This is a genomic window from Bifidobacterium primatium (assembly GCF_002802875.1).
GTDB lineage: Bacteria > Actinomycetota > Actinomycetes > Actinomycetales > Bifidobacteriaceae > Galliscardovia > Galliscardovia primatium.
In genome coordinates, this window is sequence record NZ_PEBI01000003.1 from 57672 (window position 1) to 115342 (window position 57671).

Sequence of the window (57671 nt, forward strand, 5' to 3'; positions counted from 1 at the left end):
GTGGCGCCCGCCAAGATCTTCGTGGACGAGGGCGTGTATTACGCCGCATTCTGGAATGGCATCGACAAGTCCTCCAGTGACTCGAAGCACAGGCACAGTGATTGGCAGGTGCTGCGCCTCGCCCGTATCGGACGGGCTGAAATCGTGGCCCCGCAGGATTCGATAACGATTCCGGACGTACCCGTTTCGGAACTTCGTCAGTGGAGCCTTGATAACGGTACGCCGTCCTCCTTCGTCACCGACAAGCCGGGATTGCCGTTCATCGATTCGCTTCAGGACGCCAAGGTGGAGCCGTGCGGCACCGGCGAGCTGGTGCATCTGACCGTCTCTTCGGATTCCTGGTTCGTCGCCTTTTGCATCGCCCATGCGCGTCATATCGTCGCGGTTTCGCCCGGTACCCTGCGTACCATGATCGTGGCCCGTGCGAAGCGGGAGCTCAGCGTCGGGGACGAATCGCACAAGACGTCCGCCGCATCCACCGAAAGGTGAGATTCGGGCATATCGTTTACCTGAGGAGGTTCCATGCCGGCCTGGATATGGATCGTGTTGGTGTTGTTCTTCATCGTCATGGTGGTTGCCGGACTGGTGTATGCGGGCAAACGAGCCATCGCCGCAATGCACGTCATAGGGGAGACCTCGGCTAAGACTTTCGGGGTATTGGACCAGTTGGAACAGGAGACAGCTCCCCGTCGCCCTGAGCCCCCGCTATACACACAACCGTTGCGAGTGGCCGCAGACCGGTATGCCGAAGCCCATGCCGAGGTCGTCCGGCATCAGGACGTCGTAAGAGACCGACACGTCGCCGTATGGCGCCGTTGGAAAGAGTTCAATGCCTAAACGCACCGACCCGACGCCGACAAGGCGTCCCATCATCGCCGTACTGACGAATCCCGCATCGGATAAGGGGCGCGGCCGATTCGCCGGACGCACCGCATTCGACCTTCTGCGGCGGCGTGGTGGCGAACTGGGATACGACGTCATTGACATTACCGGTGGAACACGATTCGAGTCATTGCGTAATGCAAGCCGTCCCATTCCCGGTTTGGAGGCTTTGGTTGTGGTCGGTGGGGATGGCATGGTGTCTCTCGGCATCAATGCAGTGGCCGACAGAGACATACCGTTGGGCATCATCCCGTGTGGGTCGGGCAACGACTTCGCGCGAGGGCTCGGCATGCCCATCGGCCATATCGACGCCGCCGTGGAAGTCATCATGGCGGCCCTATGCCAGCATTCGGCGATCAACATCGATCTCGGCCATGTTCGTTCGGCCGAAGACGGGGGCCGCCGCGTCAACACGTTCTTCGCCGGCATGCTGAACTGCTCGATCGATGCCGCGATCAACAGCCGGGCCAACCATTCCAGGTTGCCATTCGGCGGCCTGAGATATATGGAGGCCGGAATATGGGAGGCGTCGCATGTCACCGACTATGGATTCCACGTGGCGGTGACGTTCGAGGAGGGATTCCGTAGCGAATACGAGCTGTCCACCCCGCTGATCACCATCGCCAACGGCCGGTACATCGGCAGCGGCATCGAGGCCTCACCGGACTCCGATCTTGCCGACGGCATATTGGAGATGCTCTGGATCAAATGGATGCCGTCCGTGCCACAGGCCCTGCGTATTCTCGCCAAGGCCTATCAAGGAGTCCATACCGGGGACCCGCTTATCGGATATCGGCGCATCCGTGAGATAACGCTCGACTATGGCTTGCAGGGAGGAAAACCTCCCACGCTTATGGCCGACGGCGAGATTGTCGGTACGCTTCCGGTACGAGTGGAGGCCCATCGCAAGGCATTGAAGCTGCTGGTTCCCGACGCGGTGCGTCGCCAGTGGCGGTCATCATCGGACGATAAATTGGGGGAGTAGATATGGCTCGTCGACACCATCATCGTGGCAAACGAAACAACGTACAACAGGATGTTGAGCAATCGATGCAGGAGGATTCGTCAAGCCCTGCAGCCCGCTACCGTGCGTTCCAGGAACGTCGGCAGCGAAGGGCGAGCGTGGCGCAACGATTTGCGGATACGCTCGAATTTCCGCTTGATGACTTTCAGCGTCAGGCCATCGATGCGTTGGAGGACGGGGAGAACGTTATCGTCGCCGCACCTACGGGAGCGGGCAAGACCGTGATCGCGGACTTCGCGGTGTTCCTTGCCCAGGACCGTAATGTCAAGGCGTTCTATACAACACCCATCAAGGCGTTGAGTAATCAGAAGTACCATGATCTCGTCGCCATATACGGTTCGGACAGGGTCGGTCTGCTGACGGGGGACACCTCCATCAATTCCGAGGCGGACATCGTCGTCATGACCACCGAAGTATTGCGCAACATGTTGTATGAACACTCGACGACGCTCACGGCATTGCGCTACGTCGTCCTCGACGAGGTGCATTATCTGGCCGACCGTTTTCGCGGGCCGGTGTGGGAGGAGGTCATCATTCATCTTCCCGAGCAGGTGCGCGTCGTCGGCCTTTCGGCGACGGTGTCGAACGTGGAGGATTTTTCCGCGTGGATTGAGTCGGCGCGAGGGGATACCGCGTTGGTGGTCTCCGAACGTCGTCCGGTCCCGCTGAGGCAGCATGTCATGGTGCAGCCCGACGAGCGTCACGAGCCGGAGATCTATGACCTGTATCGTTCCGAAACCAGTACCCAGCTGAATCCCAGTCTGGTGAACCGCATCGCAGAACTCGACCGTAAGGCCGAACGCAGGGGCGGGCGTCCCGAGGACCGCAGACGCCGTCATCGCGGCCGAGGGAGCTCGGGATCCTCCGTGCAGCGTTATACGCCGAAACGATGGGCAGTGGTCGACGAACTGAACTATCTCGACCTGCTGCCGGGCATTTACTTCATCTTCTCCCGTACGGGATGCGACATGGCGGTGCAGCAATGCATCAACGCAGGGCTTGAGCTCACCACGGTCGACGAGGCGCGCCGCATCCGCCGTATCGTCGATGAGATGGTCGACGGCCGGCTGACCCGCGATGAGATGAAGACGCTGCGGTTCTCGCGCTTCCGGTTCGCGTTGGAGGAGGGATTCGCGCCCCATCATGCCGGAATGATCGCCCTGTTCCGCGAAATCGTGGAGAAGCTGTTCGAGGAAAGCCTGGTCAAGATGGTCTTCGCCACGGAGACCCTGGCATTGGGCGTCAACATGCCCGCGCGCTGTGTGGTGGTGGAGAAGCTCGAGAAGTTCAACGGCATCGGGCACGTTCCGCTCACTCCGGGAGAGTTCACGCAGCTCACTGGGCGAGCGGGGCGACGAGGCATCGATTCCATCGGGCACGCCGTTGTCGTCGATCATCGTGGCTTTCAGCCCCAGACGGCGGCTGCCCTGTCGTCGAAGCGTGTGTATCCGCTGCATTCAAGTTTCCGCCCGACGTTCAACATGGCGGTGAATCTGCTTAATTCCAGTGACTATCACACTGCCCGCGCAACGCTCGACCATTCGTTCGCCCAATGGGAGGCCAACGAATCCGCAGAGGCCCTGGAAGAGCGGATTACAACACTGAACAACGCGTTGAACGGTTATGAACGGGCCTTCGAATGCAGTCAGGGCGACTTCAGGGAATTCCTCACCATCCGTATGCGCCTGACCGATTTGGAACGCAACGAAAGGCGCGAGCTCAAGCATCGTGATTTTCATTCGGACGCCGCACGCAAACAGGCATTTCATGATCTCGACGAGCGTATAGCGCAACTACGCAGACTCGACAAGGAGCATCCCTGCCGCCAATGCGGCGACCTGGCTCAGCACATGCGTTGGGGTCACCGATGGATGAGGGAGACGCGCGAACTCGAACGTGTCAAGGGCCGTTACGATTCCCGTACCGGATCGGTCGCCCGCAGGTTCGATACGATATGCGCCATCCTGCAGAACATGGGATACCTCGATGCCCAGTACGCCGACGGTCGTGGGGATGAACGACGACCCGAGGACTATACGCTCACCCAGAGGGGGCAGTTGCTTCGTCGGCTCTACAGCGAACAGGACCTGGTACTTGCCCAATGCCTTGCCGAAGGTGTGTTCGACGGCATCAAGCCGGCCGATTTCGCGGCGTTGATGAGCGCCTTCGTCTATGAGCCGCGTCGTGGAGAATCGGGGGAGCCCCGACAGTACCCGCACGGTCCTTCGGGCCCCGTTGCCAAGGCGGCGGACCAGATACGACGGATATGCTATTCCATTAGCGTCCTGTGTGAGGACATGGGCCTCGAACCATTGAACCAGCTCAATTTCGGCATGGTCGACATCACTTACGTATGGGCCAGGGGAGGGGAACTCTCCGAAGTGCTGGATGGTACCGATATGACGGGTGGAGACTTCGTTCGCACCTGCAAGCGGCTGACGGACATCCTTGGCCAGATCGGCTCTACGGGACCGTATATGCCGATCGACGGCGAGGATACCGCCGCCACGGCGAGAACGGCGGCCGACCTCATCAACCGCGGTCTCGTATCGTATTCCGGAATCGACGAACAGGTCCGGGACGCTCGGGAATCCGAGGACGACGAGTGAGGGAAACGTACGAAGCCGTTGGAATAAAACGAAGGTCTTTGCTGTTTTGTAGCGTGGATACGGTTATTCGATAATGAGGAGGGCAACTAATGGCTGAACGCTCGCTCCGTGGTATGAGCATCGGCGCAAAATCACTGGAATCGGACGACAACGTCGATTTCGCCGCTCGTAACGATGTGGCCTACGTGTGCCCCAAGGGCCACCGCACCATTCTTCCGCTTGCCGAAGGCGCGGAGATTCCGGAGGAATGGGAATGCCGTTGCGGACAGACCGCCCATAGGGAGGGTGCCAAGGACGACGAGGCCAACGAGATCGCCAAGCCGACCCGAACCCACTGGGACATGCTGCTTGAGCGACGCACCGAGGAAGAGCTCAGCGAACTGCTCGACAAGCGATTGAAGATGCATCGCGAAGGCTGGATTCCGGACTACGAATAAACGTTGATGATGCCCGGCTTACGCCAGATACGTAGGCCGGGCATCATCGTTCGTTCGGAATATGAAACACGACACAGGGGAGAGGAACATGATCGATCATCCGAAGAACGTCGTCCTGCTGGATCTCGACGGCACGTTGACCCAGTCTCATCCCGGCATCTTCGCCGCCGTGGCCAAGGCCTTCGAGGCGGTGGGCCGTCCCGTGCCGGACGATGAGGAACTGCACCGTTTCATCGGTCCCGCCATCGTGGAGTCGCTTGAACGAAACGGAATCCATGGCGAGGATCTTGACAAGGCCGTTGAGGTATATCGTTACTACTATTCGACCGCCGAGGTCTTCGACGATCCCAACGAACCCGGCAAAAAGGTTCCCGGACGTCTGTACAACTCCGTGTATCCGGGAATTCCCGAACAGATGGAGCGTCTGCGCGAGAAGGGATATTATCTGGCCGTCGCCACCTGCAAGCCCGAGCCTCAGGCGATTGCCGTCTGCGACCATTTCCACATCACCGGCATGGTTGACGGCGTATACGGAGCCAGCATGGATTCCTCGCGTCTGGACAAGGACCAGGTCATCCGATATTGCTTCGAGTGCATCGGATACGACGAATCCGTCGGCGACAAGGCCGTAATGGTCGGCGATCGCTGGACCGACATGGACGGTGCCGCGGCGACGGGCATCGGCAGCATCGGATGCCGATGGGGCTATGCCGAACCGAACGAACTGGAAGACCATGGTGCGTCGATGATCATCGACACCGTGGACCAGCTGGCCGGCGCCGTCGACACGTTCTTCGCCGAATAATTCGAACGGGAATCCTTTCATGGGATTCGACCTTTGGCCAGACGCGATGTGCGAATTGGAAGAATACCGTCCATGAAACACGTTGCGTCTGTTTTTTTTTATTGTCCGATACGTTCTGTGCGATGAACAACGTATGTGAATGATGCTGGTATGCAAATGATTATGATTGTCCGATAACGTATGTTATGTCAGATTTGCAGTAGATATAAATACCGAACCGGATTATTCGTATTCGGCCTCTGGCTCCCAATCGGCATTTCCCGGCCATTTAGCCAATATCCTGTGATGACTGTGATGACTACTGCTCAGCGATTCGAGCCCTGCCTTCGCTTCGGCTTGCATGTTTGGTCTTCCGCATCTTCTGTATGCGCCGACGGGTGATATCATCAAGCTTCTGACTGCGTCGGGCATCATGTTGCCGGGCACTCAGGTCCACGAATTCCTCGATGTCCAAGGCGTCTTTGGTGTGATGCCACAGTGCGCCGACGGATACGCCGAATACGGCGGCTCCCCCACGCACCAATGCGATGACCTCCTCGTCGGTCGTGCATTCGTGCACGGTCTGTCCGTCGCACATGATGGTGATGTTCTCCAGTTCAGCGGCCGTGTGATCCTGCAGGCAGTCGATGGCTGCGGTCACGTTTTGCAGATTGACACCTGCGTCAAGAAGCTTCTTCGATACCGCCAGTATGACGACGTCCTTGAACGAGTACAGCCGTCTGGAGCCCGAGCCATGCGAAGGATTGATGGAGGGTACAACTATTTGTCTGCGGGCCCAGTAATCCAGTTGGCGATATGTGATGCCGGCTACACGTGAGGCCACTGTTCCGCGGTAGCCACGGCGTTCGTGGCGGGCGTCGCCGCCTTCGAATAACTGTCCCTGAACGGCGTCTGCAGCGCCCAGGCTGGTACGTTCCCGCAAGGGCACATGCAGACTCAACCGAACTTCGTTGTTTGCTCCGTCCATCACCGTTACCCTCCCGTACGGCTGAAACTGTCTGCTGTTCACAGTCTAGCCGCAGGGAGACGGTTTATGCGGCTACGACGGCGGATTTCGTGAAGAAGACCAGACGGAACTTGCCGATCATGATTTCGTCTCCGTTGTTGAGCACGGCTTCGTCGACGCGCTGGCGGTTGACGTACGTGCCGTTGAGCGAGCCCGCATCCTGCACGGTGAAACGCCCGTTGACGCGACGGAACACGGCGTGTGCCCTGGAGACCGTGGAATCGTCAAGAAGGATGTCCGAATGGGGGTCACGGCCCACGTTCACGACGTCCTCATCCAGAAGATAACGGGAGCCGGAAACCGCTCCGCGGGTGGAGATCAGCAGCGCGGAATTGTCGCTCAGGCGTGCGATGGTGTCCAGGTCCTGCTGGGTGAGGGGCCTGTCCCCCGCTGTGGTAATCGGGATATGAATGGCCGGGATGCCAATGATGGTGGTTTCGCCGGCGGTTGGAATCGGATCAGTCATAGTATGCATTCTACATAGGCGGTGATATAAGCGCTGCGACGGATTTCATTTCGGTCCCGGTTCCTGATGTCGCGACGCCTCTCATCCGCGTGGATTGGGGTTTGTTGGGACCTGCTCGCCCTCTCCGTGCATGTGACGGAGAGGGCGAACGGTGTTCGGACATCCTTCTCTAGCTCAGGGCGTCACGAAGCTTGGAGAAGAATCCCTTCGGCTTTGATGCCGGGCGGGGCTGGGAATTGCGTGGGATGCGCTTTGGGTCGGCGTCGCCGTCGTGCGATTCGGCGAACTGCTCGATGAGCTTGCGCTCGGCATCGTCGAGCTTCGTCGGGATGACGACGATGACGTGGGCGATGAGGTCTCCGCGCTCCCCCTTGGAACGCAGACGGGTGACGCCGAGACCATCGAGCGTGATGACGTCCTCCTGCTGGGATCCTGCGGGGATGTCGATGGTTCGCTCCCCGTCGAAGGTGTCGATGCTGAGGGAATGACCCAGCACGGCCCAGCTCATGGGCACCTCGATCCAGCAGTGAAGGTCGTCGCCCTCGCGCACGAAGTTCTTGTCGGGCGCCACATGGACGTCGATGTACAGGTCGCCGGCGGTGCCGCCGCCCTCGCCCACCTCGCCCTGGGACGCCAGTCGCAGACGGGTATCGTCGGTGATGCCGGCGGGAACCGACACGCCCACGCTCCGCTTGGAGCGAATCCTGCCATGGCCCATGCACGACGGGCAGGGATTGTCGATCACCGTGCCATGGCCCTCGCATCGGTCACAGGGCGCCGAGGTCATCATCTGTCCCAGCATGGTGCGTACGACCTTCTGGGCGAAGCCTCGTCCCTGGCAGTCCGGGCATGTGGTGGGCGTCGAGCCGCCGGCGGTGCCGCTGCCCTTGCAGTCGGGACACAGCGCCATGGTGCGGATGTCGACATGGGCGGTGCCGCCGAACACAGCGGTCTTGAGGTCGATGGTCACGTTTGCGAGGGAGTCCCGGCCGGGCTGCGTGCGCGGAATCGGCCCCTGCGCTCCCCCGCCGAAGCTCTGTCCGAAGAACTGACCGAAGATGTCTCCCATGTCGAAGCCGGCAGCGCCTGCACCGAATCCTCCGGCGTTCGGGTCGTTCGGGTCGACGCCCTGATCGTACATGCGGCGCTTGTCGGGGTCGGAAAGCACCTCGTAGGCGGAATTGACCTCTTTGAACTTGTCTTCGAATTCGGGGCCGGCGATATCCGGATGATACTTGCGGCTCATCTTGCGATAGGCCTTCTTGATCTCATCCTCGCTGGCGTTCTGGTTCACGCCCAATATCTTGTAGTAGTCAGCCAATGTGGGTCTTTCCTGTGGTTGTCGTTGTGATATCCGTCGATAATTGTGCCATAAGACTAGTCTGTGGAGTCGTCATCGGGGGAATTCTCCTCGTTGGCCATGAACTCCGTAAGGTATTTGGCCACCGCGCGTACGGCGGAGATGGTGGTCGCATAGTCCATGTGCGTCGGTCCGATGGAGCCGATGAAGGCCACCGGCTCCGCGTTGCCGGAGGGCTGCCCCGAGGCTCCGCCGTCGTCCGCGGTGGACTGTCCGTAGCCGCTGGTGACCACCGAGGCGTTCATGAGTCCGGGAGTATGGGTCTCGGATCCAATGGCGATGCCGACGCCATGGGATTGCGTGACCTCGCTGAGCGCCGTCATAAGCCGCATGATGACCGCTTGCTCCTCCAATGCGTCGAACAGCGGCGCGATGACGTTCATGTCGACCACCTGACGGTGGGTGAGCTGCGATGTGCCGGCCATATACAGGTTGCTGGATTGCTCCTGCGTGGCGAGTTCGTCGCAGACCCGTGCCAGAGCCTCGAGAAGCGAGCGGTTGATCGGAGACGATTCGTCGCCTGCGAACATGCGGATGTCGCTTCCGGCACGACGCAGCGAACGGCCGGTGCATGCCGTGTTGATCTTCGCGCTTATACGGGCGAGGGTGTCGTCGCCGGGCCGTTCCGCCGCGATGATCGTGCGCTGCTCGACCCTGCCGGTGTCGGTGATGACGACGACGAGTATCGTGGCCGAGGAGATGGGCACCATCTCAAGATGGCGGAGCGCCGAACGGGCCAGCGACGGGGACGCGACCACGGCCACCTGCCCGGTGATCTGCGCGAGCAGCCGTGCGGAGCGGCGCAGGGTGTCGTCGAGGTTCACCGACCCGGAGAGGAAGCTGCGGATGCCGCGCTTCTGTGCCTTGGACAATGGCACCACCGTGGCGAGCTTGTCCACGAAGTAGCGGTACCCCTTTTCGGTGGGTATGCGACCGGCCGAGGTGTGCGGCTGGATGAGATATCCCTCGTCCTCCAGGGCGGCCATGTCGTTGCGTACGGTGGCGGAGCTGACGCCGAGGTCATGGCCGCGTGTGAGCGCCGCCGACCCCACCGGTTCATGCGTTCGTATGTAGTCCTCAATGACGGCGCGGAGTACCGACATGCGTCGTTCGTTCGTCATGCAAGCCTCCTTAAATCGTTATCTTGGCAAAGTCCGGTTGTGTATCCCCATTATTTTTAGCACTCGGTGGCTTCGAGTGCTAGCCGAGGGCGTAAACAAACTTAAATGAACATCGATGAACATTTTTCTAACATGCTGCGATAGGAAATGTGTCGTGAAGTCTTCGCGCTGGGATACCATAAAAGGGCAAATGAAGCCAATATGCACGTTCTAGTTGAAATACGTACGATGTGTACGCTCACAAATTTGAACGTGCGCGTTGGTTCCATCCGATTGGAAGGAAAGTTGATCCATGACCGAATTCAAGGAGACCGAACTGGACGAGCGCGCCATCAAGATGGCCAAGGTTCTTTCGGCTGATGCGGTCGAGAACGCCGGAAGCGGCCACCCCGGTTCCCCCGTCTCGCTGGCGCCTATCGCCTACACCCTCTATCAGCACTTCATCAAGCATGATCCGAACGATCCCAAGTGGGAGGGTCGCGATCGCTTCATCCTTTCCGGCGGCCACGCCTCCCTCACCCAGTACGTGCAGCTGTACCTCTCCGGCTACGGTCTGACGCTGGACGATCTCAAGCACTTCCGCGGCGGCGCCGACACCCGCACCCCGGGCCACCCTGAGTACGGTCTGACCCCGGGCATCGAAATGACCACCGGTCCGCTGGGCCAGGGCTTCGCCTCCGCCATCGGCTTCGCGTACGGCGAACGCTTCCAGCGCGGCCTGCTCGATCCGCAGACCCCGAAGGAAGACTCCCCCTTCTACCACAAGATCTGGGCCATCTGCGGTGAAGGCGACATCGAGGAAGGCATCTCCGGTGAGGCCGCCGCTCTTGCCGCCAACCAGAAGCTCGGCAACCTGACCGTGATCTTCGACGCCAACCGCATCCAGATCGAAGGCGACACCAACCTCGTGCTCGCCGAGGATGTGCTCAAGCGCTTCCAGTCCTACGGCTGGTACACCGACGAATTCAGCTTCATCCAGCCCGACGGCTCCTACAAGGAGGACGTCGAGGGCCTGGCCGACGTCATCGCCAAGGCCGAGGCCGCCGCCCCCGACCAGCCGAAGCTCATCAAGGTTCACTCCCTGATCGCATGGCCGACCCCGGGCAAGACCAACGACCCGTCCTCCCACGGTTCCAAGCTGGGCGCCGAGGCCGTCGCCGGCCTCAAGAAGCTGCTCGGCTACGACCCGGAGCAGAGCTTCCAGGTGGACGAGGACGCACTCGCCCACGCCCGCAAGGTCGCCGAGCGTGGTCTGGCCGCGCATGCCGCCTGGGACGAGAAGTTCGAGGCCTGGCGCAAGGCCAACCCGGACAAGGCCGCCCTGTACGACCGTCTGAAGGCCGGCGAGCTGCCGGAAGGCTTCGACAAGGCCATCGACGATCTCGAAGCCACGTTCGAGGTCGGCAAGGGCGTCGCCACCCGTGGCGCCTCCGGCTCCGTCCTCAACGCCATCGCCGCCGTCATGCCCGAGCTGTGGGGCGGCTCCGCCGATCTCGGCGGCTCCAACAAGACCGACCTCAAGGGTGCCGCCACCTTCGCTCCCGAGGAATGCGCCACCAAGCAGTGGCCGGTCTGCAACGAGTTCGGCCGCCAGCTGCACTTCGGCGTGCGCGAGTTCGCCATGGGCTGCATCACCAACGGCATCCTGCTGGGCTCCTACACCCGTCCGTTCGGCGGCACCTTCTTCATGTTCTCCGACTACGAGCGTTCCGCCGTCCGTCTGGCCGCACTGATGGAGATCCCGAACCTGTACGTGTGGACCCACGACTCCGTCGCCGTCGGCGAGGATGGCCCGACCCACCAGCCGATCGAGCACCTGGCCTCCTTCCGCGCCATGCCGCAGCTTGAGGTCGTTCGCCCGGCCGACGCCTTCGAGACCGCCGAGGCCTACCGCTACTTCTTCGAGAAGAAGAACACCCTGCCGACCGCCATGGTGCTGTCCCGCCAGGGCATCCCGGTGCTCGCCGAGACCGCGGCCAAGGCCAAGGACGGCGTGAAGAAGGGCGCCTACGTGCTCGTCGACACCGAGGGCACTCCGGACGTCATCCTCATGGGCACCGGCTCCGAGGTCCAGCTGGCCGTCAAGGCCGCCAAGACCCTGGCCGAGGAAGGCATCAAGGCCCGCGTGGTCTCCGTGCCGTCCCTCGAGTGGTTCGAGGAGCAGGACGCCGAGTACAAGGAGGCCGTGCTGCCGGCCGGCGTCAAGGCCCGCGTGTCCGTCGAGGCCGGCGTGGCGATGCCGTGGTACAAGTACCTCGGCTCCTACGGCAAGCCCGTCTCCATCGAGCAGTTCGGTCTGCAGGGCGACGGTGCTCAGAACCTCATCGACCTCGGCATCACCGCCGAGCACGTGGTCGAGGCCGCCAAGGCCTCCATCGCCGAGGTTCAGGCCGCCTGATTCCATAACCGAATCACCATATGAACGTGGTTTCCTTTTCCGAGGAACCGTCAGACGCAATCTGGCCGAGGGAAGCAATCTCAGCCCACTCCCCTCGGCCCGTCTCCGACGGACGGCTTCCTCGCTCAAAGGAAAAGGAAATCCGGGCGAGATTTCATCAAGGAGAAATGAAATGACTGAAGCAACCCAGCGCACGTCCGATTCCGGCGTTTCCATCTGGCTGGACGATCTGTCCCGCACCCGCATCGAGTCGGGCAACCTGCAGGAGCTCATCGCCGACAAGAACGTCGTCGGCGTGACCACCAACCCGTCCATCTTCCAGAAGGCCCTGAGCCAGGTCGGTCCGTACGACGCCCAGCTCAAGGAGCTCGGCAAGGTCGACGTTGAGACCGCCATCCGCGAGCTCACCACCACCGACGTGCGCAACGCCACCGACATCTTCCGCGAGATCGCCGAGAAGACCGACTTCGTCGACGGCCGCGTCTCCATCGAGGTGGATCCCCGCCTCGCCCACGAGACCGAAGCCACCGAGAAGCAGGCCGTGGAGCTGTGGGAGAAGGTCAACCGTCCGAACGCGATGATCAAGATTCCGGCCACCCTGGAAGGTCTGCCGGCCATCACCGCCACCCTGGCCAAGGGCATCTCCGTGAACGTCACCCTGATCTTCTCGCTCGAGCGCTACGAGCAGGTCATCGACGCCTTCATCGAGGGCATCGCCCAGGCCGACGCCAACGGCCACGACCTCAAGCACATCGGCTCCGTCGCCTCCTTCTTCGTCTCCCGTGTGGACACCGCCGTGGACAAGAAGCTCGAGGAGATCGGCACCGATGAGGCCAAGGCCCTCGAAGGCAAGGCCGCCATCGCCAACGCCCGTCTCGCCTACGAGCTGTTCGAGAAGAAGTTCGCCGAGGATCCGCGCTGGGCCGCTCTCGAAGCCAAGGGTGCCAAGAAGCAGCGTCCGCTGTGGGCCTCCACCGGCACCAAGAACCCGGCCTACTCCGATTGCGTGTACGTCGACGAGCTCGTCGCCCCGCACATCGTGAACACCATGCCGGAGAAGACCCTGAACGCCCTTGCCGACCACGGCAACGGTGCCCCGACCATCCCGGGCACCTACGAGGAGAGCCACGCCGTCATGGCCAAGCTTGCCGATCTGGGCATCGACTTCAAGGCCGTCACCGACAAGCTCGAGGCCGACGGTGTCGCCGCCTTCATCAAGTCCTGGGATTCCGTCCTCGCCGACGTGCAGGCCGGTATCGACCGCGTCAACGGCTGAGATTCCAGAAAGGTCATGTGATCGGTTCTCCGGCATCATATGATTGATGAATATAAGGGCTCTGGTTCCTGCACAAGGAATCAGAGCCCTTATCATTATTCTATTTGTTCCATATATATCGGCATCATATTAAATACTTAAAGAGACGTCAGCCATACGCGCATGCGACGTAGTCCCTCGGTGGTATCCTCGGCCGTGCCCACGTACGATATTCGTACGAATCCCCTGCCGCGTGAGCCGAATCCCGACGCCGGAGTGACCACGACCTTGCCCTCATGCAGCAACCGTACGGCGAACTCATGATCGTCCATGCCCGTGGCGGAGACATCCACCAGCACATAGAACGCGCCGTCCGGAACGTTGCAACTCACCAACGGCATGTCGGCGATGGCGGACACGACCATGTCGCGGTTCTTCCGATACGCCTCTTTCATGGTGTCCAAAATATCCGAGCCATCGTCCAGTGCGGCGACAGCTCCGGTCTGCAATGCGCCGGGCACACAGGATACGACGTTCTCCTGCATGATGGTCATCTGGTCGATGATTGGTTTCGGGCCGAACGCGCAGCCGATGCGCCATCCGGTCATGGCGAACGTCTTCGAGAACGAATCCACCACAATGGTCCGTTCCTTCATCCCTGGCATGGAGGCGATGGACAGGCACCGGACATCATCGTCGTATACGAAGGCCCGGTACACTTCATCGCTGATCACCCACAGATCATGGTTCACCGCCACTTCGGCGATGGCGGCGAGTTCGTCGGGATTGATGATTGCGCCGGTGGGATTCGACGGTGAGTTCAGCAACAGTGCTCTGGTCCGTGGGGTAATCGCCGATTCGACATCCGCGGCGCGCATACGGAATCCGTTATCGGCGAACAACGGTACGGGCACGACGTTTGCGTGCGTCATACGAACCTGACCGAAATAGTTGGCGTAGCCAGGATCCGGGATGAGGATGTCGTCTCCGATATCCAGCGTGGCGATCAGCGCCAGATAGATTGCCTCCATGCCGCCCGTTGTGATGATGATCTCGCCATCGGCATCGTAGTCAAGGCCGTCATGGTCAAGTCGATACCTGCACCATGCCTCGCGCAAGTTCCTCGCGCCACGATTCGGCGTGTAGTGGGTGTCGCCTTGCGAGGCCGCTGCATATGCCGCATCGATAATCGGCCGTGGCGTGTCGAACCCCGGCTCCCCTATCGCGAATGAAATGGCGGTCGACTCCGTCGCCGCCATTTCGAACATCTCACGAACGCTGGGATACAACGCCTCTTGGGCACGCTGGGATATTTCAGGCATGACACTCCCCCGATATCGACGGTGAATTCAGCCCATTCTATCCACGTCATTGTTTCCGAAGTCCGGCAAGGATCATCCATCGCGGGACAGAGCCGTCGCTTCGTCTCCAGGAATGTCATCGCCTTGGGCCGCCACGAGCCCCCAGGCGACGCAGGAACCAGTTTGGCTTGTCGAGGGGCGTGAGCATCTCGGGCATGCGTCATTGAAATTTCCAATGTCAATGACGCATGCCTCGGTGAACGTCCGGTCTTGTCGTGAATGCCTACTGTCGATAGTAGCTGAGGAATTCGGTGAGCTTGACGGTGGCGTCCTTGAGGACCTCGATGCGCGGCAGGTAGACGATGCGGAAGTGATCCGGCTCATGCCAGTTGAACCCTCCGCCGCGTGTGATGAGAATACGTTCGTCGTGCAGCAGGTCGAGCGCGAACTGCTCGTCGTCGCTGATATTGAACTTCTTCACGTCGAGTTTCGGGAAGATGTAGAACGCGGCCTTCGGCTTGACCGCGGTCACGCCGGGAATGGAGTTCAACGCATTGTAGATGTAGTCGCGCTGCTCGTAGATGCGGCCTCCCGGAACGATGTAGTCATTGACGCTCTGATGGCCGCCGAGCGCGGTCTGCACGATGGACTGTGCCGGCACGTTCGAGCAGATGCGCATGTTCGTAAGCATGTTGATGCCTTCGATGTAGTCCTTGGCCACGTTCTTGTTGCCGCTCAGCACCATCCAGCCCACGCGGTATCCGGCGATCATATGGGACTTCGACAGACCGGAGAATGTTACGCAGAACAGGTCAGGAGCAAGCGACGCAATGGAGATGTGCTGTAGACCATCCATGACCAGGCGGTCATAGATCTCGTCGGAGAAGATCATGAGCTGGTGCTCGCGCGCAAGGTCGACGATCTGCTGGAGCACCTCCTTCGGGTAGAGTGCGCCCGTGGGGTTGTTCGGATTGATGACCACGATCGCCTTGGTCTTGTCGGTGATCTTGGAACGCATGTCGTCGATGTCCGGATACCATTCGGATTGCTCGTCGCATAGGTAGTGGACGGCGGTGCCGCCGGCCAGGTTCACACAGGCGGTCCACAGAGGGTAGTCGGGGCTGGGGATGAGCACCTCGTCGCCGTTGTCGAGCAGGGCGGACATCGACAGGTTGATGAGCTCGCTGACGCCGTTGCCGGTGTAGATGTCCTCGATGGAGACGTTGGGCAGATTCTTCAGCTGCGCATACTGCATGATGGCCTTGCGCGCGGAGAACAGTCCCTTGGAGGCGGAGTAGCCTTCGCATTCGGGCAGCTGATGCGCCATGTCGTAGATGACTTCATCAGGCGTGCGGAAGCCGAATGGTGCCGGATTGCCGATGTTCAATTTGAGCACGTGCGTGCCGGTGGCCTCCATGCGGGCGGCCTCGTCGACCACCGGTCCACGGACGTCATAGAGCACATTGTCGAGTTTGGTGGACTTATTGAAGCGGCGCATGGGATGCCCTTTCGGAGAGGATGCGGATTCGGAAACGGAAGCATGAAGGTTCAATGTGGAGCCGTCGGCGGTGCGCCGAGGGGATTCCGGCTTCGGCTCGGCGGATTCGCGTTCCATGGGTACGTCCTCGCCGGAGAGCCAGTCCTCGCGTACGTTCAATGTATCGGCGAGGAAGCGCATGATGTCGGGCCGTGGAGTGGTCTTTCCACTGGCATACTGGCTGATGTGGCTCTTCCCGAGACGGATTCCGCTGCCGTTGGCCGCCCGCACGAAATCCACCTGCTTCATATGCCGCAGCGACATTGCGGAGTTCAATCGGGAAGCGAAGCTTGCCTCACTCATGGCTCTCCTTGGTTCAAAATCGAGTTCAAGACTGTAACCGAAGTACACAATAACACGAGATGCTGCAAGTTCAAAACGGCAGTTCAAAAACAGGTGCTTTACATGGTTTCAAGAAGTTCAATATTGAACTTGAACTAAATCGAGGTACTCTCTCCGCATTTGAACTTCCATGAAGACTACGTAGTATTCCAAGCAGGTTTTCGCAAGACGCGAAAACCTGCGAAAGTGTATTTTACATAACGAGATTGAACTTCTGCTGGAGCCATTGGGCCACGCCGTCTTCATTGTTTGCTCGGCAGATTTCATCCGCTATGGTCAGGACCTTCGGATTGGCGTTGGCCACGGCAACACCTGTCCCCGACTGTTTCAGCATGTCGATATCGATGAGGTCGTCACCGAAGGAGGCCGTTGCGGTCAGCGGAATGTCCAATCGTTCGCAGAGTAGATTCAGTGCATGCTCCTTGTTGGCCTGAGGGTTCATCAGCATCCACATCACGCCTTCACTGATGCTCACCGAAAAATCCGGCGGAATCAGCGAACGGAGCTCATGCCACTGTTCCGGCTTCGGCAGAATGATGATCTTGTCGGCGATACCCTCGGGAACATCGGTGAAATCCGTGTATCGGAACGTCTGGGTCTTCCAAAGCTCCCGCACATCGAAGTTCGTATATCGAATGTCGTTCATGACGATGCCGATGCGGATGCCGGGGAATCGTTCCAGGATGAACCGGCAGACCTCGCATGCTCGTCTTGCGGAGAACCCGACTTTGATGAGATGCCCGTCTTCGGGAATCACTCCGCTGGTCAGTAGCGACGGACTTGAGTTCTCGGGATCGAAATCCAGTAGCGCCCCGTTCAGATATACGCATGCGTCGACTGGAAGTCGTTCGACGAAATATGTTGCGGTGCTGACCGGCCGTGCAGTGGCGATGGCGAACTTCACTCCCCTATCATGCAGGCGCGTTATGGTTTCGATGGTGTTCTGGGTGATGAACCTGCCCTCGAACGTATCGGCGTCATGCAGCAGCGTGCCGTCAAGATCGGCGACTATCATCCGGACGTTATCGGCCATGATGGTTCCTTATGCGATTGGTGGATTGAAAAAGAAAAACCCGCGGATGAATGAATCCGCGGGATGGATGTAATCCGATGATTATGAATCAGGCGAGACCGTACTTGGCCATCAGACCCAAGGCGATGATGATGGCGACCCAGATCAGGGCGACGATGACGGTAAGACGGTTCAGGTTCTTCTCCGCGACGCCGGAGGTGCCGGCATTGGCGGTGAGGCCGCCGCCGAACATATCAGAAAGGCCGCCGCCCTTGCCCTTGTGCATAAGAATGAGCAACGTCAGCAAAATGCTTGCGATGACGACGATGATTTCAAGAACAATCTTGAGAATGGCCACGATTACCTCCGGGAAATATTACTGTGACTAACCATACCGTACAGTCGGGATAATAGTTGGATATTCGCTGCATTCGCACATGCGATGCATCATGCATGTCAGCGACGGGCCGCAGCGGCTTTGGACGTCAGTCGCGCAATGGTCGCGAACTCCTCTGCGTCAAGTGAAGCGCCTCCGACGAGGAAACCGTCGATATCCTTGCCCTCCATCATGAGCTGCGTGGCGTTTGAGGAATTGACCGATCCGCCATATAGGATGCGGACACGCTCCGCCACCGAAGCACCATATACATCGGTGAGATGGGAGCGTATTGCCGCAGCCGCCTGCTGAGCGGATTGCGGCGTGGCCACCATGCCGGTGCCGATGGCCCAGACCGGTTCGTAGGCGATGAGCATCTGCTCCGCCTCTTTATCGGAAAGATCGCGGATGACATCCTGCACCTGGCCGACGGCGAATTCCAGTTCGATGCCCTGACGGCGCTCCTCGAAACTCTCGCCGACGCACAGGATGGGCTTCATTCCCGCCGCCAGTACGGCACGGACCTGATCGACGATGTTTGCGTCATCCTCGGGATGGTATTTACGGCGTTCCGAATGACCGACGAGCACATAGGTGCAACCGAGCTTGGCAAGCATGTCCGCGGACACGTCGCCGGTGAACGCGCCCTGATTCGTGACCGAAACCGCCTGGGCTCCATAGGTCAGCTTCAGGCGATCAGCCTCGATAAGCACCTGCACGCTTCGTATCGAAGTGAACGGAGGCATGAGCGTCACTTCGCAGTGACGGAATCCGAAATGGGCGTCTCGCAGTGTCCAAGCCAGTTTCTGCACGAAATACGTGGCTTCGAGATGATCGAAGTTCATCTTCCAATTGCCGGCTACCACGGGAATGCGAGTCATGAAGGTCCTTTGGTAAAGATTCGACTCCCATCGCGTCGGCGCAAATCCGGCAATGGGAGTCGAATAACAGGAAAATACTAGTCGAGAACGCTCAGACCGGGCAGGGTCTTGCCCTCGAGGAACTCAAGGGAAGCACCGCCACCGGTGGAGATGTGCGAGAAGCCATCCTCCGGGAAACCGAGGTTGCGCACGGCGGCAGCGGAGTCACCGCCACCGACGATGGTGAACGCACCGGCATGCGTGGCATCGACCAGAGCCTCGGCCACGGCCTTGGTGCCCTCGGCGAAGGTCGGAACCTCGAACACACCCATCGGGCCGTTCCACACGACGGTCTTGGAATCGACGATCTTGTCGTGGAACAGCTTGCGGGTCTCCGGACCGATGTCCAGGGCCTCTTCGTCGGCGGGGATGGAGTCAGCGGCGACGACCTTCGGGTCGATGACCGCGTCGTCGCCGGCCGGGAAGCCGGGGTTGACGACCACGTCGACGGGGAGCAGCAGCTCGACGCCGTTCTTCTTGGCGGTCTCCATGTAGCCCTTGACGGTTTCGATGTTGCTCTCGTCGAGCAGGGAGTTGCCGACCTCATGGCCGAGGGCCTTGAGGAAGGTGTAGGCCATGCCGCCGCCGATGATGAGGCGGTCGACCTTGCCGAGCAGGTTGGAGATGACACCGAGCTTGTCGGCGACCTTGGCGCCGCCGAGCACTGCGGTCAGCGGACGTTCCGGGTTCTCGGTGGCCTTGGAAAGCGCGGTGACTTCCTTCTCCACCAGCAGACCGGCGGCTGCCGGCAGATCGGCGGCCACGTCGTAGTTGGAGCCCTGGGCGCGGTGGACCACACCGAAGCCGTCGGAGACGAAGACGTCGCCAAGGGCGGCGATCTTCTTGGCGTACGGGGCGCGAACCTCCGGATCCTTGCTGGTCTCTTCGGGGTTGAAGCGGACGTTCTCCAGCAGCACCACATCACCGTCGTTCATGGCGGCGACCTTGGCCTGGGCGTCCTCACCGTAGGTGTCCTTGGCCAGCGGCACGTCGACTCCCAGCAGTTCGCCCAGACGCTTGGCGACCGGGGCGAGGCTCAGCTCGGGAACGACCTTGCCCTTCGGACGACCGAGGTGGGCCATCAGAATGACCTTGGCACCCTGTTCGCGCAGAGCCTTGATCGTGGGCAGGGCGGCCTTGATACGGCCATCATCGGTGATGGTGGTGCCGTCCAGCGGGACGTTGAAGTCCGCGCGGACCAGCACACGCTTACCCTGCAGATTTCCGAGATCCTTAAGAGTTTTCATTGATATCCTTTCCTGCTGCGGCGCACGACCGCATTCCTGCTTCACCTGCGCCACTTGGAATATTACCTTGCCGAAGGGATAAACCGAAACATTCCGGCCCGGCTTTTCACGGTGTCGCGAAAAGCCGGGCCGCGAAAAACTTCGGTCACTGGTTCTGCTCGGCCTCGGCCCGCTGCTTCTCCACCTTGGTGGCGAGCTGCAGCAGGCGCCGGATGCGGCCTGCGATGGCATCCTTGGTGACGGGTGGGTCGGCGAGGCGTCCGAGTTCCTCGAGGCTGGCGTCGCGATGGTCAAGACGCAGCTGACCGGCGGCACGCAGATTCTCCGGGATGTCATCCCCCAGAATCTTGAACGCCTTCTGCACCTTCTCGCTCGCCTCCACGGCGGCCTTGGCGCTGCGACGCATATTGGCATCGTCGAAGTTCGCCAGGCGATTGGCCTTGCCGCGGTATTCGCCGTCGTTGCGCTTGCCGCTCCATTCGCGGGCGGTGCGGGTGGCTCCCATCAGGGTGAGCATACGTTCGATGACGTCGGGGTCGCGCAGCGTCACGCGTTCGGAGCTGCGCACCTGACGGGCCTTGGCGGTGATCCCCAGGCGCCGTGCGGCGCCGACCAGCGCCAGGGCGGCCTCGGAACCGGGGCATACGATTTCCAGATAACTCGCCTTGCCTGGATCGGAGAGCTCGCCGTGGGCGAGGAACGCACCACGCCATGCGGCCTTGACCTGGGCGATGTTGCCCGAGACGATTTCGGCGGGAAGGCCGCGGACCGGACGCTTGCGACGGTCCAGCAGACCGGACTGCAGGGCCAGTGCGCCGCCGGCTTTGAGCACGCGCACCGAATAGCGTTCCACGGTGCCGGTCGGCGTCTTGCGTGCGACCTTGATGAGATCGGCCTCGTGACCGTAGACCTCCTGGATGGTGCGCTGGAGCCATTGAGCTGCCGCCAGTGAATCAAACTGGCTTTCCACCACGATATGACGTTGGATAAGGTGCAGGCCGCCGCCGAATCGAATCATCGCGGCCGCCTGGGCCTTCTTGGCGGCAGGCAGTTCGTCGTCGATCGCGGCCAGTTCGCTTTTGACTTCATCTACCAGAGCCAAGAGCCAACCTCCTTTAAGTTGTACAGCTTCAATGTTGGTTCGCATTCCTTTCCCAGGAGGGAAAAACGTTTGTGTACCGGCTATCTGTGTTACCTAACTCGGTGGACAAAGATAGGGGGTAATTTCAGCTGGAGCGGGAACATTTCAGGATGTGAGACTGCCGTGATTACACGGTTGCGATGCTCCTTTTCCAACGCTCATTGGTGCCGTTTTTTCAGCTCTCGGGCGGAAACGGTGACATTGAGCTGATGTGAGCGCAAACGTGCGGCAAGGGCGTTGCTCATGGCCACCGAGCGGTGCTGGCCGCCGGTGCATCCGATGGCGATGGTGACGAAATGCTTGTCCTCGCGAGAGTACCCGCGTATCGCCGTGAGAATCGCTGCGGTGTAGGAGTCGAGGAACTCCTTGGCTCCCTCGCTCGACAGCACGTAGTCGCTCACCGGCTTGTCGTTGCCGTTGAGCTCGCGCAGCTGCGGAACCCAGAACGGGTTGGGGAGGAATCGCACGTCGGCGACGAAATCGGCGTCGAGCGGGACGCCGTATTTGAATCCGAAGCTGAATATGTGCACGGCGACGGTCGTCGGCCCGGTGCCGAGCAACGCATCGTACAGCTTGGTGGACAGTTCATGGATGCTCAGCGATGAGGTGTCGATGACCACGTCCGCGCGTTCCTTGAGGTTCGCCAGAAGCGTGCGCTCCTCCTCGATGCCGTCGATGAGCCGTCGTCCGTGCTGCAGCGGGTGGGGCCGCCGGACGGACTCGTAGCGTTGGATGAGCACGTCGTCCGCCGCGTCAAGAAACAGGATGCGGTACTTGACGCCCAGATCGTCGAGATGGCTGAAGACCTGGGCGAGATCGTCGAAATACGCGCGGGAACGCACGTCGATGACGGCGGCGAGCTTATGCACCTTCGAGCCGGACGAGGTCATCATATCGACAAGCGGCACCAGCAGGTTCGGGGGAAGGTTGTCGACCACATACCATCCCATGTCCTCGATGCTGTCCGCAGCACGCGAACGGCCCGCACCGGACATGCCGGTGATCAGCAGCACCTCGAATTCATCTGCCGGCTGGGGCTTCTCCTCTTCATTGCCGATGCCGGCGAGCGATGTTCCGGTCATCACAGCACCTCCTCCAGAGCCGCCCTGATGGTGGAATCCAGATGGGGCGGCAGCTTATCGAAATCCGTGCCCGTCATGTAGGCGATCTGCGGTATGGCCTGATAGAGCAGCATCTCCTCACCGCCCACTGCGGCGGCTCCCAGCTGGCGCCAGACGCGAATCAGTTCGGACGGTCGTGGACTGTACACCACGTCGAGCAGGACCCCGGGAAGAGAGCCCTTCCGCAGTCGTTCGAGCTTCACGGCGGTGGAGTCGGCCGCGCGGGACGGCAGAGTGCTGATGACGATGCCGATGTTCGGCACGGCTTCGGGAATCTGCCCCATGGCAATGACATCCACACTCATTCCGAAGCTCTGGGCAAGCGGCGCCAGGGCATGGGCCTTCTCGGGGTGCCGGGCGGCGATGGTCACATGCTGGATCTGCATGGTGGAAAGAGCGGCTATCGCCGACGTGGCCGTGGATCCGCTGCCGATGATCAGACCGTTGGAACGGACCTCATCGGGCACGGATACGTGATGTCGCTTCATCGCGTTGGTCAGCGCGAGGTTGATTCCGGCGACGTCGGTGTTGTACAGACGGATGCGCGGGTTGGAGGCGCCCGCCGACCAGTCGAACACGGCCGTGTTGGCCACATCGAGCTTTTCCGCCCAGCGGTTGGCCGGCTCGCCCATGGGCATGATGGTCTTCTTCAACGGCATGGTGAGACTCAGACCGTGCCAGCTCGAATCAAGTTCGCCGACGAAATCGGCGAGCGACCGTTCGTCGATTTCGTGACTGTCGTAGAACCAGTCGTCCAGCCCCATGGCCTTGTATGCCGTGTTGTGAATCAACGGGGAAAGGGAATGGGAGATGGGCTTGCCCAATACGGCGGCGCGATGTCTGATCTCTGTCACTGGTGTGCTCCTTGCTTCTCTGCTCTCATGCTAGCTCATGGACGTACCATCGCATATCGGGGTTCCATCTTCGCGCTTATAGGCCGCCCGCGCGTTCATCATGCAGCGAGTCGTATATCGTCTGGGCCTTCTTCCGCCCGATGCCGGGAACCTCCATCAGCTCCTCGATTCCGGCTTCGCGCATGGCCTTGACCGATCCGAAGCGGGCGAGCAGCCTTTTCTGATAGGACAGCCCTATGCCGGGAATCGCGTCGAGGGCCGACCTCAGACCGCCTTTGCTACGTGTCTCGCGATGATAGGTGATGGCAAAACGGTGGGATTCGTCACGCACCCGCTGCAGCAGATACATGCCCTCGGACTGCCGCTTGAGAATGACGGGATAGTCGTCATCCGGCACCCAGACCTCCTCAAGCCGCTTCGCCAGCCCGCACAGAGCGACGTCGTCCACTCCGCAGTCGGCCATCGCTCGGGCGGCGGCTGCGACCTGCGGCTGGCCGCCGTCGACGACGATGAGATTCGGCTTGTAGGCGAAATGCCGATGATTCGTGTTCTGCTGCACGATCTGCGAGGCATCCGTCATGCCGGCACCGGATTCCGCCGCGGCCTCGCCGGCCTTGCCGATGCGGCGTTCATTGTCGATGCTCTCCCCGGTGTCCCCCGCGATGTTGCCATGACGGAACCTGCGGGTCAGGGTCTCATACAGCGCCGTCGTGTCGTCCACCGCGCCCTTGCCGTCCTTTCCGCGGATGGCGAAACGTCGGTATTCGGATTTCTTGGCGATGCCGTCCTCGAACACCACCATCGACGCCACCTGGTAGATGCCGCCCACGGTATTGGAGATGTCGTAGCATTCGATGCGCAGCGGGGCCTGCTTGAGACCAAGCGCGCGGGCCACGTCGTTCATGGCCTCGGTACGCATGCCGACATCCTTGATTCGGCTCATCTTGCTGCGTTGCAGCGACTGCCTGGCATTGGCCATGGCACGGTCCATGAGGTCCTTCTTCTCACCGCGCGAAACCATGCGAATGGTGACCGCGGACCCACGCACGCCCTTCAACCATTGCTCGAGTTCGGTTCGGCGCGCCGGCTCGACGGGGACGATGATCTCCCTCGGCACCGGTGCGATGGGTGCCAGCAGATCGTCTCGGCCCGTCTGCTCCTGCCGGGCGTTACGTGACCTGGTCGCCTGGGCACGGGCCGTGACGTCTGTGGCCGTCACGCTCTGGGTCGAACCGATGGCGTTGCGACGCTCCGAAACCGTCACCGCAGACTCCATGTGCCCGGAGTCGATCGACGATGATGCGGCGTCCCGTTCCCCCATCACGTCCGAATACACCTGGGTGATGAGATCGGCCATCAGCTCGTCGTCGCTCACATCCTCCACACGTTCGACGCTCCAGCTCTTCTCGCCGCGGATGGTTCCCGCCCGTACGAAGAACGCATGCACGCTCGCCTCCAGCTCGTCGGAATCGAAACCGAACACGTCGGCGTCCACGTCGGTGCCGAAGACCACGGCGTTCTGCTGCAGCACCGTGCCGAGCATGGCGATCTGGTCTCGGATGCGGGCCGCCTTCTCGAATTCGAGTTCGTCGCTCGCCGCTTTCATGTCGGAGGTGAGTTGCGCGATATATGATTTGCCGAGCCGTCCGGTCATCACCCCGACGAGCTGCTCGCACATCGTGCGATGCTCATCGGCGGAGATGCGCCCGATGCACGGCGCCGAGCATTTGCCTATCGATGCGAGCAGGCAGGGGCGTCCGGTCAGCTGCGCCTTACGGAAGGCACTGGCGGTGCAGGTGCGCACGGGGAAGCTCTTCAACAGCCTGTCGAGCGACTGCCGCACGTCCCATACCTTCGCATATGGGCCGAAGTACCGGGTCCCGCGGTGCTTGCGGCTGCGGGTGATCCAGACGCGTGGATACTCCTCGCCGATGGACAGGGCGAGATAGGGGTAGGTCTTGTCATCACGAAACACCACGTTGAATCGTGGATCGAACTCCTTGATCCAGGTGTATTCCAGTGTCAGCGCCTCCAACTCGGTGCCGACCACCGTCCACTCGAGGCTGCGGGCGGTGAGCACCATCGTCTGGGTGCGCGGATGCAGCTGATACAGCGGCTGGAAGTAGTTCGTAAGCCGGTTGCGCAGGTTCTTGGCCTTGCCTACGTAGATCACGCGTCCTTCGCCATCGCGCCACTTGTACACGCCTGGTTCGGCGGGGATGTCACCGGTCTTCGGACGGAACAGGTCGCGCGAGTCGCCGAGCAGGGGCGCCCCGTTGATGTTCGTCCGTCGTTTCCCGTCGGCCGGGTTCACCTCATCGACGGCTCGATTCCAGTGCGACTGCTCGCGGCGGATGTCGTCGGCGGCCTTCTGCCATACGTCGGACGAGTGCCGTTCCAGCATTCCCGAAGCCATGCGCCCTCCTATTTCAACATGGGCTTGAGGAATCGTCCGGTCCAGGATTCCTCGCATTCGGCGACCTGTTCCGGGGTGCCCTCGGCCACGATGGTGCCACCGCCGTCACCGCCCTCGGGACCGAGGTCGATGATCCAATCGGCCGACTTGACCACGTCGAGGTTGTGTTCGATCACGATGACCGTGTTGCCCTTGTCGACAAGACTCTGCAGCACGCCGAGCAGCTTGCGCACATCCTCGAAATGCAGACCGGTGGTGGGCTCGTCGAGGATGTACACGGTCTTGCCGTCGGAGCGCTTCTGCAGTTCGGTGGCAAGCTTCACACGCTGGGATTCGCCGCCGGAAAGCGTGGGCGCGGGCTGTCCGAGCCGAATGTAACCAAGTCCCACGTCCACGAGCGTGTTGAGATAACGGGCGATGGACGGATACGCATTGAAGAAGTCGGCGGCCTCCTCGATGGGCATGTTGAGCACGTCGGCCACGGTCTTGCCGTTGTACTTCACTTCAAGCGTCTCGCGGTTGTAGCGCTGGCCGTGGCAGACTTCGCAATCCACATACACGTCGGGCAGGAAGTTCATTTCGATTTTCAGCGTGCCGTCACCGTGGCAGGCCTCGCAGCGACCGCCCTTCACGTTGAACGAGAAACGTCCCGGACCATAGCCGCGCACCTGGGCCTCCGGGGTCTTGGCGAACAGCTGTCGAATCTTGTCCCACACGCCGGTATAGGTGGCGGGGTTGGATCGCGGGGTGCGTCCGATGGGGTTCTGGTCCACATGGATGACCTTGCGCAGCTGGTCGACGCCTTCCACGCGGGTATGCTTGCCCGGCACGATGCGGGCGCCGTTGAGCCTGTCGGCGAGCACCGGATAGAGGATGGTGTTCACCAGCGTGGACTTGCCGGAGCCGGAGACTCCGGTCACACAGGTGAACACGCCGAGCGGGAAATTCACCCTGAGGTTCTTGAGATTGTTCTCGCGGGCCCCCACCACGGTGAGCGCCTTCGTCCTGCGCACCTTGCGGCGGCGAGCGGGCACCTCGATGGCACGTCTGCCGGCGATGTAATCACCGGTGATGGACCGCTTCGCGTCGACGAGATGGTTCGCGGGGCCGGAGTATACGACCTCGCCACCATGCTCGCCAGCACCGGGACCGATGTCGACGAGCCAGTCGGCCTCCTCAATGGTCTCCTGATCGTGTTCGACAACGATCAGCGTATTGCCGAGATCGCGAAGATGATGCAGCGTCTCGATAAGACGCTCGTTGTCACGTTGGTGCAGGCCGATGGACGGCTCGTCGAGCACGTACATGACGCCTACCAGCCCCGAACCAATCTGCGTGGCCAGACGAATGCGCTGGGCCTCGCCGCCGGAGAGGGTGGCCGCCGCGCGGGAGAGCGTCAGGTAGTCGAGACCGACGTCGTTGAGGAATCCCAGGCGCGCGCGAATCTCCTTGAGCACCTCGCCGGCGATCATGGCGGCCGAACCGGTGAGGCGCAGACCGTTCACCCATGCCAGCGCCTTGCGCACGGGCATGTCGCACACGTTGAAGATGGATTTGCCGCCCACTGTCACGGCCAGCACTTCGGGCTTGAGTCGCTTGCCGCCGCATTCCTGGCAGGGGACTTCGCGCATATACGATTCGTAGTACTGCTTCATCGAATCCGAGTCGGTTTCGTCATGGCGGCGCATGAGCGTGCGCACCACGCCCTCGAAACCGGTGGAGTATTCGCGCAGGCGTCCCCAGCGGTTTCGGTACGAGACCCGCACCTTGAAGTCATGGCCGTACATGATGGACTGGCGCACATCCTCGGGCAGGTCCTTCCACGGGGTGTCCATGGAGAAGCCCATCTCGTCGGCGAGGCCTTCGAGCACGTGCCCGTAGTACTGCGACGTCGTCTTCGTGTTCGACCACGGCTCGATGACGCCTTCGGCGAGCGACTTCTCCGGATTGGAGATGACCAGCTCGGGATCGATTTCCAGTTTGAATCCCAGGCCGGTGCATACCGGGCATGCGCCATACGGTGCGTTGAACGAGAACGTGCGGGGTTCGATCTCGTCAAGCTCCAGCTGATGGCCGTTCGGGCAGCTGCGCCTCTCCGAGAACGGCTGACGGCGTGCGGGATCCTTTTCGTCCATATCCACGAAATCGGCGACCACTACGCCGTTGGCGAGTTTCAACGCGGTTTCGACGGAATCGGTGAGACGCTGCCGGATGCCGTCCTTGATGACGAGACGGTCCACGACCACCTCGATGGTGTGCTTCTTCTGCTTGACGAGTTTGATGTCGTCGGAAAGCTGTGCCATCTTGCCGTCGATGAGTGCACGGGCGTAGCCGTCGGACCGCAATAGTTCCAGCATCTCCACGAATTCGCCCTTGCGGCCGCGCACCACGGGTGCAAGAATCTGGAATCGCGTCCGTTCCGGCCGGGCCATCAGCGTATCCACGATCTGCTGCGGCGTCTGCGCCGTGACCAGTTCGCCGCATTCGGGGCAATGGGGCACGCCCGTTCTGGCGAACAGCAGTCGAAGGTAGTCGTACACCTCGGTGATGGTGCCGACCGTCGATCGCGGGTTGCGGTTCGTGGTCTTCTGGTCGATGGAGACGGCGGGACTCAGACCTTCGATGAAGTCGACGTCGGGCTTGTCCATCTGGCCGAGGAACTGCCGTGCGTAGGCGGACAGTGACTCCACATACCGACGCTGCCCCTCGGCGAACAGAGTGTCGAACGCCATCGACGACTTTCCCGATCCGGAAAGTCCGGTGAACACGACCATCCTATTGCGGGGGAAGGCGAGATCGACGTTCTTGAGATTATGCTCGCGTGCGCCCTGCACCACGATCTTGCGATCGTTGGGAACGGCGGACAGGTCGGCGACCAATGTGCCGTCCTGTTCCCTGCCGTCGTGAAGCCACACGACGGAGCCGTCGTCGGTAACGCTGCTGGTTTCGCCTGCCATCGTCTCCCCTGTCTGCATCGTCCGCTCACCGCGTTTTTTACCGCATTCCAGAATACCCCATCGCAGCGGCATTTTCGAACAGCTGTTCGATAAGGGTGAAAGCGTTTCTATTCCGACTTCATGCCGAATGGAAGACGAGTAGATTAACTCTCCAAAAACACCCTTGACAGGATGTTTTTCTTCAAACTATCCTTACAAACCAGAAACGCAGAGTCGCGTTTCTGTAAGGAGAAGGGGCCATGTCAACAACAGTGGCTGAAAACAAGAAGATTCCTTCTTACACCGAGGAAGAGGAATCCCGCATCATCAGGAACAAGCAGGGTGTCCCCGTAGGTGTGGAGCCCGATTACAAATGGACGCCGAAGAAGGTCATCATATGGGTGATCATCACGGCTCTCGGCGTGCTTGCATGGACGATGATTGCCATCGTCCGAGGCGAGCAGGTCGACACCATTTGGTTCGTCATTGCGGCCGTGTGCACGTATGCGATCGCCTACCGCTTCTACGCGCTGTATATCCAGCAGAAGATCATGAAGCCCGATGACCGCAACGCCACACCCGCCGAGCGCATCAACAACGGCAAGGACTTCGATCCCACCAACCGCGTGGTGCTCTACGGCCACCACTTCGCCGCCATCGCCGGCGCCGGCCCGCTGGTCGGACCGATCCTGGCAGCGCAGATGGGTTATCTGCCCGGCACCATCTGGATCATCGTGGGCGTGTGCCTCGCCGGCGCCGTACAGGATATGCTCGTCCTGTTCTTCTCGATGCGTCGTGGAGGCCGCTCCCTCGGCCAGATGGCCAAGGACGAGATCGGCAAGATCGGCGGTTCCGTCGCCACCATCATCGTGTTCGTCATGCTGATGATCGTGCTCGCCGTGCTCGCCATGATCTGCGTGAACGCGCTGGCCGCATCCCCGTGGGGCGTGTTCTCCGTGGGCTGCACCATCCCGATCGCCATCTGCATGGGCCTGTGGCTGCGTTACGTACAGCCCGGCAAGATCACCGAGGTCTCCATCGTCGGCTTCGCCGTGCTGATCTTCGTCATCATCGCCGGCCGCTGGGTTTCCGAGTCCTCCTTCGGCCAGCAGTACCTGCACCTGTCCCCCACCGCATTGGTGTGGTGCATGGTCATCTACGGCTTCTTCGCCGCAATCCTGCCGGTCTGGCTGCTACTGACCCCTCGTGACTACCTTTCCACCTTCATGAAGGTCGGCACCATCTGCATCCTCGCCCTCGGCATCATCATCGTGCGCCCGATCGTCGAGATGCCCGCCGTCACCGCTTTCGCCACCAATACGGACGGCCCGGTGTTCGCCGGCGCCATCTTCCCGTTCCTGTTCATCACCATCGCCTGCGGCGCCCTCTCCGGCATGCACGCCATGGTCTCCTCCGGCACCACGCCGAAGATGATCCAGAAGGAAAGCCAGGCCCGCATGATCGGCTACGCCGGCATGCTCATGGAGTCCTTCGTGGCCGTCATGGCCATCGTGGCCGCCATCTCCCTCAACCAGGGCATCTACTTCGGCATGAACACGTCCGAGGCCACCAGTGAGAAGCTCGCCGGCACGGCGGTCGTGCAGGTCGCCAAGGACAAGGAGGACATCATGGCCGCGGCCGTGAAGAACCTCGGCGTCACCGACGTGCACGGCAACAAGATTCACGCCGAGTGGGATTCCTGGGATGCCAACGGCAACGACAAGGTCTACACCGACGCCGATGCATACCGTCAGCTCGCCAAGGACGTGGGCGAACCCTCCGTCGTCTCCCGTACCGGCGGTGCGCCTACGCTGGCGGTAGGCATGGCGCACATTCTGCACCAGATAGGCGGCGGACGAGCGATGATGGGCTTCTGGTACCACTTCGCCATCATGTTCGAGGCCCTGTTCATCCTCTCCGCCGTTGATGCGGTGACGCGAGTCGCGCGATTCCAGCTGTCCGATGCATTGGGCAACATCTGGCCCAAGTTCAAGGACCCGTCATGGCGCATCGGCGCATGGCTGTGCACCGGCGTCGTAGTCGCGGCATGGGGCTCTCTGCTGCTCATGGGCGTCACCGATCCTCGAGGCGGCATCCAGACGCTATATCCGCTATTCGGTATAGCCAACCAGCTGATAGCCGCCGTGGCACTGCTCGTGGTCACCGTGATGGTGGTGCGCAAGGGCTTCGTCAAGTACGTGTGGATTCCTCTGATTCCGCTCGTGTTCGACACGGCCGTGACCTTCGTGGCATCGTGGCAGAAGATCTTCTCCACCGACCCCGCCGTCGGCTACTGGCAGCAGTGGCGTGACGCGAACGCGAAGCTCGCCACGCTGACCGACCCGGCCGAGATCGAGGTCGAGAAGGCCATCGTACGCAACACGTTCATCCAGGGCACGCTGTCGGCTGTGTTCCTCGTCACCGTGGCGTTCGTCATGGTGTGCGGCATCGTCCGCATCGTGCAGACCATCCGCACCAAGGACACCGCCACCAGCGAGGATCCGTTCGTCGAATCCAACTTCTTCGCCCCGGTGACGATGATTCCGTCCAAGCTCGACCGCAAGCTCGTCAAGGAGTACGCGATCGTCGGTGACCCGGAGCTCATCCCCGGTCTCAGCCGCGAACAGCGTGACGAGCTGGAGGGCAAGGTCAAGCAGCCGGCGTGATGAACGCCCGCCGTTAGGCCGATGACATGCATTATGGCCACCGAACCGGATTCCCTCCGTTCGGTGGCCATAATGGATTTCAGGGACGTTTTCATGACGTTGTGATGACGGACCGGAGGGAACGGTCCAAGGAGATGCAGAAATGAACGTGAATATGACGACCATCCGCGACACTTGGCATGAGTTCCGTGCGTTCTGGCGCGACCTGACCGGAGAGAATGCCTACGAGCGCTATGTGGAGCGTCATCGCCGCAACCATCCCGACCATGAGCCGATGAGCGAGCGCGAGTTCTGGCGTGCCCGCGACGACTTCAATGAGACGCATCAGTCGACCGGCTGCTGCTAGGAGATTAGGTTCTTACGGTCCGGATCATTTCACGATGAAGGTCCGCTCGTTGGCGAGAGCTGGTATTTCGGTGATGGTGATGTGTTCCACGTTGCTCCATCGTGGGCCTTTGTGGAGTTGCCTGGTGAATTGTCTGAGGTTGTCGGCTTGGCCTTGCGCTTCGATTTCGACGGATCCGTTGTGTCTGTTGTGTGCCCAGCCGGTGATGCCGTATCGTCGGGCTTGGGTTGTGGCGAAGTAGCGGAATCCTACTCCTTGGACGAGTCCGGTGATGGTGACGTGTATGCGGGTTGTGGTGTCGTCGTGGGTCATGGTGTGGTGTGGTTGTGGTGGTTGGTTCAGTATCCGTGGGCGTGCAGGTAGTCGTCGTCGAATCCGAAGTAGTGGCCGATTTCGTGCATGACGGTTTTTCGTATCTGTGTGACGAGTTCCTCATGGGTGGCGCAGATGCGTTCGTGGGGGCCTTTGAATATGGTGATGATGTCCGGCATCACTCCCCCGTAGCTGTTTGTTCGCTGTGGCAGCGGTATGCCTTCGTAGAGTCCCAGGAGTTCGCCGCAGGGGTCTTCCATGGCGGCGAGTTCGCGTTCGTTGGGTTCGTCGTCCATGGCGATGCCGATGTTGGCGAGCGCCCGGTGGAATCGTTCGGGTAGGAGGCCGAGTGCTTCTTCTATTGCGGTTTCGAAGTCCTGGTCGCTGATGTGCATCGGCGTGCCTCTTCCGTTGTCGTTGATGATTGTTTGGCTTCTACTGTTCTATGCCCCATCGACCGACGGAATGTCCATGCCTGTGCGGTTTACTACGCTTGGGCCTGACGGGGTTTATCGTTTTTCGGCCTGTGTTGGAAGAAGTGGCTGATTGTAGTTTTTGAGGCTGTTGATGGATAACGAACTGTTTGAGAGGGCGCCGATTCCGAAGGCGTATTTCAGTCTGGCGATGCCGGTGGTGATGAGCATGCTCGTCACGTTGGTCTACAACATGGTGGATACGTATTTCATAGCGCATACGGGTGATGCGAATATGGTTGCGGGCGTCTCGTTGTCGGCGCCGGTGTTCATGGTGATGATTGCGATCGGCGATATTTTCGGTCTTGGTGGCAGTTCGGTGATTTCCCGTCTGTTCGGCCAGCATCGTTATGCGGATGGCAGGCGGTTGAGCGTGTTCAGTTTTTATGGGTCGTTGCTTATCGGCGCCGTGATTCTTGTCTGCGGTCTGGTGTTTCGTGGTCCGATTCTGTCGATGCTGGGCGCGAATGAGGCGACGTGGGTTCATGCGTCGGCGTATTACACGTGGATCATCATCGGTTCGCCGTTGATCATCGTGTCGATGACGCCGGTGAATCAGCTGCGCACCGAGGGCCATGCGGTGCCGTCGATGATTGGCCAGATTGCGGGTACGGTGCTGAACATCATCCTCAACCCGCTGTTCATTCACGTGCTCGGGTGGGGTGCCGCGGGTTCGGCGATTGCCACCGTATTGGCGAACGTGTGCACCGACGCGTATCTTGTCTGGTTCCTCATCTTCCGGAGCACCAATCTGTCGGTGGATCCGCGGCTTATGCTCATGCGTTTCTCCGGTGCGCCACGTAGGGCTTCCACGAAGACCTATGGCAGGGAGTTCGTCGAACGTCCCGTGCCGGTGCGCCGTCGTCGTCTGAACATCACCGGTTTGGAGATCAAGGACATCCTCGTGATCGGCATTCCCGCCGCCATCACGAATCTTACGCAGAGTTTCGGCATCGTCATGGTGAACCTGTATCTGCTGCGATATGGCAATGATCCGGTGGCGGCGATGGGTATCGCGTTGAAGGTGGTGCTGATTGCCGTGTCCGTGTTCGTGGGCTTCGCGTTCGGCGCGCAGGCGCTTATCGGCTACAACTACGGCGCCCGTAACATGAAGCGTCTGGCGGGGATTCTGCGGTTCTCCTATGTTTTCCTCAGCTGTTTCGCCATCGTCATGACGATTGTGTTGAGTGTGTTCGACCGTGAGCTTATGGGATTCTTCATCAACGACCCGCATATCATCGACCTTGGTGCGGGAATGCTTCGCGTGCAGTTGTTGAGTCTTGTATGCGTGGGTGTCGTCATGGTGACCACGTGCACGTTCCAATCGACGGGCAAGGCCATGGGCGCGTTCATTCTGTCCATCAGCCGCCAGGGTGTGGTGTTGGTCATCGTGTTGGCGGTCGCTTCCCGTATCGTCGGCTATCAGGGCGTCATCGCCTCGCAGGCGATCGCCGACCTGATTACGGCGATTATGGCGGGAATCCTGTTCTATATCATGCTGCCCGAGCTGCGCGGAGGCTCGCGCAGGGACGGTGCGATCAAGGCCGGCACTGTCAAGGAGAATACGGAATCATGACGATCAGACTGTTGGTGATGGACGTCGACGGCACCCTGACCGACGGCGGCATCCTCATCGGCCCCGACGGCGAGATGATGAAGGCGTTCAACGCGAAGGACGGGTACGGCATCAAGCATCTTCTGCCGGCCGCCGGCATCGAACCGATGATCATCACCGGACGTGATTCCCGCATTCTCGCCTATCGTGCGCATGAGCTGAACATTTCGGCGCTGTATCAGGGCGTGCACGACAAGCTGCCGTTGCTGCGTCGTCTCATGGAGGAGCGTGGACTGGATGCCTCCGAGGTCGCCTACATCGGCGACGACCTCAACGATCTGGAGGCCATCCGGTTCGCCGGCGTCTCCGGCTGCCCTGCCGACTCATCGCGGGGCATCGTCGACGTCGTGGATTACGTGTGCCATCGCGACGGCGGCCGCGGCGCCGTACGCGAGTTCATCGAATATCTCCTCCGACTCAACGAAAGCCGATAAACGGACCATTCATACATCCCGTCCGGTGTCGTGGTCAACGAATGACTACGATACCGGACGTTCTCGTTCCAAGGCGGTTACTGTGGCAGCCATGACAGAACACGAAAGCGACAACGGCGACGGACGCATCAGCTTGGCCGCCGTCGACAACGACGCCATGACATTGATGGCATTGCAGGCCATCGCGCCAAAGCTCCTGCCCGGCGGCAGGTTCATCTGGACGACCGATTCGCCGAACACGGCGGTACGGCGGGCCCTGAACCCGACGACCCGGACGGATATGCTGCTCATGGACATGTCCCTCGGCCGCGACAGCGGTGCGGCGGTCTGCCGGCGCATACGCTCACGCACCCCGCACATGCCAATGCTCGCCGTCACCTCGTTCCCCCTGCACATCTACGCGAAGGCCGCGGCCGATGCGGGAGCCCAGGGCATCGCATCGAAATCCGACATGCCCGCGCTCGCCCGCGCCATGCGCATCGTCGCCGACGGCGGCACCGTCCCCTACGACGATCCGATATCATTCGAGACCGCCGAACAGGCACACCGGCGTCTCGCCACCGACCTGTCGCAGGACCTTCCTCTCCTGACCGACAAGGAAGTGGAGACATTGGAGATGATGTCGCGCGGCTACACCTTCGAACGATTGGCGAAGGAATGGGGCGTCGGCTCCAGCACCATCCGCACACACGCCCACCGGGCGGAAAGGAAACTGGGGGCAGTCACACTGGCGCAGGCCATCGCGATTTGGATGAGCGAGGAACGAGCATGAGCACGAACATGAATGATACGAACACCGAAACGGAACCCGAAGACAACACAATCACGGATAAGACTGGCGAACGCGTCGAACCGCTGGAGGGCGGGTCGCCGGCAACGCTATGGCAGCATGTGCTCCAATGGTGGCATGAACCGCATTTCATCGGCAAAACCGCCCTCGTCATGCTGATATTGCTGGCCTTCGGCAACGTCTACGCCATGACGGACGGCTCCGGATCCCCCATCGGCGTACAGGCGTGCTATCTCATCGCATACGCGGCCCTGGCATTATGGAAACGGTGGCCGCGCGCCATGGGGCCGATCCTGCTCATCATCATGCCCGTCGTATGCGTGACCACGCGCGTCTACATGATTGCCGACGTATGGCCGCTGTATCTCGCCGTACTGCTCGGCATCGGATACCTCATGCCAAAATGGCTGGGAGCCGTGGCGCCCGTCGTCGGCGTGGGCGTCGAGATCGGTTCGGCCGTATTGCTCGACGGGGGCGTCATCCGACCGGCCATGTTCGGTGCGCTCAACCCGATCGCCGGCATCGTCGCGGGATACGTCGATGCGATGCTTGTGGCCGACGGAACTGCCGGCGCATCCCCGCACACCATGGGCTGGAGCATAGCGCCGTCCTCCCCCATCACCATGCTGCTGGCCGTGACGTCCACGCTGTTTATGTACGTGTTCGTCGCCTACGGCATGTATGCGAAGGGCCGCGACAGGCTCCGCATCGACGAGCGCGAGCGGCGTCGCATGACGCGGCAGCTCTCGCGGACGCGGCTCAACCAGCGGCTCGCCGGCATGATCCACGATTCCGTGACCAACGACCTGTCCCAGGTGGTGATGCTCTCCTATCAGGCGCGCTCCCAGTTCGACGCCTCCTCGAACCCGCAGCTTGCGGCGACGATGGATGCCATCAATCAGCGCACGCATGCGGCGCTCGATGGCATCCACAAGGTGATCGACTTGCTGTTGGACGGTGAACGGGACGGCAGCCCCCATATGGATGGGAAAGCGACCGCCGGCACCGAGGCGTTGAGACGGCTGGCCGACGCCGAGGAGACCAAACTGCGTGAACTGGGATACCATGGCACCACCCATTGGAAGGGTTCCGCCGCCGCGATGGATTCCACTCGGCTCGGTCTCATCCGCGATCTGCTGAAGGAGGTCTATGCAAACATCCTGCGGCACTGCATGCCGGGGGACGACGCGTACGACGTGTTCATTACGGTCGATGACGCCACGATGCGCATCACCGAAGTGAACCCCGTACGCGAGGCGCCTGAGGCGATACAGGGGCTGGGTTCGGGACGTGGCCTCGGCCTTCACCGTACGGCCGTCGAGGCCATCGGCGGCGAATTCAACACCGGCATCCAGGACGGCACGTGGACCATCGACGCACTGGTCCCGCTGCGCTGACTTCGGTCTCGGCGCCCTTGACGCCTTGATGCCATGCGTTTCGGCTATCATCGCCAAGTGAAGCATACGAATCCGGCAAAGGAGCGAATCATGGCAGGCAACGCCGAAAACACGCTGGTACTGGTGTTCCACCCCAGTCTGGAATCCGAATCCGTGGCCAACAGGAAGCTGGCTGAGGCCGCACGGGGCGTCGACGGCGTTACGGTGCGCGACGTGTACGCGCTCTACCCGGACGGCAAAATCGACGTGGCCGCCGAACAGGCCGAACTGCTCAAGGCCGACCGCATCATCTGGCAGTTCCCCGTCTACTGGTATTCCTCTCCCTCGCTGCTTAAGAAGTGGGAGGACGAGGTGCTCGCCTACGGGTGGGCATACGGCCCCGGCGGCGACAATCTCGCCGGCAAGAAGATCATGTGCGCCGTGACCGCCGGCAGCACGGAGGACGAATACCAGCATGACGGCAGGTTCCGCGCCACCATGGACGAGACGCTCAACCCGATGCGCATCACCACCGAATACGTGGGCGCGCAGTGGGTCGAGCCGTTCGCTGTATACGCCTGCACGCCGGACGGATTGACCGAGGAGCGGCTTGCCGATGCCGCCGAACGATACGCGGAGGTTCTGCGCGGCTAGACGACGCCGACCATCACAGGCCGTGGAAACCGACGGGACTTCGTCCTTGAGCCGGATCCACGGCCTTTTTCGTCAGATTGGTTGGTTCCAAACGAACAGGCCGACCATCTGCGTCACCAGCAGAATGAGCAGGGCGCAGGAGACGACGAACCAGACTCCCCCTACCGCGGCCATTCCCACACCGGCGGCCTTGCACCACGAAGGAACGGGCCTTCCCTTGTACCGGCGCCACGCCCGCCATGCCAGCAACGCCGCCCCCTCGACGGCAAGCAGGAAGGCGATGCCCAGACAGATACCCGCGCCGACCGCCAGGGCCGCGCCCACGCCCAAGGCCACCAGACCGAGGGTCATCACGGCCAGCATGCCGACGTAGAGCGCGATCAGCAGTATGAACAGTCCGGCGATGATCATAGGCCCCTCCTGATTTCCCGATTCGCAGGCAAGGGCGAAACCGTATTGACCGCTGTTCCTCGGCGGATGGCAGGACGCCCACACGACCATCATAGGTCCATGACGGCGGGAAACCGTCGGGAACCAGAAGCAGCACGGCCCGTATGCCCAGCGTGCGGTCAGGCGAGGCTGCGGTATGCCTCGTCGTCGACCGATTCGAGCCATTCGTTGCTTGCGCCGTCCCTCTTGGGCATGACGGCGATGTGCGCGAACGCCTCGTTCGGGGCGGCGCCGTGCCAGTGCTTGGTCTCCGGCGGGATATAGGCCACGTCGCCGGGCTTGAGCTCCACCGGCTCTTGGCCTTCGATCTGGTAGTAGCCTCGTCCGCCCACGGCGATCAGGATCTGGCATACGCCGTGGTGGATGTGCCAGTGATTCGTGCATCCCGGTTCGAACGTCACGTTCGCGACATTGACCTGATCGTCGCCGGCAAGCGGCGCAAGCCAGCTCCGGCCTTCGAAATACTGGGCGTAGGCATCGTTCGGCTTGCCCATCGGGAATGGACTCGGATTCTCCATGATTTCTTGTCCTTTCGTGGATCGTTCGGTCCCATTACACGGCATCCGCCGCCGTATCGCCAATAGCGTCGTTTCATGGGACGCCATGTCCTGCACGCATGGCCAATGCATGGCCTCCCACCGTTCGGCGTTCCCGTGCGCTCAGTCGGTTCGTCTTGGTCGCGTCCCGTCCGATGGATCGGTTGAGGATCTCCGCGAATTCGAGGTCTCTGCCCTTGAATCGTGAGGCGATGCCGCCGCGCCGATTGGCGATGTTGCCGTGTCGGTCATCACGGTCGTTGATCATGGTCGTTTGTCCTTTCGGTTTGACCGTCGAGGTATCGGGTCATGCGGTCGATGGCCGTGATGAGCCGGGCCTCGAGGTTGTTGTAGTAGACGGGCGAGATGACGATGATCGCATCCGCCGTGTGGATTGCGATGTACGTGGTCGGCGAGTCGGACACGCACCGTCAGCAGTGCGAGCAGGATCAGGGCGAACAGGCATGCCACGCATGCGGCCGCACGGATGGAGAGCATGGTGATGGCCATGCCGCCGACCGTGGTGCCCACGGTGACCGACGTTGCCGAAGGCGATCGACATGCCATTGGCGAATTCGGGGGCGTGGGGCATGGACGTGGTGACGATGTACTGCTGTAGGCTGTTGCCGACGCCGAACAGGATGCCCCAGACGATCACCGCAACGGCCTGCAGCGGCGAACGGCCCGGGACGAGCAGCACCGCAAGCAGTGCGGCGAGCAATAGGACGCCGTAGATCATCTGGGTGCGGCGGGGGTCGGCGGACAGCACGCGTCCGGCGACCCAGCTGCCGAGCACGCCGGCCGCGCCGAACACGAACAGCATGACCGGCAGGACCGCTTGCCCCAGTCCCATGACGGCGGCACCGTGCTTCGCATCGGCGTCGCCGAATCCGCTTGTTGGGCCCATACGCTACCGTGCCAGACGAAGGGGGACTGATTATGTCGAAACCATTGCTCAACGACCCGGCCCGACGCGCATTGACGTGGGCCATGCTGCTCGCCGTGATTCCGGCAGCGTTCGTCGCGGTATTGGCCGCAGCCATCAGCCCGGGGTTCCGCACCGCGCACATGGGCCCGATCGCATTGGGCGTGATCGCCTACGTGTGGATGCTGGAGGCCGTGTACCTCGCCTGCCGGCCGCATTGGCTCGACCGTCTCATCGGACTGCCGTACCTGTATGTCATGCACGGCGTGCTCGGCACGCTCGCCCTGGTGCTGGCCGCATTGCATCGCATGGCCCTGCCCGCCTACTCGCTGGTCAGGCTCACCGGAGGCGTATCCTATACGCTGCTGTTCCTCGGCGTGCTGCTGGCGCTGGTGTTCATGGCCCGGCCAATCGCCGAACTGGTGCCGCCCATCGCCCGGCTGCGCGCACGGCTGGCGCGGGTCCTGAGCCATGAGACGTCGGTGTGGCTGCATCGCATACTGCTGCTGGCGGTCGTGTTCGCATGGGCGCACTTCCACCTCATCTTCTACATCGTCCGAGCCCGCCCGTTCATCATCATGGCCGACGCGACCACCCTGTTCGTCCTGGCCTCCTATGTTCTCGACCGCATCGGCCGGCACACGAAGGCGTGGCACGGCGTCGTGGCCGGCTGCCGAACGGTCGCGCCCGGTGTGGCCGAACTCGCCGTGCGGGTCCGGCCGTCGTCCCCAAGCGTCACCGGCATGACGTGGGAGGAGGGGGACTTCACGTTCATCCGTTTCCCCAAGGTCTGGGGAATGAAGGAGTATCACCCATTCTCCATCATCAACACGCCCGACGACACAGCCGGAAAGAACGTGATGGTCCGGTTCGCGATCCGCACGGACGGCGACTTCACCCGTCGGCTTCCGCAGGTCGCGCAGGCCGGCGAGCGCGTGGACCTGCTTCCCCCGTTCGGCCGCTACCGCCGGTTCCTCGACGAGCATGATGGCGACCGGCCGATCGTGATGTATGCGGGAGGCATCGGCATCACCCCGCTGCTGCCGCTGGCGTTCTCCTATGGGGGCCGTCGTCGGATCGTCCTGATGTATTCGGCCTCCGACGCCGACGGGCTGCTGTACCGCGATGGGCTGGAGGCGTGGAGGCGGCGCACCGGCAACACGCTGATCCTCAAAACCGGCCGGTTCTCCCCCGACGAGCTGAATCGTGCGGTCATGCCGGAGGCGGTGTATCTCATCGCAGGTCCCGCGTCGATGAACCGTGCGGTCAGGAGGATGCTGCGCGGGTCCGGTGTTCGCATGGCCGACATCTGCTATGAGCCGTTCGCGTTCTGACGTTCCGGACGGATGCCGTGCGCTTTCGTATACTGGCGTGCATGGCATTGGAATTGACGATCAAACGATTCGAGGAATTGACCGCGGCCGAACTGTATGAGATCTATCGGGTGCGTGTGGCCGTGTTCGTGGTCGAGCAGGAGTGCGCCTACCAGGAGGTCGATGACGCCGACCGGCGCTGCTGGCATGTGTTTCTGCATGACGACGACGGCATCGCCGCCTACTGTCGGGTGATCGACGCGGGCGTCACGTTCGACGAGACGTCGATCGGCCGCGTGCTGTCGCTGCGCCGCGGCCGGGGGCTGGGCACGCGCATCGTCGAGGCCGGATTGGATGTAGCGAGGACGCGCGCGGATGCGACGGTCGTGCACATCGAGGCGCAGACCCATGCGCGCGGCATGTACGAGCGGCTCGGCTTCGTGCAGGTGTCCGACGAGTTCCTGGAGGATGGCATCCCCCACATCGGCATGATTTGGCGTGACGACACGGCCGCGGATCGCCGCGTGTGACGGCCGTCGGATGATGCGGTTCGATACGCGTCGTACCGGCATGCGGTCCCATGCTCAACGGGTATGGGGCCGCATCGAACGACACTATTGGCCGTTTCGTTCCTATCGCGGTTCAATGAAACCGACTTCGGAAAGGAACGCATCATGCCCATCAATGACGAATACGACGACGTTACGCCAGTCAATCTGCCGACGCGTACGCTCGGCACCGGTTCCGCGGCCCTGGAGGTCTCGGCGATAGGGCTCGGCTGCATGGGGTTCACGATGAGCTGGCCGCCGTTCCTGCCGCACGACGAGTCCATTCGCGTGATTCGTGCCGCCTACGAGATGGGCGAACGGTTCTTCGATACGGCCGAGGTGTACGGTCCGTTCGCGAACGAGGAGCTGGTGGGCGAGGCGTTGGAGCTGTTCCGCGGCGACGTGGTCATCGCCACCAAGTTCGGTTTCGCCCTGCACGGCGGGTTCGGCGAGGGCGAGGGCGAAGCGCGGCTGGATTCCTCCGGCCGCGTGCAGCAGACCGATTCGCGTCCCGAGACGATCCGCAAGGCGGTCGAAGGGTCGTTGAAGCGTCTGCGCACCGACCATATCGACCTCTACTACCAGCATCGCGTCGACACGAAGGTGCCGATCGAGGACGTGGCCGGCGTGATGGGCGAGCTCATGGCCGAAGGCAAGATCCTGCACTGGGGCCTGTCCGAAGCCGCGCCCACGACCGTGCGCCGGGCGCATGCGGTCACGCCGGTCACGGCCGTGCAGAACGAGTATTCGATGTGGTGGAGGAAGCCCGAGGAGGAGCTGATTCCCACGTTGGAGGAGCTGGGCATCGGCCTGGTGCCGTTCAGCCCGCTCGGCAAGGCGATGCTTGCCGGACGGTTCAGCGCGTCCACCCGGTTCGCGGACGACGACTACCGCAGCCGCATCCCGCGCTTCTCCCCCGACTATATGGCGCATAACATCGCGATGAGCGACTATGTCGAATCCCTGGCACGGGCGAAGGATGTGGCGCCCGCGCAGATCGCACTCGGCTGGCTGCTCGCCCAGAAACCGTGGATTGCACCGATCCCCGGCACGAAGCACATGGACCGTCTGCGTCAGAACCTCGGCGGCGCGGCCGTCACGTTCACGCCCGAAGAACTCGCCGGCATCGACCGCACGCTCGACTCCATCACCATCGAGGGCGCCCGCTACCAGCCCACCCAGGAGGCGCTCACCAACCACTGACCGCGGATCGCCGCATACCCGGGTCAGGCTTCGTCCGCGTGCGACCCGGGCATGACGAGTACGCGTTCTACCCGGACTTCCGCATCAACGTGAAGGCCGAGCAGGAGGCCCTGCTCAGCGAGTAATCGCACCGCTTATTCCATTTTGGAAATAGCCGAATACTGATTGAGTCTACAAAACCCGTTCTTACAGAGCGGGTTTTTCTTATTGTGGTAATCACGAACGGCATCAACGCGAAACCGGAATATCGTCTTCACATCACAGTAAGGAAACCACGATCATGCATACGCGCACATTGGGTAGGGATCTGAAGGTCTCGGCCGTCGGCCTGGGATGTATGGGATTCTCGCACGGCTACGGAGAACCGACCGATGACAAGGATGCCATCGAGGCGATTCTCAAGGCCGTGGATATGGGATACACGTTCTTCGATACGACCGAGGTGTACGGTCCGTACGTCAACGAGGAGCTGGTGGGCAAGGCGTTGCGTGAAGTGCGCACGCAACGTGACGATCTGGTCATCGCCACGAAGTTCGGCGTGCACTTGGAGCATGTGAGCACCGGCGCGCCGATTCCGGACGCCCGCCCCGAGGTGATTCGCCGGTCGGTCGAAGGTTCGCTTAAAAGACTTGGCACTGAGCGCATCGACCTGTACTACCAGCATCGGCTCGACCCGCAGGTGCCGGTCGAGGATGTGGCCGGCGTAATGAGCGAGCTGATCAACGAAGGCAAAATCGCCCACTGGGGGATCTCCGAGGCCGATGAAAACGCGATCCGGCGCGCGCATGCGGTCTGCCCGCTCACGGCCGTGGAAAACCGGTATTCGATGATGGCCCGCAAATACGAGGCATTGTTCCCCGTATTGCAGGAGCTGGGCATCGGTTTCGTGGCTTTCTCCCCCATGGCCAACGGCTTCCTGACCGGCAAGTATCTGGGCCATGACCGGTTCACGCCGGGCACCGACTACCGGGCGGACATGCCCCAGTTCACGCCCGAAGCCGTACGGCAAAACCGCGGGCTGCTGCGCCTGATCGCCGACATGGCCGATGTCAAGCATGCGACCAGCGCGCAGATCTCGCTCGCCTGGATGCTGTGCAAGAAACCCTGGATCGTACCGATCCCCGGCAGCCGCAAGATCGGACGCCTTCGGGAGAACGCACAGGCCGCGGATATCCGACTGTCCGCCGACGAGGTGCGTGGACTGGACGCCGCACTCGACTCGATTCCCATGTCCGCCGTGTTCGGCGGGCATCAGGCCCGGTAACCCGATTCCCGAAACGCGAAGGAGCAACCATGGAAACCATCACCCTGAACAACGGCATCACAATGCCCGCCGCTGGCTTCGGCGTCTTTCAGATCAGGGACGCCGACGAGTGCGCACGCGTGGTCCACGACGCGATCGCCGCCGGATACCGCCTCATCGACACCGCCCAGTCCTACTACAACGAGGAGGCCGTGGGCCGCGGCATCGCGCGAGCCATCGGCGAGGGCATCGTCAGCCGTGACGACCTGTTCGTCACCACCAAGGTCTGGCTCAACGCAGCCGGATACGAACCGGCCAAGGCCTCATTGGAAGAATCGATGCGCAAGCTCGGCCTCGGATACCTCGACCTCGCGCTCATCCACCAGCCATACGGCGACTATTACGGCACGTACCGCGCGATGACCGAACTGTACCGCGCCGGCCGTATCCGCGCGATCGGCGTAAGCAACTTCTACCCCGACCGTCTCGTCGACCTCGCCCTGCATGCGGACGTGGTACCGGCCGTGGACCAGATCGAGGTCAACCCGTTCGACCAGAAGAACGAATCCCTGAAATGGGCCGCCAAATACGGCGTGCAGGTCGAGGCGTGGGCACCGTTCGCCGAAGGCCGAGGCGGCCTATTCACCAATCCGGAACTGACCGCGATCGGCGAACGCCACGGCAAATCGGTGGGCCAGGTCGTGCTGCGTTGGCTCATCCAGCGCGGCGTCGTACCGATTGCCAAGACCACGCACAAGGAGCGTATGGCCGAGAACCTCGATTTGTTCGATTTCCAGCTCACGCCCGACGAAATGGCCGTCATCGCCAGGCTCGACACGGCCACCAGCCAGTTCTTCGACCATCGCACTCCCGAGGCCGTCGAATACGTGGCCAAGCTCCACTGAGCCGGCTGCCGGGAATCATTCGACAGACTAGGGAGTCAACGGGCCGCGTTCGGCATCGCCACCTGCGCGACGGCGTCGAGCATGGCCCGCGTGGCCTCGGAAGGCCGCGGGCCATGCAATAGGCCGAACGAGATGGTGTAATCCCAATCGACGGGCAGTGCTTTGAACAGCGGGTGCACGCCATGCCAGTAGTCGATGGTCAGAATCGCCGCATCACGCTGCTCGCACTGGTTGAACACATCGATGCTGTAGAAATCGAAATCCACGATGATGATGCCGTGATGGTGCGCTTCGAGATCGTCTCGCAGGGCGTCCACCGACCGGTTCCAACCGCGACGGATGATCATCAGATCATAGCCGGTCAGATCCGCCAACCGCAGACGACGCTTGCCGGCCAGCGGATGATGCACGGATACCGCGCAACGTAGCGGCACGTCGCCGAGCGAGAGCGCCTCGCAGTGCCGGCTTGCGAGGAACGCCGAATCATAGACGCCGGCCACCACATCGATGCTACGGCCCAGATTGCCAAGAATCTCGCGCGCATTCTGCGGCGTGTTCTCGAACGGCACCAGTTCGAATTTCAGACCCGGCTGCAACCGGTGGATGGCCGGCCACAGGTCGACGAGGAAACCGGCGGGGGTCATCGGCGAGGTACCGATACGCACCAGTTCGCCCGTATCCGCCAGCGATGCCCGCCGTGCACGTTCCAGCGAATCCTTTGCATAGCCGGCCATGTACCGTGTGTCCGCCAGCAGCGATTCGCCGGCCTTGGTGAGGGCCAGGCCGCGTTTCGACCGGTCGAACAGTCGCAATTCCAAGTGCGTCTCCAGCGCGTTGACCTGTTTGATCACCGCCGACGGCGTCACATACAGTGACTTCGCGGCCTGATTGAAACTCCCCGATTCGGCCACCGTGACGAACGTCTCCAATTGCGGATTCAGCATAGTCGCCATGCTATCGCATGCGTGACCCGTGCGGACCGCCCGTCGCATGGCAGGATTGTTTGACCGCCATCGGCGTCATACGATGCACTTCATCGTTTAGTCAACCATCATAGATACTCATATAATAGCAATTGTTAGAATAATAACCAATTATTGCTAATATATGAGTATGTTTGATTTGTTGGATGAGCCTATGCCGGGCGACGTGATGGCCGGTGTCGCCGATTGTATGGTCAAACGGCGCAAGGAGCACGGCATAACGCAGTCCGCATTGGCGGAGAAGTCCGGCGTGAGCTTGGGGTCGATCAGACGCTTCGAGCAATCGCATGAGATCTCCTTTGGCTCGTTGGTGAACATCGCCTTCGCGCTGCATTGCGAACGGGATTTCGATGCGTTGTTCGCACAGCCGTACTATGCGACCATCGACGATGTCACCGCAGCCGCACGACGGAACGGAGGCCGCGCATGACCAACCCATTGCCGGATCTTGACCAGATTCGAGTTACATATATCGGGGAATCGGTCGGTACACTCACCATGTCCCCGAACCGCACCCTGGCGTTCGCCTACGATCGGACATGGCTGGCTCATGGATTCTCCATCAGCCCGTTGAGTCTGCCGCTGCGGGAAGGTGTGTTCGTCGCCAAACGGAACCCGTTGGACGGCATGTTTGGAGTCTTCGACGACAGCATGCCCGACGGCTGGGGTCGTTTGCTCACCGACCGGATGCTACGCCAGCACGGCATCGACCCGTATACGGTCGGCCTGTTGCCGCGCCTGTCGATTGTGGGCATGAGCGGCATGGGCGCGTTGGAATATGAGCCCATGACGCCGATCGATGACAAGCACACCGATGCGGCCGATCTTGACGCGCTCGCACAGGAGTGCCTGCATCTGCTGAATACCGATTTCTCGGACGACCTCGACCGGCTGTTCGCCCTCGGAGGGTCTTCCGGCGGCGCCCGACCGAAGATCCTCACCACAATCGACGACGAGGATTGGATCATCAAGTTCCCCTCATCCGTGGACCCACCCGACATCGGGGAGACCGAATACCGCATTTCGAATCTCGCTCGCGAATGTGGCATCACCATGCCGGAAACCCGATTGTTCCCATCGAAACGCTGCTCCGGATATTTCGGAACCAAGCGGTTCGACCGTGTTCGGCCGGCCGACGGCAACACTCACAAGGTGCACATGGTATCGGCCGGCGGACTGTTGGAGACCTCGCATCGCATCGCCAATCTGGATTACGGACTGCTCATGCGGCTGACCATGCGCATGACCGACAGTGCCGAGGAATGCGAGCGCATGTATCGGCTCATGTGCTTCAACGTGTTCATCGGCAACCGTGATGACCACGCGAAGAACTTCTCCTACCTATACGACCGGGAGCACGCCGCCTGGCGGCTCTCCCCCGCCTACGATCTGACCGAGAACCCCGGCATCAACGGCGAGCACACCACGGCGGTCAACGGCAAGGGGCGGGGCATCACGCTCGCCGACCTGGCCGGTATCGGCGCCAAGGCAGGTATCCCGCGCGCCCGATGCCTGTCCATCGCCAAGGACATGCGGGAGCGCATTGCCGGCGCCGGCTTCACTGTGCGTGACTAATCCCGATTCACAGACCTCGGCCGTCGACCCACTTGGCAATCCTGTCCTCGCCTTCGGAGGAGACGATGCGACGTACCGGCATCCAATGGGCAGCCACGTCGCTGTTGCGGAGCCGGCATATTCCATCAGCCGTTTCCTTCGTTGGCCATCCGGAGAGAAATACATGGCATCTTGCGACTCGACCGGGAAATCCGGGCTTTTCGGACATGTCAGCGCCGCAGCGTCAGCGCGTAGTCGAGGAAGCGGTCGACCTTGTCGCCCGTGTCGCGTGTGTCGTTGGGGTCAATACCCGTGTCGAGCGCGGCGATGGCCGTCATGTCCTCGTCCGTGAGCGCGAAGTCGAATACGTCGAGGTTCTCGCACATGCGTTCGGGGTTCGCGGACTTGACCACCGGCGTGATGCCGCGCTGGATGAGCCAACGCAGCGCCACCTGCGCCACGGTCCTGCCATGGGCGGCCGCGATGCCCGCCATCGTCCGGTTCCCGAACAGGCCTGCCGATCCGGCCGCAAGCGGCGCCCACGCCTCCATATGCACGCCGTGTACCGTCATGTATGCGCGCTCCGTCTCCCGCTGGTATCCGACGTTCGCCTGGATGAAGTCGACGGCCGGCGTGGTTCCGGCGAAGCGCAGGAAGTCGGCGAGACGGGCGGAGTCCATGTTGTCCACGCCGAGCGAGCGGATGCGGCCCTCCTCCACCAGTTCCTCCATGGCCCGCCATGCGCCGTACACGTCGTTGTACGGCTGGTGGATGAGATACAGGTCCACGTAGTCGAGGCCGAGGCGGTCGAGCGAACGCATGAACGCCGGACGCGCGAGTTCATAGGAGGTGTCGGTGACCCACAGCTTCGTGGACACGAACAGCTCGCCGCGCGGAATGCCGGACGCGGCAATCGCACGACCGACCGCCTCCTCGTTGAGGTAGGCGGCGGCGGTGTCGATGTACCTGTAGCCGGCCGCCAACGCCTCGTCCACCGCGCGTTCGCAGTCGGCGGGGTCGTCCATGCGGAAGACGCCGTAGCCGATGGCCGGCATCTCCACGCCGTTGTTCAGGGTGATGGCCTCAACGGTTCCCATACTGCACTTCCTTCGAACTTGACTCGCTGTTGTCGGTTTGATGCGTTCGACGATACGGCCATCGGCATTCCATTACCAATGCCGATGGCTGATAAAACCACATCAATAAAACGAACGAATGTATTATTCGTCGGCGGTAACGACCGGCCAACCGAATCGCAATCAGGGAGGTCGAGCGTCATGGAGCTTAAAGGTGCCGCGCAACTTTCATCGCCGTGGTACAGGAGGAGGGCGTGACGACGGCCGCGGATTCACGTGCGTCTGCTACAGGTCCAATCCGTCGACCCACTTGGCAAGTCTGGCCTCGCTTTCGGAGGCGGCAATGCGGCGGCCCGGCACCCAACGGGCGGCGGGCGCGGAATCGTGCAATTGGACTCCGTCGGCGCCGCGCGTGCTGGATCCGGACGTGGCGAACGTCACGATGGTCCTGCCGGTCCAGTCCTCGCTTTCGAGGAACGTGCGCACCACGCGCGGCGCGGTCTCCCACCACAGCGGATAGCCGACGAACACCACGTCGTAGGGCTCCACGTCAATCGGTTCGGCGAGCGCGGGCCGCATGCCGCGGTCCCGGTGCTCCACGCTGGAGCGGCTGCCTGTGTCGCGCCAGTCGACGTCGGCAGCCGTGTACGGCTGGGCCGGCACGATTTCCTTCAGGTCCGCACCAATCGCGCGCACGAGCCGTTCGGCCACGCCGCGCGTGGTGCCGGTGGCGGAGAAATAGGTGACGAGCATTCGCTTGCCCATGATGGTTCCTTTCCATTGTCTTTGATATTGCCCATTGAACGGCGTCGTCCCATCCATGTCCAATACGTGACGGTGATATGCGGTCATGCCTTTCGGGCATGATGCAATGTAGGCGAGGAAGGCGGGAATCATGGAACTGCGGGTGCTCAGGTATTTTCTGGCGGTGGCCGAGGAGGGCAACATCACGTGGGCGGCGCAGCTGCTGCGCATCTCCCAGCCCACGTTGTCGCGCCAACTGAAGCAGTTGGAGGATGAGCTGGGGGTCACGCTGTTCCGCCGCGGCCCCCATGCCATCACCCTCACCGATGAGGGGCGTCTGCTGCGTGAGCGCGCGCAGGCCATCGTATCCCTGGCCGACAAGACCGAGATCGAGCTCAGACAGTCCGAAAGCGGTCTCGGCGGCGAGATCGTGATCGGCTGCGGTGAGGTGAGGGCCATGACTTTTCTCTCCAAGCGCATGGCCGCGTTCCGCAGGATTCATCCGAACGTGAGGTTCCAGGTGACCAGCACCACCTCGGACATCATCCAGGACCGCATCGAACAGGGGCTCATGGACTTCGGCCTGCTCACCGAACCCATCGACGTCAGCCGGTACGAGTACCTCCGCCTGGACGTTCCCGACCGTTGGGGTGCGCTCGTGGCCGAGAACCATCCACTGGCCTCGCATGACGCCGTCACGCCCGAGGACCTGGAGGACGAGCCGCTGATCCTGCCGTCGCGCGAGTCGGTGCGCCGGATAATCGCCCGATGGTTCGGAACCGAACGCGCCGAACGACTCACCATCGCCGGATCCTGCAGCCTGCCCAGCAACGGCGCGAACATGGCGGCCAACGGCGTGGGCGTGTTCCTGTGCTACGACCTTGGCAACACCTATCCCGCCGCCCGCATGATCCCGCTGGACCCCGTGCTGACGTGCGACACCGTGCTCGTATGGAAGAAGCAGGGGGCCCGCTCCCCTGCGGCGGCGGAGTTTGGACGCTTCCTGAATTCATGAGCCACTGGCGAACGTCTGGGCGATTGCAAAATGCGCATCGTCATGCTTGCAAAGCATGAACCGGCATTGACGATGACTATTGGATATTCCTTTCCGAGGGCGGTTCAATAAAACCGACCAACGAACCGCTTTCCCGCGGAAGCGCCGACGGAAAGGAACGACCATGACGACCCCGGATATCCTCGAACGGGACCGCAGAGGCATACCCGTCTCGCCGTATGAGCCCGAATACGCCGCCATCCGCGGCATCATCCGCGAAGCCATGCGCCTGTGCACGGAACTCAACACCGGCTACCACACGCCCGAGGAGACGCACGGCATGTTCGAACGCATCGTCGGCCATCCGGTCGACCCGTCGTTCCGCATGAACCCGCCGTTCCACACGGACTTCGGCCGCAACATCATCGTGGGCCGAAACGTGTTCGTCAACTGGGGGTGCGTGATGATGGACCGCGGCGGCATCACCATCGGCGACGGCACGTTCATCGGGCCGAACGTGCAGCTCATCACCACCAACCACGACCGCAACCCCTATAACCGTCCCACCACCATCTCCCACCCCATCACGATCGGCGAGCGCGTGTGGATCGGCGCCGGCGCAATCATATTGCCGGGCGTAGGCGTGGGCGACAACGCGATTGTCGGCGCGGGGACCGTCGTCACGCATGACGTGCCGGCCGATGCGATCGTTGCCGGCAATCCGGCGCGAATCATCGGCACCGTGGCGGAGGGGCGGCCGGATTCCGCGAACACGTGACCGGATTCGGCCGCCGTCGCGTCACTCGCCGCGTGCGGCCTCGCCGTCCCGGCGTTTCAGCTCGTCGCGAATCTCCTCCAATACGGCGAGCGTCCGCTCCTCCGTCGTCGGACCGGCCTGCTCGTCCGCATCGGCCTTCTCGCGCGCCAGCGCTGCCGCCGTCACGTCGCGCAGCTTGTTAATCGGCAGGATGACGCAGAAATACACGGCCACGCCGATGAGCAGGAAGTTGATGACCTCGTTGAGGATGGATCCGAACGAGATCGTCGCCCCGTTGAACGTGATGTTGAGCATGGCCGACATGTCCGGCTTGCCGCCGATCATCGCGATCAGCGGGTTGATGAAATACTTGACGATCGCGTTGACCACGCCGGTGACAGCGGAACCCATCACCACGCCGACCGCCATGTCGATCATCGAGCCACGCGATATGAACTTCTTGAACCCGCCGAACGGCCCCTTGTCGGTCAGCGAGACGATCCTCTTCGCCGTATCCTCCGTGACGTTCAACGCACCCTTGGCCAGGGCGGCCGTGGACTGCGTGGCCTGATGCAGCGGCGAATGCGATTCGTTCGACATGATTCCTCCCTAATGCACGATTCCATTTGTCGTATCAATGACGACGATTCAACGGTACCGTAGGAACCGCGGCGAAGCCGTTGCCTCTTCGGCATGGCGTTCGGTATCATGGACGGTTGGACTTTTGAGAAAACGACGAACGATTGTAATCGGCAGGTGAGCAATGGCCATCGAGGCACAGGGACTGGAAATTCGCATCGGCGCACGCACGCTGCTCAACCCCACGGACTTCCACGTGGCGAAGGGCGACCGCATCGGACTGGTCGGCCGCAACGGCGCCGGCAAGACCACGCTCACCCGCGTCATCACCGGCACCATGCTGCCCACCGCCGGCAAGGTGCGCGTCACCGGCAAGCTCGGCTACCTGCCGCAGGACACCCACACCGGCGACCAGGAGCAGACCGCCATCGACCGCATCATGAGCGCGCGCGACATCAACAGCATCCTCACCCGCCTGCGCAAGGCCGAAAAGGACATGACCAACCCCGACCCCGACATCATGGAGAAGGCCATGCGCCGCTACGACAAGGCGCAGCAGGACTTCGAGAACGCCGGCGGCTACGGCGTGCAGTCCGAGGCCATCGTCATGGCCGAAAGTCTCGGGCTCGACCAGGAGGTGCTCAAACGCGAGCTCGGCACCCTCTCCGGCGGCCAGCGCCGACGCATCGAACTGGCGCGCATCCTCTTCTCCGACGCCGACACCATGATTCTCGACGAGCCCACCAACCATCTCGACGCCGACAGCATCGAATGGCTGCGCGGCTATCTCAAGAAATTCAACGGCGGCTTCCTCGTCATCTCCCACTCCACCGAACTGCTCGACGAGGTCGTCAACAAGGTGTGGCACCTCGACGCCCAGCTCGCCCAGATCGACATGTACTCCCTCGGCTGGAAGGCCTACCTGCACCAGCGCGCCGTCGACGAGGAACGCCGCCGCCGCGAACGCGAGGTCGCCGAGAAGAAGGCCGAACGCCTCATGAAGCAGGGCATCCGCCTGCACGCCAAGGCCACCAAGGCCGTCGCCGCCCAGAACATGATGCGCCGCGCCGAAAAACTCCTCGAAAACACGTCCGAGGCGCAGAAGAAGGAAAAGGTCGCCGACATCCGCTTCCCCGAGCCCGCGCCCTGCGGCCGCACCCCCATCATGGCCAAGGACATCTCCCGCGCCTTCGGATCCAACATCGTGTTCGCCGGCGTCAACCTCGCCATCGACAAAGGCTCCCGCGTCGTCATCCTCGGCTACAACGGCGCCGGCAAGACCACCACGCTGCGCCTGCTCGCCGGCATCGACAAGCCCGACACCGGCGAAGTCGTCTTCGGCCACGGCGCCAAGATCGGCTACTTCGCCCAGGAGCACGACACCCTCGACAACGACGCCACCGTGCTCGAAAACCTCACCCACGTCGCCCCCGACCTCAACGACACCCAGGCGCGCAGCATCCTCGGATCCTTCCTCTTCTCCGGCGACGACGCGTTGAAGCCCACGCGCGTGCTCTCCGGCGGCGAAAAGACCCGACTCGCGCTTGCCACCCTCGTCACCTCGCGCGCCAACGTGCTCCTCCTCGACGAGCCCACCAACAACCTCGATCCCGCCTCCCGCGAGGAGATTCTCAAGGCCATCGCCAAATACGAGGGCGCCATCGTCCTCGTCACCCACGACGAAGGCGCCGTCAAGGCACTGAACCCCGAACGCGTGCTGCTCATGCCGGACGGGGATGAGGATTTGTGGAGCGACGACTACCTCGACCTGGTTGCGGAAGAGTAATGGAGTGTCCTCGGCGTTGCTCCTCGGTCGACGTACCTTTGTACGCCTTCCCTCGGTGCGCCTTGAGGACACACGCATTCCTCTCCCGCAACTTTGCCGAGGAGTGGTGGAGCGTCGGCTGCGTTACGGAAAACTCGACGTACCTTTGTACGCCTTCGTTTCCCGCGCCTTGCTGACACACGCATCACTCCACGGCAACCCACAGTAAGGGTACGGAAAACTCGACGACTTTTGTACGCCTTCGTCTTCCACGCCTCGAAACCACGCCATCACTCCACGGCAACCCTTAGCGGTATTGGAATGACATTCCGACGCCATTGAGGTCATGTCTCGTTCTATAGTTGTGGTCTGTATTCACACATAACACAGATAACGACACGGATTAAGAGGGTGAGCTGCTGATGGGAGAATCAGCGGGGGAAGAGACGACGGCCACGGTCAGGGAGCCGGAGCACAAGGGAGCGGCCGTCAAGGCGGCGTTGGCGGCGAACATCGGCGTCGCCGTATGTAAGGTGGCCGCCGCCGTGTTCACCGGATCGTCCGCCATGCTGTCGGAAAGCGTGCATTCGGCCGCCGACTGCTCCAACGAGATCGTGCTCATCATCGGCGAGAAGGCGTCTCACCACAAGACCGACGGCGACCACCCGTTCGGGCTCTACCGTGCGAAATACCTCGCCTCGTTCGTCGTCGCCACGCTGCTGTTCTTCGTCGGCGGCTTCTACTCCACATCCGAGGCCGTCAAGAAGATGCAGCTCGTGCTCTCCGACCCGACCGCGCACACGGCGAACCGGTTCGAACTGTCCGTCGCGCTCGCTGTCTGCGTGATCAGCGCATGCTTCGAGGGCATGGGTCTGCACAAGAGCATCCTCGAGGCGCGCGAACGCATGCAACGCGTCGGAGTCGAACGCATGGGCTTCCTCAGGTTCTGGCGTCGCACCAAGTCGGCCGAGCTCGCCTCCGTCATCATGGAGGACACGCTCGCCCTCATCGGCCTAGCGTTCGCCGGCATCGGCATCGGCGTGGCCATCATCACCGGCGACGAGCTGTGGGATGCTGTCGGCGGCCTCATGGTCGGCCTCCTGCTCATGGTCGGCTCCGTGCTGCTGGCCACCAAGTCCGGCTCCCTGCTGCTCGGCGAGACCGTCGACACCGAGACCCGCACCAAGATCGTCGACGCCGTCACCTCCACCCCCGGCGTGGAACGCCTGCTGAACATGCAGACGATTCATATGTCAGAGGATGACATCCTGCTGTGCGTCAAGGTGCAGACCTCCAAGCTCGACCGTGACTACGACGTGCAGACCGTCGACAAGATAGAGAACGCCGTGCGCACGGCCCTGCCCTGGTACCGGTTCGAGATCTACGTGGAGCCCGACATCTACCGCCGCGACCACGACAAGGCGCTCACCGGCGAACACTGACCGCCCCCCCCGTTTGGATCACCGTCGGTGACGCCGTCGCTACTCGACGGATTTGAGCGCGCCGAGCATGTCGACGTCCCTTAGCCGGCGGAACACCAGCCAGCCGAGGGCGGCCAGCACCACGCCGACCACCGCGGCCGGCACCACGAACGCCTGCCATGCCAGGACCGGGTCGAACATGACCTCGTCGGGCGGCACCACGTCGATGATGTACCGGTGCAGGGCCGCTCCCCCGACGTATCCGGCCAGGATGCCGAGCGCGGACAGCAGCAGGGTCTCCCGGTAGATGTACATCGTCGTCTCGCCGCTGTGGAACCCCAATACTTTGATGGTCGACAATTCGCGGATACGCTCCGACACGTTGAGATTCGTCAGATTGTAGAGGATCACCACCGTCAGCATTGCTGCGACGAGGATGAGCACCTCCATGATCTGGTCGAGCGAGTCGACGATGGCGGCGACCTGGTTCTTCGACGTTGTGTTCTGCACCACGCCCCTGACCCCGTCGAGTCTCATGAACGCGGCGCCCTGTTTCTTGGCGTTGGCGATGGAGCCGTCCCTGAGTTTCACCAGATACGCGTTCGACCGGTACGACGAGTGGAACGCGTGCTCGTAGCCGCCGGAGGTCATCACCATGACGTGGCCGATGTACATCTCCGAGACGCCGTCCACACGCACCCGGCGCTGCGTGCCGCCCTCGTCGGTCACAGTGATGACGTCGCCGGTTTTGGCGCCCAGCATGGCGGCCATGCGTTCGGAAATGACGGCGCCACGGTCGGTCAGCACCTGCGGGTCGTGCGTGGTGCGGTCGCGCAGGGTGATGTAGTCGCCGAAGTTGTAGGCGTCGTCGGTCACCAGCAGTGTGATGTTCTGCTTGTCGTTCTCCTTGCCGGCGATGCGGCTGAGCTCCTCGTATCGGATGGACGTCGAATCCGAGACGGCGTCCCGCTTCACCGCCTTTGCCACCTTGTCGCGCTGATCCTGGTTGTTGTCGGATTTCTCGGCGACGATGAGGTCGTAGTGGATGATCTCGCCGAACTGGCGCTCGCCGATCTGCCCGATGGACGCCTGCACGCCGAGTCCCGTGGCCAACAGGGCGACGGCGCCGCAGACGCCAAATATCGTCATCAGCCCGCGGGTCTTGTATCGGAACAGGTTGCGTGCCGTCACCTTGCGGGTGAAGCTCAGCCTACTCCACAACGGTCGTATGCGTTCGAGCAGGATCTTCGAGCCCTTCGCCGGCGGCTTGGGCAGCAGCAGGCTCGCGGGTTTTTCGCGAAGCTCCCGGAAGGCCGCCATGCAGGCCGGTACGACGGCGCTCAGCCAGGCCAGGGCGAATGTCGCGATGGTGATCGCCGGATGGAACATGAGGTCGATGCGCGGCATGGTGAATCCGGTGCTGTATGCCTGGTTCACGATGAGCGGCAGCAGCGTGTGTCCGGCGGCCACGCCGATGATCGTGCCGAGCGTCGAGGCGGTGAACCCGTAGAACACGAATTTCTTCATCACGTCCGCGTTGCCGTAGCCGAGCGCCTTGAGGGTGCCGGAGTTGACGCGTTCCTCGTCGACCATGCGGCCCATGGTGGTGAAGGTGACCAGGGCGGCGACGAAGTAGAGGAAGATTGGGAAGATGCCCGCGAGTCTGCCGACGATGTCGGCGATGATCTCGTAGACGCGGTATCCGTTCGAGGTCAGTCCCTCGCGTCGTCCGTCCACCGAGTAGGCGGGGACGTCGAGCGAGTCGATCTTCTCCCGTGCAAGCCGGATGCTGTTCTCCGCGTCGGCGATCTTCCTTTCCGCCTCGGGTTTGGCCTTGTTGAACTCCTGCAGTCTGGTGTTGTATTCCTCCTCGGCCTTTTCGATGTCGCGTTTGCCTTGGATGAGCTGGCCGGCGCCGCTGCCCGCCGTACCCGTGGATGCGGAGACGGCCGTGCCGAGTTCCGTCTGCTTGTCGGCGAGCCGGTTCGCCGCGTCGGCGATGGCGGCCGCGTTCCGCCGGTATTCGTCGGTCCCCTGCTGTAGTTTGCCTGCAGCGTCGTTCCACTGCTGCAATGCGGTATGGTATGCGCGCAGTTTCGTGTTGTAGTCGTTTACGGCCGTGTTGTAGGCGTTCACCGCCTGATTGTATTTCGTGCTGACGTTGTCGTATATGCCGCCGGTCAGTCCGGTGTTCTCCCATTGCCGCAGTATGACGCCGATTTTGTCGAGCACCTGTTTGGATGCTTCCAGTTGGGTTCGTGCCGAATCGAGCTGCGGTTTCGCCTGCGACAGTTCCTGCCATGAGCCGCCGAGCTGTGCCTGTCCCTGCGTCAGCTGCTGGGCCCCTGCCGCAAGCTGCGTCTGTGCGCCGGTCAGCATGGAGCCGGCGGCGGCGATCTGGGCGACGGCGCCGGAAAGTTCGGCCGATGCCGACGCGGCCTGGTCTGCGGCCTCGCTGGCGCTGTCGGCCATCCGGTCCTTGGCGGATTCGATCTGCTGCTTGGCTTCCGCAAGCTGGCGTTCGGAGCCGCTGAGCTGCTTTTTGGCGTCGTCGACCTTCTTCTGTGCCTTGTCGATTTGTTTGCGCCGCTCCTGCCGTATGGATTCGGCGCGGGCGGCCGGCTGGTTCGTCAGCCGTTTCGTCAGATCGTCCTTGTGCCTCTGCACACGGTCCCGGTAGTCGGTGGTCCAGTAGTCGACGCCATGGGTGTCGTCGAACGTCACCCGGCCGATCATCGTCACGTCGGAGTCGAAGACGGCCGGCGTGACGACGGCGTAGCCGTCGAGTCCGCCGCTGCCGGCCGTGGACTGCCCCATGTTCAGGGTGGATACGGTCTCGCTGGCATTGACGAAGCCGACCACGGTGAACGAGTCGCGGCCGAGCACGGTGTCGCCGGCGACGTCCGGTTGTTCGGTGATTTTGATGGTGCTGTCGACGGCGAACCAGTCACGCTCCCTGGAGTCCAGGGTGATCTCCGTCGCCGTCTTCGGCAACCGTCCTTCCACGACCTGGTAGGTCGACACCCGTTCTGGATTGGAGTATATGCGCAGGCTGTGGTCGCTGCCGCGGATGGTCACGTCCTTGAAGTAGCCGAATTCCGCGTCCCTGACGCCGCTGGCGCCGCGGATGACGTTTCCGTCGTCCTTGGTGAGCCCGTAGTCGCTGATCACCGTGACGTCGGCGAGATTGTGGCTGTCGTAGAAGTCGGTGCCGGTGGCCTGCATATCCGGTCCGGTGACGACCAGTCCGACCAGGGCGAACGAGCCGAGCATCATCAGGCTGACGATGGAGAGGAACCGCCCCTTCGACTTCGCCATGGTTTGGCGGATGTCCTTCCACAGCATGCGTTTGCGCAATGAGGTCCTCATACGTGTGCCCGTCATGCGTCGTGCGGATGCCGCACGCGGGGCCTTGTGTCGTCTGCTCGTCATCGTCACCACTC

The 57671-nt window shown here is 61.9% G+C and carries 52 protein-coding genes and 1 pseudogene (2 of these 53 cut by a window edge); 26 read left to right on the top strand and 27 right to left on the bottom strand.

Annotated elements, in window-relative coordinates:
* The 5 genes from CS006_RS11145 to CS006_RS06330 form a co-directional block, all read left to right on the top strand.
* Positions 1-489, top strand: the 3' end of a protein-coding gene (locus CS006_RS11145) for a helix-turn-helix transcriptional regulator (RefSeq protein ID WP_100510975.1). It extends 1422 nt beyond the left edge of the window; only the last 489 of its 1911 coding nucleotides appear in the window; its start codon lies off the left edge, out of view; its stop codon occupies positions 487-489.
* Positions 490-829: 340 nt separating this feature from the next.
* Positions 830-1867, top strand: coding sequence for a diacylglycerol/lipid kinase family protein (locus CS006_RS06315; protein WP_100510977.1), 1038 nt, complete (start codon positions 830-832; stop codon positions 1865-1867).
* A gap of 2 nt (positions 1868-1869) precedes the next feature.
* The gene (locus CS006_RS06320; RefSeq protein WP_100510978.1) at positions 1870-4515 is read left to right on the top strand and encodes a DEAD/DEAH box helicase; all 2646 of its coding nucleotides are present in this window, start codon (positions 1870-1872) and stop codon (positions 4513-4515) included.
* A gap of 89 nt (positions 4516-4604) precedes the next feature.
* Positions 4605-4952 (top strand): RNA polymerase-binding protein RbpA, encoded by a 348-nt coding sequence (locus CS006_RS06325; RefSeq protein WP_100510979.1) that lies wholly within the window; start codon positions 4605-4607, stop codon positions 4950-4952.
* 88 nt (positions 4953-5040) lie between these two features.
* A complete protein-coding gene (locus CS006_RS06330; RefSeq protein ID WP_100510980.1) occupies positions 5041-5757 on the top strand; it encodes an HAD hydrolase-like protein in 717 nt (238 codons plus the stop codon).
* 298 nt (positions 5758-6055) lie between these two features.
* Here CS006_RS06330 and CS006_RS06335 read toward each other — a convergent pair whose 3' ends face one another.
* The 4 genes from CS006_RS06335 to hrcA form a co-directional block, all read right to left on the bottom strand.
* A complete protein-coding gene (locus tag CS006_RS06335) occupies positions 6056-6724 on the bottom strand; it encodes a MerR family transcriptional regulator (protein ID WP_100510981.1) in 669 nt (222 codons plus the stop codon).
* 64 nt (positions 6725-6788) lie between these two features.
* Positions 6789-7229, bottom strand: a complete 441-nt coding sequence (locus CS006_RS06340) for an FHA domain-containing protein (RefSeq protein ID WP_100510982.1) — start codon at positions 7227-7229, stop codon at positions 6789-6791.
* 169 nt (positions 7230-7398) lie between these two features.
* Positions 7399-8550 (bottom strand): molecular chaperone DnaJ, encoded by a 1152-nt coding sequence (dnaJ, locus tag CS006_RS06345; RefSeq protein WP_100510983.1) that lies wholly within the window; start codon positions 8548-8550, stop codon positions 7399-7401.
* Positions 8551-8606: 56 nt separating this feature from the next.
* A complete protein-coding gene (hrcA, locus tag CS006_RS06350) occupies positions 8607-9710 on the bottom strand; it encodes a heat-inducible transcriptional repressor HrcA (protein ID WP_100510984.1) in 1104 nt (367 codons plus the stop codon).
* Between the two features lie 292 nt (positions 9711-10002).
* Between hrcA and tkt the strand changes: the two genes are divergently transcribed.
* Both tkt and tal read left to right on the top strand, forming a co-directional pair.
* A complete protein-coding gene (gene tkt, locus CS006_RS06355) occupies positions 10003-12108 on the top strand; it encodes a transketolase (RefSeq protein WP_100510985.1) in 2106 nt (701 codons plus the stop codon).
* A gap of 172 nt (positions 12109-12280) precedes the next feature.
* Complete coding sequence (tal, locus tag CS006_RS06360; protein WP_100510986.1) at positions 12281-13384, top strand: transaldolase; 1104 nt, start codon at positions 12281-12283, stop codon at positions 13382-13384.
* A gap of 137 nt (positions 13385-13521) precedes the next feature.
* Here the strand turns inward: tal and CS006_RS06365 are convergent, their stop codons facing one another.
* The 11 genes from CS006_RS06365 to uvrA form a co-directional block, all read right to left on the bottom strand.
* The gene (locus CS006_RS06365; RefSeq protein WP_100510987.1) at positions 13522-14685 is read right to left on the bottom strand and encodes a pyridoxal phosphate-dependent aminotransferase; all 1164 of its coding nucleotides are present in this window, start codon (positions 14683-14685) and stop codon (positions 13522-13524) included.
* Between the two features lie 262 nt (positions 14686-14947).
* Entirely contained in the window at positions 14948-16504 is a 1557-nt protein-coding gene (locus CS006_RS06370; protein WP_100510988.1) for an aminotransferase class I/II-fold pyridoxal phosphate-dependent enzyme, read from the bottom strand.
* 232 nt (positions 16505-16736) lie between these two features.
* A complete protein-coding gene (locus CS006_RS06375; RefSeq protein WP_100510989.1) occupies positions 16737-17576 on the bottom strand; it encodes an HAD family hydrolase in 840 nt (279 codons plus the stop codon).
* A gap of 88 nt (positions 17577-17664) precedes the next feature.
* Positions 17665-17913 carry a preprotein translocase subunit SecG gene (gene secG, locus CS006_RS06380; protein WP_100510990.1) on the bottom strand — a complete coding sequence of 83 codons (249 nt, stop codon included), beginning with the start codon at positions 17911-17913 and terminating at the stop codon, positions 17665-17667.
* 98 nt (positions 17914-18011) lie between these two features.
* Complete coding sequence (tpiA, locus tag CS006_RS06385; RefSeq protein WP_100510991.1) at positions 18012-18812, bottom strand: triose-phosphate isomerase; 801 nt, start codon at positions 18810-18812, stop codon at positions 18012-18014.
* 77 nt (positions 18813-18889) lie between these two features.
* Complete coding sequence (locus CS006_RS06390; protein WP_100510992.1) at positions 18890-20098, bottom strand: phosphoglycerate kinase; 1209 nt, start codon at positions 20096-20098, stop codon at positions 18890-18892.
* A 145-nt stretch (positions 20099-20243) separates the two neighbouring features.
* Entirely contained in the window at positions 20244-21200 is a 957-nt protein-coding gene (gene whiA, locus CS006_RS06395; RefSeq protein ID WP_100510993.1) for a DNA-binding protein WhiA, read from the bottom strand.
* Between the two features lie 197 nt (positions 21201-21397).
* Positions 21398-22321 carry an RNase adapter RapZ gene (rapZ, locus tag CS006_RS06400; protein WP_100510994.1) on the bottom strand — a complete coding sequence of 308 codons (924 nt, stop codon included), beginning with the start codon at positions 22319-22321 and terminating at the stop codon, positions 21398-21400.
* Positions 22321-23214 (bottom strand): shikimate dehydrogenase family protein, encoded by an 894-nt coding sequence (locus CS006_RS06405; protein ID WP_100510995.1) that lies wholly within the window; start codon positions 23212-23214, stop codon positions 22321-22323. Before CS006_RS06405 ends, rapZ begins: the two co-directional genes overlap by 1 nt.
* Positions 23215-23290: 76 nt before the next feature.
* Positions 23291-25630: an excinuclease ABC subunit UvrC gene (gene uvrC, locus CS006_RS06410; protein ID WP_207760014.1), complete on the bottom strand. Its 2340-nt coding sequence runs from the start codon at positions 25628-25630 to the stop codon at positions 23291-23293.
* 8 nt (positions 25631-25638) lie between these two features.
* A complete protein-coding gene (gene uvrA, locus CS006_RS06415; RefSeq protein WP_100510997.1) occupies positions 25639-28587 on the bottom strand; it encodes an excinuclease ABC subunit UvrA in 2949 nt (982 codons plus the stop codon).
* Between the two features lie 239 nt (positions 28588-28826).
* Here uvrA and CS006_RS06420 point away from each other — a divergent pair, with 239 nt between their 5' ends.
* Positions 28827-31232 (top strand): carbon starvation CstA family protein, encoded by a 2406-nt coding sequence (locus tag CS006_RS06420; protein WP_100510998.1) that lies wholly within the window; start codon positions 28827-28829, stop codon positions 31230-31232.
* 142 nt (positions 31233-31374) lie between these two features.
* Positions 31375-31578 (top strand): YbdD/YjiX family protein, encoded by a 204-nt coding sequence (locus tag CS006_RS06425; protein ID WP_100510999.1) that lies wholly within the window; start codon positions 31375-31377, stop codon positions 31576-31578.
* 24 nt (positions 31579-31602) lie between these two features.
* Here CS006_RS06425 and CS006_RS06430 read toward each other — a convergent pair whose 3' ends face one another.
* The gene (locus tag CS006_RS06430; protein WP_100511000.1) at positions 31603-31890 is read right to left on the bottom strand and encodes an acylphosphatase; all 288 of its coding nucleotides are present in this window, start codon (positions 31888-31890) and stop codon (positions 31603-31605) included.
* A 26-nt stretch (positions 31891-31916) separates the two neighbouring features.
* Positions 31917-32285, bottom strand: coding sequence for a metallopeptidase family protein (locus tag CS006_RS06435; protein ID WP_100511001.1), 369 nt, complete (start codon positions 32283-32285; stop codon positions 31917-31919).
* Between the two features lie 172 nt (positions 32286-32457).
* Here CS006_RS06435 and CS006_RS06440 point away from each other — a divergent pair, with 172 nt between their 5' ends.
* From CS006_RS06440 to CS006_RS06460, 5 genes are all read left to right on the top strand, one after another.
* Positions 32458-33939, top strand: coding sequence for an MATE family efflux transporter (locus tag CS006_RS06440; protein ID WP_100511002.1), 1482 nt, complete (start codon positions 32458-32460; stop codon positions 33937-33939).
* Positions 33936-34412 carry a KdsC family phosphatase gene (locus CS006_RS06445; protein ID WP_100511003.1) on the top strand — a complete coding sequence of 159 codons (477 nt, stop codon included), beginning with the start codon at positions 33936-33938 and terminating at the stop codon, positions 34410-34412. The genes CS006_RS06440 and CS006_RS06445 overlap by 4 nt, the downstream gene beginning before the upstream one ends.
* Before the next feature lie 91 nt (positions 34413-34503).
* On the top strand, positions 34504-35184 hold the full coding sequence (locus CS006_RS06450; RefSeq protein ID WP_100511004.1) for a helix-turn-helix transcriptional regulator: 681 nt from the start codon (positions 34504-34506) through the stop codon (positions 35182-35184).
* Positions 35181-36599 (top strand): sensor histidine kinase, encoded by a 1419-nt coding sequence (locus CS006_RS06455; RefSeq protein ID WP_100511005.1) that lies wholly within the window; start codon positions 35181-35183, stop codon positions 36597-36599. Before CS006_RS06450 ends, CS006_RS06455 begins: the two co-directional genes overlap by 4 nt.
* A gap of 90 nt (positions 36600-36689) precedes the next feature.
* Positions 36690-37232 (top strand): NAD(P)H-dependent oxidoreductase, encoded by a 543-nt coding sequence (locus CS006_RS06460; RefSeq protein ID WP_100511006.1) that lies wholly within the window; start codon positions 36690-36692, stop codon positions 37230-37232.
* A 72-nt stretch (positions 37233-37304) separates the two neighbouring features.
* On the opposite strand, the gene CS006_RS06465 is transcribed toward CS006_RS06460, so the two are convergent.
* The 4 genes from CS006_RS06465 to CS006_RS11110 all read right to left on the bottom strand — a co-directional run bounded on the left by CS006_RS06465 (position 37305) and on the right by CS006_RS11110 (position 38643).
* Complete coding sequence (locus CS006_RS06465) at positions 37305-37736, bottom strand: hypothetical protein (RefSeq protein WP_100511007.1); 432 nt, start codon at positions 37734-37736, stop codon at positions 37305-37307.
* A 65-nt stretch (positions 37737-37801) separates the two neighbouring features.
* On the bottom strand, positions 37802-38200 hold the full coding sequence (locus CS006_RS06470) for a cupin domain-containing protein (RefSeq protein ID WP_100511008.1): 399 nt from the start codon (positions 38198-38200) through the stop codon (positions 37802-37804).
* 73 nt (positions 38201-38273) lie between these two features.
* A complete protein-coding gene (locus CS006_RS06475; RefSeq protein WP_100511009.1) occupies positions 38274-38486 on the bottom strand; it encodes a hypothetical protein in 213 nt (70 codons plus the stop codon).
* Complete coding sequence (locus CS006_RS11110; protein ID WP_100511010.1) at positions 38470-38643, bottom strand: NAD(P)H-dependent oxidoreductase; 174 nt, start codon at positions 38641-38643, stop codon at positions 38470-38472. Before CS006_RS11110 ends, CS006_RS06475 begins: the two co-directional genes overlap by 17 nt.
* Before the next feature lie 71 nt (positions 38644-38714).
* Between CS006_RS11110 and CS006_RS11115 the strand changes: the two genes are divergently transcribed.
* The 6 genes from CS006_RS11115 (at position 38715) to CS006_RS06505 (ending at position 44355) form a co-directional block, all read left to right on the top strand.
* Positions 38715-38837, top strand: coding sequence for a hypothetical protein (locus CS006_RS11115; RefSeq protein WP_423734832.1), 123 nt, complete (start codon positions 38715-38717; stop codon positions 38835-38837).
* 320 nt (positions 38838-39157) lie between these two features.
* Positions 39158-40477 carry a ferric reductase-like transmembrane domain-containing protein gene (locus CS006_RS06485; RefSeq protein ID WP_100511011.1) on the top strand — a complete coding sequence of 440 codons (1320 nt, stop codon included), beginning with the start codon at positions 39158-39160 and terminating at the stop codon, positions 40475-40477.
* A gap of 41 nt (positions 40478-40518) precedes the next feature.
* Positions 40519-40986, top strand: a complete 468-nt coding sequence (locus CS006_RS06490; RefSeq protein WP_207760015.1) for a GNAT family N-acetyltransferase — start codon at positions 40519-40521, stop codon at positions 40984-40986.
* Between the two features lie 144 nt (positions 40987-41130).
* Positions 41131-42207, top strand: coding sequence for an aldo/keto reductase (locus tag CS006_RS06495; protein ID WP_100511270.1), 1077 nt, complete (start codon positions 41131-41133; stop codon positions 42205-42207).
* Positions 42208-42487: 280 nt separating this feature from the next.
* Positions 42488-43471, top strand: a complete 984-nt coding sequence (locus CS006_RS06500) for an aldo/keto reductase (RefSeq protein WP_100511012.1) — start codon at positions 42488-42490, stop codon at positions 43469-43471.
* A 29-nt stretch (positions 43472-43500) separates the two neighbouring features.
* Positions 43501-44355 (top strand): aldo/keto reductase, encoded by an 855-nt coding sequence (locus CS006_RS06505; protein ID WP_100511013.1) that lies wholly within the window; start codon positions 43501-43503, stop codon positions 44353-44355.
* A gap of 35 nt (positions 44356-44390) precedes the next feature.
* Here CS006_RS06505 and CS006_RS06510 read toward each other — a convergent pair whose 3' ends face one another.
* A complete protein-coding gene (locus CS006_RS06510; RefSeq protein WP_100511014.1) occupies positions 44391-45299 on the bottom strand; it encodes a LysR family transcriptional regulator in 909 nt (302 codons plus the stop codon).
* A 193-nt stretch (positions 45300-45492) separates the two neighbouring features.
* Between CS006_RS06510 and CS006_RS06515 the strand changes: the two genes are divergently transcribed.
* A complete protein-coding gene (locus CS006_RS06515; RefSeq protein ID WP_207760016.1) occupies positions 45493-45768 on the top strand; it encodes a helix-turn-helix domain-containing protein in 276 nt (91 codons plus the stop codon).
* Entirely contained in the window at positions 45765-46913 is a 1149-nt protein-coding gene (locus tag CS006_RS06520) for a type II toxin-antitoxin system HipA family toxin (protein WP_100511015.1), read from the top strand. Before CS006_RS06515 ends, CS006_RS06520 begins: the two co-directional genes overlap by 4 nt.
* A gap of 209 nt (positions 46914-47122) precedes the next feature.
* Here the strand turns inward: CS006_RS06520 and CS006_RS06525 are convergent, their stop codons facing one another.
* Positions 47123-47989, bottom strand: coding sequence for an aldo/keto reductase (locus CS006_RS06525; protein WP_100511016.1), 867 nt, complete (start codon positions 47987-47989; stop codon positions 47123-47125).
* 264 nt (positions 47990-48253) lie between these two features.
* Positions 48254-48733: a flavodoxin gene (locus CS006_RS06530; RefSeq protein ID WP_100511017.1), complete on the bottom strand. Its 480-nt coding sequence runs from the start codon at positions 48731-48733 to the stop codon at positions 48254-48256.
* Positions 48734-48863: 130 nt separating this feature from the next.
* On the opposite strand from CS006_RS06530, the gene CS006_RS06535 reads away from it, so the two are divergent.
* The gene (locus CS006_RS06535; protein ID WP_100511018.1) at positions 48864-49727 is read left to right on the top strand and encodes a LysR family transcriptional regulator; all 864 of its coding nucleotides are present in this window, start codon (positions 48864-48866) and stop codon (positions 49725-49727) included.
* A 568-nt stretch (positions 49728-50295) separates the two neighbouring features.
* Positions 50296-50442: pseudogene (locus tag CS006_RS11120) on the top strand (DapH/DapD/GlmU-related protein); the annotation flags it as partial.
* Between the two features lie 63 nt (positions 50443-50505).
* On the opposite strand, the gene mscL reads toward CS006_RS11120, so the two are convergent.
* Positions 50506-51063, bottom strand: a complete 558-nt coding sequence (gene mscL / locus CS006_RS06545) for a large conductance mechanosensitive channel protein MscL (RefSeq protein WP_100511020.1) — start codon at positions 51061-51063, stop codon at positions 50506-50508.
* 163 nt (positions 51064-51226) lie between these two features.
* On the opposite strand from mscL, the gene CS006_RS06550 reads away from it, so the two are divergent.
* Positions 51227-52828, top strand: a complete 1602-nt coding sequence (locus tag CS006_RS06550) for an ABC-F family ATP-binding cassette domain-containing protein (protein WP_100511021.1) — start codon at positions 51227-51229, stop codon at positions 52826-52828.
* A 401-nt stretch (positions 52829-53229) separates the two neighbouring features.
* Positions 53230-54249: a cation diffusion facilitator family transporter gene (locus CS006_RS06555; protein WP_100511022.1), complete on the top strand. Its 1020-nt coding sequence runs from the start codon at positions 53230-53232 to the stop codon at positions 54247-54249.
* Between the two features lie 39 nt (positions 54250-54288).
* Here CS006_RS06555 and CS006_RS06560 read toward each other — a convergent pair whose 3' ends face one another.
* Both CS006_RS06560 and CS006_RS06565 read right to left on the bottom strand, forming a co-directional pair.
* Entirely contained in the window at positions 54289-57597 is a 3309-nt protein-coding gene (locus CS006_RS06560) for an ABC transporter permease (RefSeq protein ID WP_243386849.1), read from the bottom strand.
* Positions 57598-57662: 65 nt separating this feature from the next.
* A protein-coding gene (locus CS006_RS06565) for an ABC transporter ATP-binding protein (protein ID WP_100511024.1) crosses the window boundary here: on the bottom strand, positions 57663-57671 show its end. 693 nt of this gene lie beyond the right edge of the window; 9 of the gene's 702 nt are visible here — the last part of the coding sequence; its start codon lies beyond the right edge, outside the window — the gene reads right to left on this strand; the stop codon is at positions 57663-57665.

Coding starts and splice junctions, on each gene's coding strand:
- CS006_RS06315 (WP_100510977.1), top strand. CDS start 830: ATGCCTAAACGCACCGACCCGACGCCGACAAGGCGTCCCATCATCGCC.
- CS006_RS06320 (WP_100510978.1), top strand. CDS start 1,870: ATGGCTCGTCGACACCATCATCGTGGCAAACGAAACAACGTACAACAG.
- CS006_RS06325 (WP_100510979.1), top strand. CDS start 4,605: ATGGCTGAACGCTCGCTCCGTGGTATGAGCATCGGCGCAAAATCACTG.
- CS006_RS06330 (WP_100510980.1), top strand. CDS start 5,041: ATGATCGATCATCCGAAGAACGTCGTCCTGCTGGATCTCGACGGCACG.
- CS006_RS06335 (WP_100510981.1), bottom strand. CDS start 6,724: ATGGACGGAGCAAACAACGAAGTTCGGTTGAGTCTGCATGTGCCCTTG.
- CS006_RS06340 (WP_100510982.1), bottom strand. CDS start 7,229: ATGACTGATCCGATTCCAACCGCCGGCGAAACCACCATCATTGGCATC.
- hrcA (WP_100510984.1), bottom strand. CDS start 9,710: ATGACGAACGAACGACGCATGTCGGTACTCCGCGCCGTCATTGAGGAC.
- tkt (WP_100510985.1), top strand. CDS start 10,003: ATGACCGAATTCAAGGAGACCGAACTGGACGAGCGCGCCATCAAGATG.
- tal (WP_100510986.1), top strand. CDS start 12,281: ATGACTGAAGCAACCCAGCGCACGTCCGATTCCGGCGTTTCCATCTGG.
- CS006_RS06365 (WP_100510987.1), bottom strand. CDS start 14,685: ATGCCTGAAATATCCCAGCGTGCCCAAGAGGCGTTGTATCCCAGCGTT.
- CS006_RS06370 (WP_100510988.1), bottom strand. CDS start 16,504: ATGAGTGAGGCAAGCTTCGCTTCCCGATTGAACTCCGCAATGTCGCTG.
- CS006_RS06375 (WP_100510989.1), bottom strand. CDS start 17,576: ATGGCCGATAACGTCCGGATGATAGTCGCCGATCTTGACGGCACGCTG.
- tpiA (WP_100510991.1), bottom strand. CDS start 18,812: ATGACTCGCATTCCCGTGGTAGCCGGCAATTGGAAGATGAACTTCGAT.
- CS006_RS06390 (WP_100510992.1), bottom strand. CDS start 20,098: ATGAAAACTCTTAAGGATCTCGGAAATCTGCAGGGTAAGCGTGTGCTG.
- rapZ (WP_100510994.1), bottom strand. CDS start 22,321: ATGACCGGAACATCGCTCGCCGGCATCGGCAATGAAGAGGAGAAGCCC.
- uvrC (WP_207760014.1), bottom strand. CDS start 25,630: ATGGCTTCGGGAATGCTGGAACGGCACTCGTCCGACGTATGGCAGAAG.
- uvrA (WP_100510997.1), bottom strand. CDS start 28,587: ATGGCAGGCGAAACCAGCAGCGTTACCGACGACGGCTCCGTCGTGTGG.
- CS006_RS06420 (WP_100510998.1), top strand. CDS start 28,827: ATGTCAACAACAGTGGCTGAAAACAAGAAGATTCCTTCTTACACCGAG.
- CS006_RS06425 (WP_100510999.1), top strand. CDS start 31,375: ATGAACGTGAATATGACGACCATCCGCGACACTTGGCATGAGTTCCGT.
- CS006_RS06430 (WP_100511000.1), bottom strand. CDS start 31,890: ATGACCCACGACGACACCACAACCCGCATACACGTCACCATCACCGGA.
- CS006_RS06435 (WP_100511001.1), bottom strand. CDS start 32,285: ATGCACATCAGCGACCAGGACTTCGAAACCGCAATAGAAGAAGCACTC.
- CS006_RS06440 (WP_100511002.1), top strand. CDS start 32,458: ATGGATAACGAACTGTTTGAGAGGGCGCCGATTCCGAAGGCGTATTTC.
- CS006_RS06445 (WP_100511003.1), top strand. CDS start 33,936: ATGACGATCAGACTGTTGGTGATGGACGTCGACGGCACCCTGACCGAC.
- CS006_RS06450 (WP_100511004.1), top strand. CDS start 34,504: ATGACAGAACACGAAAGCGACAACGGCGACGGACGCATCAGCTTGGCC.
- CS006_RS06455 (WP_100511005.1), top strand. CDS start 35,181: ATGAGCACGAACATGAATGATACGAACACCGAAACGGAACCCGAAGAC.
- CS006_RS06460 (WP_100511006.1), top strand. CDS start 36,690: ATGGCAGGCAACGCCGAAAACACGCTGGTACTGGTGTTCCACCCCAGT.
- CS006_RS06465 (WP_100511007.1), bottom strand. CDS start 37,736: ATGATGGTCGTGTGGGCGTCCTGCCATCCGCCGAGGAACAGCGGTCAA.
- CS006_RS06470 (WP_100511008.1), bottom strand. CDS start 38,200: ATGGAGAATCCGAGTCCATTCCCGATGGGCAAGCCGAACGATGCCTAC.
- CS006_RS06475 (WP_100511009.1), bottom strand. CDS start 38,486: ATGATCAACGACCGTGATGACCGACACGGCAACATCGCCAATCGGCGC.
- CS006_RS11115 (WP_423734832.1), top strand. CDS start 38,715: ATGGTGATGGCCATGCCGCCGACCGTGGTGCCCACGGTGACCGACGTT.
- CS006_RS06485 (WP_100511011.1), top strand. CDS start 39,158: ATGTCGAAACCATTGCTCAACGACCCGGCCCGACGCGCATTGACGTGG.
- CS006_RS06490 (WP_207760015.1), top strand. CDS start 40,519: ATGGCATTGGAATTGACGATCAAACGATTCGAGGAATTGACCGCGGCC.
- CS006_RS06495 (WP_100511270.1), top strand. CDS start 41,131: ATGCCCATCAATGACGAATACGACGACGTTACGCCAGTCAATCTGCCG.
- CS006_RS06500 (WP_100511012.1), top strand. CDS start 42,488: ATGCATACGCGCACATTGGGTAGGGATCTGAAGGTCTCGGCCGTCGGC.
- CS006_RS06505 (WP_100511013.1), top strand. CDS start 43,501: ATGGAAACCATCACCCTGAACAACGGCATCACAATGCCCGCCGCTGGC.
- CS006_RS06510 (WP_100511014.1), bottom strand. CDS start 45,299: ATGCTGAATCCGCAATTGGAGACGTTCGTCACGGTGGCCGAATCGGGG.
- CS006_RS06515 (WP_207760016.1), top strand. CDS start 45,493: ATGCCGGGCGACGTGATGGCCGGTGTCGCCGATTGTATGGTCAAACGG.
- CS006_RS06520 (WP_100511015.1), top strand. CDS start 45,765: ATGACCAACCCATTGCCGGATCTTGACCAGATTCGAGTTACATATATC.
- CS006_RS06525 (WP_100511016.1), bottom strand. CDS start 47,989: ATGGGAACCGTTGAGGCCATCACCCTGAACAACGGCGTGGAGATGCCG.
- CS006_RS06530 (WP_100511017.1), bottom strand. CDS start 48,733: ATGGGCAAGCGAATGCTCGTCACCTATTTCTCCGCCACCGGCACCACG.
- CS006_RS06535 (WP_100511018.1), top strand. CDS start 48,864: ATGGAACTGCGGGTGCTCAGGTATTTTCTGGCGGTGGCCGAGGAGGGC.
- mscL (WP_100511020.1), bottom strand. CDS start 51,063: ATGTCGAACGAATCGCATTCGCCGCTGCATCAGGCCACGCAGTCCACG.
- CS006_RS06550 (WP_100511021.1), top strand. CDS start 51,227: ATGGCCATCGAGGCACAGGGACTGGAAATTCGCATCGGCGCACGCACG.
- CS006_RS06555 (WP_100511022.1), top strand. CDS start 53,230: ATGGGAGAATCAGCGGGGGAAGAGACGACGGCCACGGTCAGGGAGCCG.
- CS006_RS06560 (WP_243386849.1), bottom strand. CDS start 57,597: ATGAGGACCTCATTGCGCAAACGCATGCTGTGGAAGGACATCCGCCAA.